The organism is Amycolatopsis sp. NPDC051045, from assembly GCF_040682955.1.
Classification (GTDB): Bacteria; Actinomycetota; Actinomycetes; order Mycobacteriales; family Pseudonocardiaceae; genus Amycolatopsis.
This window is the reverse complement of sequence record NZ_JBFBCC010000015.1, coordinates 112792-165546: the sequence shown is the minus strand read 5'-3', so window position 1 is coordinate 165546 and position 52755 is coordinate 112792. Positions and strand designations below refer to the sequence as shown.

The window sequence follows — 52755 nt, the reverse complement described above, 5'->3', positions numbered from 1 at the left end:
CGGCCTGGTCGACGACCTGTCACCGCTGCCGGCCATGGTCCTGAACCACCGCTACGACATTCTCGCCTGGAACGCCGAACTCACCAGGCTGCTGGGCGATTTCGACGCCTTGCCGCCGTCTCAGCGCAACTCGATGTGGTTGTGCCTGATGCACCCGCGGATGCGCGATTTCTACCTCGACCGCGAACGCATGGTGCGGGAGGGGATCGCCCACTTGCGAGCCGCCTGGGCCGCACACCCCGACGACCGGGCGCTGGCCGGCCTGATCGCCGAGTTCACCGCGGGCAACGAGGACTTCGCGCGGATGTGGGGCGAGCAGGACGTCAAGGTCAACGGCCGCGGGACCAAGATGATGCGGCATCCCGAGGCCGGAGTACTCGCCATGCGGTTCGAAACCCTCAGGCCCCTCGAGGATCCGGACCACCTGCTGGTGATCTACCGCGCCGCGACCGCGGAGAGCAAGGCGGCCCTGGACCGCTTGACAGCACCGTGACGCCGGACCGGATCCACGCCGTTCCCGCCGACGCGACGGCACCTGCCTGTGGGGATGCGACGACCCGAGTCAGTCCTGCGTGGCTTCGGCGGGCAACGGCGGTGGTGCCTGCAAATCGTGGGCGCAGAACAGCACGGCGTGCTCGACGCCCATGACCTTGCCGCTCAGCGCGGCGAACTGCGGGATGAGGTCGGCGGGAGCCGGGTGGTCCGGGAGCGCGGCCAAGTAGGCGGCGTGCGCCTCGAGCGAGGCGATGCCGCGGCGCAGCGGCTCACCGGTGACGTCGACGCCGTGGGTCGCGTCCTTCCCGGGGGCGAGGTACCAGCGCACGGAGTGCGGTTCGAGGCCCTCGTCGTCGACCTGCTCGGGGAAGACCCACCGGTTGCCCGCGTCCCGGATCGCGTCGAGCGTCGCGAGCCCGGCCGCACGGTGGTCGGCCTGGTCGAAACCATACGGCGTCTCGACTTCGAAGCTGGTGCCGTAGACGACGTCGGGCTTGAACCGGCGGATCTCCCGGCAGATGTCCCGGCGCAGGTCGAGACCGTAGACGAGCACCCCGTCCGGATGCTCGAGGACGGTCAGTTGCTTGACCCCGACGACGTCGCAGGCGGCCCGCTGCTCGGCGACGCGCAGGCGAGCCGTCTCCTCGGGAGGGTTCGGCATGCCGGCCTCACCGCGGGTGAGCAGGAGATAGCCGACTTCGATGCCGCGCGCGGTCCAGCGGGCGACGGCCGCGGACGTGCCGTACTCCATGTCGTCGGGGTGCGCGACAACGCAGAGCACGCGCCGGAAGGACTCTTCGGGGAGAGCTGGCAATGTCATGCCGGCCATCCTTCCGCATCAGGGGCCGCGCGCGCGTTCCTCGTCTCGCGACCGTGGACAAAGTTCAGGGCCGGACGCACGTGTGCGTCCGGCCCTGAACTGGGATGAGCTGTGCTGCTACTTGCCCAGGAGTGTGGTCGCCGATTCGGCGAGGCCGCCCGGACCCTGCTGGGTCAGCGGTGTGCTCCCGGCCGGCTTGGTCAGCCCGGTGAGCGAGGCCAGCCGGGTCAGGTCGGACAGTCCGGTCAGCACCGGAGCCTGCGTCGGGAGAACTCCGTTGGTGCTCGGCAGCAGCCCGCCCAGCAGCGGAAGCGTCGTCGCGGGCGTGTCCGCGCGCTGGTCGTCCGTCGAGACGTCGGACGTGTGCAGGCCGGTGACCCGGGTGCCCGCAGCCGGGTCGAGGGGCTGGGTGGAGACGGCTCCGTGCAGCGGCAGCACCGGCAGCGGGCCGTCGACCGGGGTGATCGTGGCCCGGTCGAGCGCCGTGTCCGGCGTCGCCGTCAGCGGCACGGTGGCCGGCAGAGCGGGCAGGTCGGTGGCCGCGAGCTCACGGCCCAGCGGCGCGTTGAGGTTCGGTTCCGGCAGGTCGCCGCCGACCTCGGCGCTCGGCGCCAGATCGTGCTGGAACAGGTGCACCGGCACCGTGTGCAACACCGCCGCGGTGGCCGGGGCGGCGGTGGCCGGAGCGGGACGCTGAGCGGCGGGCAGCACCGAGTCGAGGGCCTGGCCCGGGTGCTGCAGATCCACGCCGGTCGCGGCCTGCTGCAGCGGCTGCGTCGCCTGGAGGTCGTCGGTGGCACCGTCGACTGTGTCCGTGACGTCGTGCAGGCCGGCGGTCGTGAGGAGCTGGTCCAGGGGCGAGGCCGGGGCGGCCGGGTCGACGGGCTCGGCCGCGGAGGCGCTGCCGGTGCCCACCATCAGCAGGCCGCCGCTGACCAGTGCGACCTGCAGGGTCCGCTTCGTGTGGATGCGCATGACAAATACTCCTTCGATCAACACAATGGGAAAGTGACAAATTGTTGGCTGAATAAAAACAAGAATGCCGACGGGCGACGAAAAGCGACCACGCTTCGCGAGCGGGTATTCGCATGGATCGACCGCCGCGACCACACCCGAGGCGAGCAAACGCGGGTTTATCGGCTGGAAGGCCGGGGAACGTCAGTCCGGTGTGACGCCGGGCTGGATTTCTGCCGCTGTCACGGCTCGGCCGAGCACGCCATTTCGGCGGTGCGACGGCTGCGGGTGTTCCACGGGACGTGACTGCGCCACGTCACCGCCACTGTGGTCGTGGCCGGCCGTCAGACCGGCGCTGGCCGGAACCACGCAGGACGGCAGCCACGAACGGCCGGCAGGCCCAGCGGCGCCGTGCTCGGGCCGGTCGTCGGCGTGCAGCTGACCCGCAACCGCGGTCGCGGCAGCGCGAACCGGGATCGTCGCCGGGAAACGGCCGGCCGAGCGCTTCCGCGGATCACTGTCCGCCGGTGCCGGCAAGGCGTCGTCCGACCCCGCGGTACCGAGCGCGACAGGCGGCTTCTCACCGTGGTCGTGGAGGCCCTCGGCCGGCGTGCTGAGCCCCGCCAGATCGGTCGCCGCCACGGCGATGCGCCCGACCGCGACGACGGTAGCGGGAACCGCGGAAGTCACGTTCGTTTCGAGCACCTCGGCCAGCCGGGCCGGGTGTGCGGCGGCTCCCGACAGGTCGCGCACGGGGGCAAGGGCGGGCGTCGCTGCGTCGTGAGCGCGGCGTACCACGGGAACGGAGTCGGTCACCGGTGAAAGCACCGGCGGTTCCGGGTGGCCGATGGCCGTCACGACAGCCGGGGATCCCGGCTCGATCGGCCCGTCCGCGACCTGGGTGACGGTGTCGGCCGATGCCGTGGCCGTCAGCCACGCGAGCGCGCAGGCCGCGGCCGCGCCGCCGATCACGACCAGCGCGCGCCCGAGGATCCGACCGGCATTCACCGTGTCGCCTCCCCGCCTCGTCGCACTCGTCACGATCCCGCCTGTTCACCGTTCTTCCGCCGCCGGCGATCAATCACGCCGATTCGGCCGCTCCACCATAACCACCGGCCATTCACCGGTCCTTCCTTACCCCGCTTCCGGGGCCGCACAAATGGCAATTCGTTCGATCCGAGCGCCGCAACCACACCGCCGACCAGCGGAAACTCGTCCGCGACGCCGAACCGGCGCACCTCGAGCACGACGTCGTAGATTCACCCGATATAGCTACAAAACTGCCAAATTTCCCGGATTCTTGCGACACGATCGGGTGGCCTAGGCGTGAATCGCGACCGCGGTGTGCACCCTCCCCACCGACGACGCTTTGCCCACACGACCATCCGGCGTCGCCGATTCCCGTTTCGTTCTCACTCGAGGAGATCCCCATGATCAAGAAGATCGGCCTGATCACCGCCGCCCTCTCCGCCGGCGCGTTCCTCACCGGCGGGATCGCCTCCGCGGGCACCCCTGATGACTACGGTCAGGCCGGCCTGGTCAACCTCAACAACACCGACGTGCTGCACAACGTCAACGTGACGCCGGGCGTCTGCGGCAACGACGTCAACGTCCTCGGCGTCCAGGTCCCGATCCACGACTCGCTCAACGGCCTCGGCGTGCCGATCCTGTCGCCGGGCGAGCACGAGGCCGACGGCGAGAGCCCGTACAACTGCGCCGCCGGCGCCGTCACCGACGGTGGCACCAGCCAGGGCAACTGACCCGGCCGCGACGGCGCTCAGAACAGGGTCGCGGGCTCGACCGGCCCCGGCTCGGGCAGTGCGTCGAGGCCGGGTGCCAGTGCTCGCACGTCGTCGTGGAACCGGCGGGCGAGCGCCGGCGCGGCGTCGTTGTCGGGGGTGTGCACGAAAACCGTCGGCGACCGGCCCTCGCGCAACCAGCCGGCGACCACCTCGGTCCACGGCCGCCAGCCCTCGACCGTCTCCTCGACCGAATCCCGGCCCAGGTAGCGGACGATCGGCCGGTCGGTCAGGGCCCGCGTCCGCCGCGGCAGCCGCGGCTTCTTGGCCCAGGTATCCTGCTCGACCTCGCTCACCGGCGGGCGCCGGAAGAACACCGTGGTGTCGAACGGCACCCACTCGGCGTCCGCCTCGGCGAGCGTCCCCTCCAGCAGCGACGTCGAGCGGGCGTCGGTGAAGAACCCGGGGTGGCGCACCTCCACGGCGCGCCGCCGGCCGGCGGGGAGCCGGCGCAGGAAGCGGCCGAGGGCATCGACGTCCGAAGGACCGAACGAACCCGGCAACTGGGTCCACAGGACAGCCCGTTCGCCGAGGGGTTCGATCGCGTCCAGGAACGCCCGCATCTCGGCCTCGACACCGACCAACCGGCGCTCGTGCGTGACGACCTTGGGCAGCTTGACCACGAACCGGAAATCGGGGCCGGTCTGCTGCGCCCAGGCCGCGACGGTGTTCCGGGCGGGAGTCGCGTAGAAGGTGGTGTTGCCCTCGACCGCGTTGCACCAGCCGGCGTAGGCCCGCAGGCGCTCCCCGGCCGGCAGCGACGGCGGCAGGAACCGCCCGGGCCACGCCTTGTGGGTCCACATCGCGCAACCGACATGAAGACGTGCCACCGGCGTCAGCTCCCCTCGATCGTGAGGGAAACAGTTTATTGCCGGTAGCCGAGCCGCAGGCTGCGGCCGGTCGAGGTGAACCGGGTCAGTGCGGCAGGCCGGCGTGGTGTTCCAGGAACCGCGCGACGTCCGACGGATCCTCGAGCGGCAGCGGGTAGATCACCAGGCGGTCCACGCCGAGGTCGGCGTAGCGCTGCGCGGAGCGCGGTTCCACCACCACCGGATCGAGGGGCAGGTAACTGATCTCCAGCTTGCCCAGCCGTTCCGGGCGCTCGACCTCGCTCGCGGCCCGCCGCAGCCCGGCAAGGTGCCGGGGCAAGTCGTCGAGCGTGCCGTTGCCGAACCAGCCGTGGCCGCGGGTGACCGCGCGGCGGAAGGCAGCCGGGCTGTGCCCGCCGATCACGATTTTCGGCCCGCCTGGCCGCGCCGGGCGGGGATGCGCGTCGACGTCACGGAACGCGACGAACCGGCCCTGGTACGCGGGAGCCGGGGCGGTCCACAACGCGGTCATCGCATCGAGGTATTCATCGGTGCGCCTGCCTCGGCCGGACATCGCGACGCCGACCGCGCGCATCTCGGGTTCGAGGTACCCGGCGCCGACGCCGAGCAGCAGCCGACCACCGCTGAGCACGTCCAGGCTCGCGGCCTGCTTGGCGAGGACGAGCGGGTTGCGTTGCGGCAGGATCACGATCCCCGTCCCGAGCTCCAGCCGCCGGGTGACGGCCGCGACGTAGGACAAGTGCACCAGCGGGTCGAGAATCGGGTCGGTCGGCTCCATCGGCGAATCCGCCACCCGGGGGCTCGGCAGCACCACGTGATCGCCCGCCCACCACGACGAATAGCCGAGGTCCTCGGCCAGCCGCGCCAGCTTGACCGTCTCCGCCGGGCCCAAAGTGGCCTTGGCGTTCAGTCCCGACACTCCCAGTTCCATGCCCCGCACCCTCCGGCCGTCGATGATCACTTCCCATCGTCGGGCCGCTCGGCGGCCGCCGTCCAAGACTTGCGGCGATAGCCTTCGGCTATGGATGTTCATGTCCGGGACCTGCGTTACTTCGTCGCGGTGGCGGAAGAGCTGAGCTTCACCAGGGCGGCCCACCGGCTGTTCATCGCCCAGCCGTCGTTGAGCAAGCAGATCCGCCGGCTCGAAACCTCGCTGCGCGTCACCCTTTTCGATCGCGGCCACCACGCCGTCGCGTTGACCGCCGCGGGTGCGGCCCTGCTCCCGCAGGCGCAGCGGATCATCGAGCAGTGGGCGGTGGCGCGGGGCGCGGTCTCCGACGCCGTCACCGCGCAGCGAACGACCCTGACGGTCGGTTTCCACACCCGGATCGGCCGTGGCCTCGTCCCCAACGTCACGGCCGGGATGGCGAAGTTGCTGCCGGGCTGGAAGCTGCTGTTCCGGCAGATCCCGTGGAGCGACCCCACGGTGGGACTGGCGAGTGGCGAGGTCGACGTGGCCGTCGCCTGGCTACCGATCCCGGACGACGGCGAGTACGCGTGGAAGGTCGTCGCCACCGAGGAGCGCTGGGTGGCGCTGCCCGCCGGTCACCGGCTCGCGTCCCGAACGGTCGTCCCGCTGGACGAGCTGGCCGACGAGCCGTTCATCGCGCTCCCCCGCACAGCAGGACCGCTTCGCGAGTTCTGGTTGGGAAACGACCGGCGCCCGGCACCGGCCCGGATCGTCGCCGAGGCCGAAACCGCCGAGGAGTCCCTCGAAGCCGTCGGCTCCGGCCTCGGCGTGGTGCTGCTGTCCGCGGGCAACGCCGAGATCTACCAACGCGCCGACGTCGTGTGCCGCCCCGTGCAGGGGCTCGGCCCCTGCGAACTCGCCGTGGCCTGGCGCGCGAAGGACGACCGTCGCGCCGTGCACGTCGTCGTCGACGCCTGCACCCGATGCCTCTGCGGCGGACCGCCGCGATGAGGCTTTTCCGCACGACCGGGGTTCAGCCGCGCAGGGCGCTGCCGGCCTGCCAGGCGGTCCAGCTGATGGCCCAGTCGCCGTGGCCGTTGTTGATCGACAGCTGCGGGCCGCCCGAGTTGGTGATCTCGACGACGTCGCCGGCGTTGAAGTTGTCGAAGAACCACTTGGCGTTCTCGGTGTTCATGTTGAGGCAGCCGTTGGAGACGTTGTCGCTGCCCTGCACGCCGACCGTCTTCAGGTTCTCGTGCAGGTATTCGCCGTCGTTGGAGATCCGGACGTTCCAGTTCTCCGGTGCCTTGTAGTAGCCGGGGTCGCCCTCGCACACGCCGTAGCTGCAGGAGTCCATGATCTTGGAGGCCTCCTTCGACAGCACGGTGTGCGTGCCGTTGAAGGTCGGCGTCGGGCCCCGCGGCGGGGTGTCGACGGTCTTGCCCATGCTGATCGGCGCGGTCTTCACCAGCTGCCCGTTGTGGAACGCCTTGATCTGGTGCGTCTTGCCGTCCGCCTTGGCCACCCAGGAGTCGTGCACCTTGTAGGTGGCCGAGACGTCCTGGCCGCCGTACACGCCGCCCCCGATCGGCACGCCGAAGGTCGTGGTCTCGAGCCTCACGGTCGAACCGGCCTTCCAGTAGTCCTTGGGCCGGAAGTGCACTTCGCGCTTGCCCACCCAGTACCAGCCGCCGTCCTGCGCGGGCGAGGACGTCACCTTGAAGGACTTCTCCACCGTGGCTTTGTCGGTGATGTCGTGGTCGAACTTCAGGCCGATGACCAGGCCGACGCCGAAATCGCCCGACGCCGGCTGAAAGAGCGCAGGAGTGGCGACCCCGGCCGGCTTGAGCGTGTGCACTTCCCCGCGCTGCTCGGTCGCCGCACCCGCCTGGTTCACCGCGGTGGCGACCACTTGATAGGTGGCCCCGTACCGGAGGCGATCGTTGCTGGTCCAGGTCGTCTTGTCCGGCGAGAGATCGCCCTTGACGGCGTTGCCGGTCTGCGGGTTCGTGACCGCGACCGCCTGCAACGTGCCGCCTGAGGCCTTGACGACGATCGGGTCCTTGGGGCTCAGCTGGTCCCCGCCCTCGGCGGCGAACGCCACCGTCGCGGCCGGCACCCCGGGTACTGCCGCCGTCCCGGCCACTCCGGCCGGTTGCGCAGCCCCGACGGTCTCGCTCTGCCCACTACATGCAGCCAGCAGCAGGGCCACCAGGCCGAGCCCGGCGATGCGGATCATTCTCACGCTCCACAAGACGTCCCACCCCCTCCGAAGTTGGGTAACGATCCGATCTCTCGAGAACATGTTGACAAGGCTCGCTAATGGCACTAGCTTTTCGGCTATCAACCTTAGCCAGTTCCGCGGAAGGCACCATGACCCAGCACCTGAGCATCGACGGCAACACCATCGCCTACGACGTGACCGGACAAGGCCCCCTCGTCGTCCTGGCCCACGGCCTCGGCGACAGCCGCCACTCCTACCGCTTCCTCGCCCCGGCCCTGGCCGCGCAGGGATACCGGGTGGCCAACGTCGACATCCGCGGTTGTGGCGACTCCAGCGTCGGCTGGGACGGCTACAGCCGGACCGCCATCGCCGGCGACCTGGTCGCCGTCGTACGTCATCTCGGCGGTCCGGCCGTGATCGTCGGTCAGTCGATCAGCGGCGGTGCCGCGACCATCGCGGCCGCCACCGCACCCGATGTGATCACCGGTGTCGTCGAACTGGCGCCGTTCACCCGTAAGCAGTCGATCGACCTCGGCGGGCTGATGCGGGTGAAGCGCTTCCGGGCCGGCTACGTCCAGATGGCGAAGGTGATCATGGGAGGAAGTGTCGAGGGCTGGAAGAAGTACCTCGACGTCGCGATGCCGGTCAAACCCGCCGACTGGCACAGCGAACTGGCCCGGATCGTGGCCAAGCTGAGCGAGCCCGGCAGGATGAAGGCGATGCAGTCCATGTGCAAGAGCAGCCCGGCCGACGCCGGTGAACAGCTGCCCAACGTCCAGTGCCCGGTCCTGGTCATCGAGGGCAGCGTCGACCCGGACTGGGCCGACCCCCGCGCCGAGGGCGAGCGGATCATCGCCGACCTGCCTGCGGGTCTTGGTGAACTCGTGGTCATCGAGGGCGCCGGGCACTACCCGCACGTCCAGATGCCGGATGAGGTGCTCGCGCTGACCCTGCCCTTTTTGGCCAGGACGCTGACTCGTGCCTAGGGCCGGGCTCACCCCGGCACTGGTCACCGAGGTCAGCGCCGAACTGGCGGACGAGATCGGGTTCCCCCAGCTCACCATGGGCTTGCTCGCCGAGCGACTCGGGGTCAAGACGCCCTCGCTCTACAAGCACGTCACCAGCCAGGCCGACCTGAACCACCGGATCGCCACCCTGGCCATGACCGAACTCGCCGACGCCATCCGCGACGCAACCCAGGGCCGGGCCGGCAGCGACGCCCTCATCGCCGGCGCCCACGCGATGCGGTTGTACGTGAAGAAACACCCCGGTCGGTACGCGGCGGGCAACGCGGTCAAACCGACCGGGCCCGACGACCCGCTCATCGCAGCGGCCGGCCGGGTGCTCGCCTCCTGGTCGGCCATGCTGCACGGTTACCGGATCGACCCGAGCCAGGAGATTCACGCCTTGCGGATGGTCCGTACCATCCTGCACGGATTCGCCACCCTCGAAGTAGCCGGCAACTTCCGGATCGACGCGGATGTCGACGTCAGCTTCACCTGGATGATCAACTTCATCGATCACGGTCTACGCACCTTGAACGACCACCACTGATCGCCCGCCGATGTCCGCTACCGCAGACGGGTGCGGTCGCGCGATCCGGCCGGCTGGTCGGCGGCGAGGAAGGGAGTCAGGATGCGGAGCAGCGACGTCCGTTCCCCGCCACGTGCTCGTGCCCGCCGAGGTCGACGCCGGACCCACGCCTGTTCGCCGATGACCGGGCGCCCTGTCAACGGCGCTGAGTGGCGGCGAGCAGGGTGAGTGCGGCCTGGCGTGCGTGTTCGCCCGCGTGGGCGCGGTCGTGGTGGTCGGCCACGATGGTGGCCCCCTCGACCAGGATGAGCAGCTGCTGCCCGAGCACACGGGGGTCGGTGGCTCCGGCCCGGTCGGCGATCTTCGTGAGGAGTTCGAGGTAGCGGTCGAGATGGCGGGCGGTGATGGCCCGGACGGCCCCGGTGTGGTGCTGGGTGGCCGCGTTGAGCAGTCCGCAGCCACGGAAAGCCGGCTCGTCGTACCACCCCTGAAGAGCATCGAACACGCCGGTGAGCTGGTCGGCGGGATCGTCGCCCGCGGCCGTGACGGCGTCAGTCAGCCAGCGGATGACCCGGTCGCTTCGCGCTTCGAGCATCGCTTGGACGAGACCGTCCTTGGTGCCGAAGTGCCGGTAAAGCGTCTCCTTGGAGATGCCGAGGCGGGTGCAGAGCCCGGCTACACCAATGCCGTCGAGCCCGCACTCGTAAAGCATCTGGGTGGCCGCGTGCAAGATCGTGGCGCGGGTGCGCTCCGGATCGATGGTCGAACCCTTGGAGACCGGCATAGCCCGATAGTACCGATCGGTTCGATCACTGTGCTAGCGTCCGGATGGTACTGATCGGTTCGATCAACGGAGGGCGATGACAGCGACTTGGCGGGCCGCGCGGCTGGCACTCGGGACCGCATCCGCGCTGGGCCTCGCCCGCTTCGCCTACGGGCTGCTCGTGCCGGCTATGCGGCAGGACCTGCGGTGGACATTGGCCGAGGCCGGGGCGATCAGCACGGCGAACGGTCTGGGCTACCTGATCGGCGCCGTGGCGACGGCCGCCCTGGTTCGCCGCTGCGGCACAGCCGCGGCCTTCCGCTGGGGCATGGTCGTCACCGCGCTGGCGCTGGCCGGCACGGCGGCCAGCGACGTCTTCGCGGTGCTGCTGGCGATCCGTGCGGTGGCCGGCGCGAGCGGGGCGGTGGTGTTCATCGCCGGAGGGGTGATCGCGGCCCGAGCCGCCGCCCGAGCCGGATCCAGCGTCCCCATCACGGTCTACTTCGCCGGAACGGGCCTGGGAATAGTCCTCAGTGGACTGACCGTCCCGGGACTGGCTGATCGCTGGCAGGTGGCGTGGCTCGGCCTGGGGGCCGCCGCAGGGCTGGCGACCCTGCTCTGCTGGACGGCGGCGGAAACCGGCGAGGAACGGCCGGGCGGTGCGGTCGGCCGGGCCCGGATGCGTCCGCTGTGGAGGGTCGCCGTGGCGTACTTCCTGTTCGCGGCCGGCTACATCACCTACATCACCTTCCTGTCGGTGTACCTGGCCGACCGGCACGCACCGGTCGCGCAGGTGCTGCTCACGTGGACGATGCTGGGTGCCGCCGTCGTGGCGGCCCCGGTCCTGTGGAGCCGCCCGATCACCCGGTGGCCCGGCACGCGCGCCCTCGCTCTCGTGCTCGGCGTGCTGGCCGGCGGCGCGGCACTGGCGTTGCTGTCCGGCTCGTCTGCCGTGGTGATCACCTCGGCCATCACCTACGGGGCGACGTTCATGGCGGTGCCCGCCGCCGTCACCGCCCACATCCACACCGCCGTTCCCCGCGCCGACTGGACCGCCACCCTCGCCGCGTTCACCATGCTGTTCGCCACGGGACAGACCATCGGCCCGTGGCTCGGCGGCATCCTCGCCGAGCACACCTCGACCGCCGCACCCCTGGCCTGGACCGCGGCGCTGTGCGCCGCGGCAGCGGTGCTGGCGGCGGCGCCGGTCCGACCAGGTCCCGCGCCACGACCCCCGACGTCCCCGGAACTCGACGCCGAGATCCGGTGAACCACCCACAACCACGCGGAGCACTGACATGGCTACTTTTGTCCTCGTTCCCGGCATGTGCCACGGCGGCTGGTGTTTCGCCGACCTGACCGGGCAACTCCGCCGGCAGGGCCACGCCGTCCACCCGCTGACGCTGACCGGCCTCGGCGAACGCAGCCACCTCCTGCACGGCGGGGTCAACCTCGACACCCACATCGAGGACGTGACCGCCCTGCTGGCGGCCGAGAACGTCCACGATGCCGTGCTGGTCGGCCACAGCTACGGCGGGATGGTGATCACCGGGGCCGCCGACCGCATGCCGGAGCGAGTGGACTGCCTGGTCTACCTCGACGCCGTCGTACCCGCGCACGGCGATTCCTGCTGGGCCCTGGTCTCCGACCAGGAACGCCGGTGGTACCTCGACGTCGAAGACAGCGGGTACGCCACCCGTCCCCTGCCGTTCTTCGACTCGCGGGCCACCCCGCACCCGCTCGCCTCGCTGCTCCAACCGCTACGCCTGGCCGGCGAGGCGAACCGGTTCCGGCGCCGCGACTACGTCTACGCCGCCGGATGGGACGGTGAATCGCCCTTCACCCCCGTCTACGAGCGTCTGAGTCAGGATCCTTCCTGGACCACGCACGCACTCGACGGCGGACACAACCTCATGCGGGACGCGCCTGACGACCTGCTGAAGATCCTGCTCGACATCGCCCGACCGTCGGATGACACCCTCGAAGAGGGCCGCTTCACGCCGTGAACCGGCGGCCGTCGTCCGGTACTGCGCCCGATCCGTTCGGGACGGGCGGCGCCTGGCGCTTGGCCGCGGTAAGCCGGACGAGACCGACGATCCCGTTGACGACGAGCGCGAGGAGCAGGAACGGAATCGCGACCAGCTGAACCACCCGGAACCCCACCGCTTCGGAAATCATCCGGCCGATGACCGGCGCGAGCACCAGAGCGAGCACGGCGAGCGCGGCGGTCACCCCGGCGACGATGCCGCGCCGCTCGCGGAGCTTCAGGATCAGCGCGACCGTCGCGCCGGCGGCCGCGCCCGTGCCCAACCCCGAGAAGGCACGGCCGGCCATCAGGAGGCCCCCGGCGCCGGCGAAGGCGGCCAGCACGACGCCGAAGAGCAGGAAGCAGGTCGCGGAGACGGCCACCCCCGTGGGGAAGCGGGCGCCGAGCAGGAACCCGACGGGCACCGTCAGCGCCGCCCCGACCAGATAGGTGACCAATCCGATCAGAAGCAGGCTCTGGCTGGACAAGCCGAGAGCGCGCTGGAGCTCGGACATGCCGTCGAACCGGTAGATCACGGTCAGCATGAACAGCCCGATCAGCGCCGTGAACCCCGGACCCAACGCCTGCCACCAGGCAGGCGCGGCAACCGGGCGAGTGACAGGCGGCGTCGGCGGCGTCACGTACATGCGCTCACCGTATAGCGCCGGGGGTGGGCCCGGACGGCGTTGCCGGAAGTCGGCCACGCTCACCCCGGCCGCCGACAAGGGGGCTACGTCCGGTCGGCGGCGCAGCCGATCCGACAGCGGCCGGACACAGCTCCGCCGTGACGAGCTGATCCGGGCAATCGCGAACCTATGCCGCCCAGCGCGAACTCCGGTCAGTCCCAGTAGTTGAAGAGCACCTCGCCCAAATCAGCCGGAGCCCAGTACTTCAGGTCCGCCGGGTGGTACCCCGGCCACGTCCGCTCGTCGAACGGCCCGGCCAGGTCGGCCGGGGTCAGCGCCTGGAACGCCGGGAACTCCGCCAGCACGGCGACCAGGTCGGGAGCTTCGACGAACGTCAGCCATGCCGCCCGACCGCCGTTCCGTCGATTGCCCGGGGCTCGGCGACCGCCACGACCGGCTCGGTCCGGTCGCGGGTGCACACGATCGACAGGCGATAGCCGCCGTAATCGAGGACGCCCTGATGGAAGTTCGGCGTGACACCGTCGGCGATCCGGAACTCCACGATCCGGCCGCCGGTGCGCCGGGCCACCTCGTGGCACGCCCGGCGGAACTCGCGGAGGCTGGTCATCGCGCGACCGTACCGGCTCAACGCGGGTCCACGTGACGGGTTTTCCGGGCCGTCGGCCATCGCCTGTCAGGCGAATCCGGTCCGTGACCGGGCCTTGTAGCCGGGACGAGCCGTGTTCACGTTGGACGTTTCGTCGGCGATGTGAGTCCCAGTGTTGTGGTCAGGTCGAGCAGCTCTGCGCGATAGAGCTTCGCCGGATCTCGCACCTGGGGCCGGAGGTGGCCGTAGACCTCCAGGGCCACCAGGCCGTGCATCCGGCCCCATACCCGCATCGCCAGCGCGACAGCCGCCGGTGGCAGGTCGGGGAACGATTCCTTGATCACTGCGGTGAAGCCGGGCTCGAAGTCGGACCACGCGTAGTCGCTGTCGGACAGCAGATTCCGGGCCTGCGGCCAGGCGGCCGCGACGAGTCCGGTGAGCACTGCACAGGCACGGTGTTCGGCTTCCGCCGCGGCACCGCCCTCGGGCGCCTGGTAGCCGGGAACCGGGTCGCCGTAGATGAGCTGGAACTCTTCGGGGCGCCCGATCGCCCAGTGCCGGAATGCTTCACCGACGGCCAGCACCCGGCCGACGGGATCTTCTGCCGGCACGGCGTCGCGGGCGGCCTCCTCCGCGTCGGCGAGCGAGGAGTACACCTCGGCGATCAGCGCGTTGATCAGGTCGTCGCGCGTGGCGTAGTAGCCGTACAGAGCCCCGGCGGTCATCCCCATCTCGCGTGCGATCGCCCGCAGGGAGATGGCCGGATCGTCGACCGATTCGGCGCCCGGCGCACGTTCGTTCTCGGGCTCACCCTCTTCGGGCTCTCGTGCCTGGCCGGGGGCTTCGCGGCCGGTCCCGAAGCCTTGGTGGGCGCGCGCGCCATTCAGGGCTTGGGCGCCGCATTGCTCACCCCGGCGACCCTCGCGCTGATCAACACGAGCTTCGCGGAAGGTACTGACCGTAACCGCGCGCTGTCGGTGTGGGGAGCCGCCGGCAGCGGCGGGCTCGCCCCGGTGCACTGCTGGGCGGCGTGGTCACCAACGCCTGGGGCTGGCAATGGGTGCTGTTCCTCCTGGTGCTGCCGGCGCTGGGAGCCGCGGCGGCCGCCCTGGGCGGGGCTTACTACCTGTTCACCACCTACCTGCAGGACGTGCTCGGGTACAACTCCTTGCAGGCCGGTTTGGCTTTCGTGCCACTGACTCTCGTCTCGATGGCGGCGTCGTTGAAGTTGACCGGAGCTCTGCTCGGCCGGTGGGGCGTCCGCACCCCTTTGTTCGTCGGCATGCTCGTCAACGGCATCGGGATGGTCCTGCTCGCCACTGGCATGGCCGCCGGCGCCTCGTTCTGGACGGTGCTGGCCGGTCTCCTCGTCTGGGGTCTCGGCGGTGGTCTGACCTTTCCCGCGATGTTCGTCGCTGCAGCATCCGGAGTCGCGCCCGGCGAGCAAGGTGTCGCCTCCGCGTTGGCGACCACCTCACAGCAGATCGGCGGCGCCATCGGCCTCGCCGTGCTCGTCGCCATCGCCAACGCCGGCCTCGACCTTCACCCCGGAGCCGCGCCGGCGCCGACCGCCATCGTGGAAGGACTTCGCGTGGCGCTCTGGACCGGCGGGATCGCCTCAATGGCCGGCGGGCTCCTTGCATTCCTGCTCAAACGACAGCCGGAAGCTTCCCAGGACGTCACGACGTCAACGATGACCAGCGCCGGGCCACGATCGAAGCGATCTTCACCGAAGACGCCGACATCATCGACCTGGACTGGACCGCCGAGGGCAGGGACGCGGTCGCCAGCGCGATCGGCCAGTCACGCGAAAAGCTGGGCGATCTCGTTCTCGGCCTCACCCACCTGATCAGCACGCACAACAACGTGGCCCTGTACTCGTGGCACCTCGGTGAGCAAGCCGCACCGGTGGCCACCGGCTACGGAGTCCTCACGCTCGAAAAGGACCGCATCCGCCAGGCCTACAACTTCTTCGGCTGAACCCACCCCACGATCTTCGTGGCACACAGGAAGTGACGCCGTGTTGGACAGCGCTACCCGCCATGTCCAACACGGCTTTCCTTTGCACCACGGGCACGGCCTGACCGCGCCCTGCATCAATGACCATTCCCCACCGGATGCTGACACCCCGCATCGAACGCCTTCGGCCGCACGCATTGCCCTCAACCCGAGTTGCACCGGGCGTTCGTTTGACAGAGCCAACGTCCGCACATGCCGCTGATCGAGCGTCCGTCCGGACGCACGCTCATCCCGATGAGAGGATGACTCGGTTGGCGTCGGCGGATGTACGCATGCACTACCGGCTCTTCGCACGCTCGCGGTCCGCAGCCATTCGGATGTCCCGGAGTCCAGAACAGCCGATCGAGAGATCCGGATCAGTTTGCGAGGTTCCCCCCGCCAGCAGCAGGACATCGTCGAGAACCTGTGCAGGCATCTCAAGTTCGCGTGGGCCGAAGCAGTCGTGCCACGCCATGTCCACCAAGTGGAGCAGATCGAGCGCGGCCTCGACGTCCGCGGACGAGAACTGCCCCTCGATGCGGGGTTTGCGTTCCTGGCGGCGTTGCGCACTTCCGACAGCCATCGGATCCTCCAGTCGATGCGTCTCCAATGATCCCCCCTGTGGCCTCTTATCGGCTGCAGTGGAGTGGAGCTGACTAACGAGCCGATGCCCGCTCATGCTCCGACGCCGGATGGTTGACCAGCGCGTCCTGGACGCAGTCTCGGCGTCGCCCCTCAGCGTGAGCACCAACCGACGGTAGCCGTCAGCGCGGTGGATTCGAACTGGCTCGAATACCTTCCCGTTGCAGGTTCTCGCAAGGTTGAGTGGTCATGTGGGCGCGGGCGCCGATGGGAACCCGCACAAACGCCCACGCCGAAATCTGCTTTCGGGCAACGGACGACACAGCGGGAGAGCAACTTGGCGCGCACAAGACCTTCGTGCCGACCGCAATGGTCTTTGCTTCTTTCGTTCCCATCACGGCCGCACATACCACGGCCGACCTGATCGCGGACCTGTCCCGTGAATCCCGAGCTCTACTACGGTCCGAAGTACTTGAAATGGGAGGCGTCATGAAGGCTGGTAAAGGGAAAATCCTGGTCGCGGCGATGGTCGTACTCGCCGGCACGCTGTTCGCGGGCCAGGGCTCGGCCGGGGCCACGACAGCGTGGGCACCTGATCATTTCAAGGTCTGCTGGACCACCACTCCATGCGATGTGTACGCCGAAGGCGACATCACCTGGGGCAACCGCACGGCCAATGTTTCCGTTCGCGTCGTCGGCCCCGGCGGCTACGCCACCGCGCATTTCGACGCCTTCGCGGGCAGCACGAAGGTGGACTCCCACATCTCCAACGAACCCGGTGAGCAATTCAACATCGGCAACCCGAACCTCCCGGGCGGCATCAACCGGATCAGGACCCAGGTGTGCTTCACAGCCATCGGAGGCGAGACCGGGTGTGGCGGCCAGTGGAACGACATCCGGGACTAGCCCCAATGCCGTGTAGTTAGGTGGTGTGGGGTGTTGTCAAGGGGCTGCTAGGCATGACGCAGCGGAGCCCCGGTAGACAGGCTTGTCCTCGCGAGACAACCATCTACCAAGGGGCTCCGCTGCCTGCTCAGGCTGTCATCACCCGCACGATCACCGTGGCCCCAGGCCCGTTCGCACCAGGTCATCTGGGCGAGCTGACCCAGATCGTGCCCTTCGACCTAATCGACGAGATCCTCATCGAAACCCGCGCTGTCCAGACCAGAGCCCGGGACCTGCCCTCGCGTGTCGTGGTCTACCTTCTGCTGGCCGGATGCCTGTTCACCATTCCCCAAGCGTACCAAACGACAGACCGCCGTCACTTATTTTACGTTGGCGTCGATTCACTGGCAGTGTACCGCCGGTTGTTGCGCCGGCGTGCTGCGCGCGTTGGGCGAGCCGTACGAGTGATTCGTAAAACGGTCGGTAGACCTCGGCGGTGAGGGCGCCGGAGTTGCGGGCGGCAGCCAGGGTGTTGAGCTCGCGCGCCGCCAGGCTCGTGGCGGCGTCGATCAGGCTGGCGAGACCACGCAGTGGGTCGTTGTCGGCGAGTGCCCGTTCGGCGGCCGGCTCCGGCCCTCACTGCGCGGGTGGCCTCCCAGTGGGGAGTCGTGCTCGGTGAGCTGTTCGCGAGCGGGCCTCGTCTGTCGTCATGCGCTGTCGATGGCGCGACGGAACGCTCGCGGTGCTCAAGCTCAGTCCGGATCGGGCAGTGTTGACCAAGCAGGTGGAGATGCTGCGCGTGTTCGCGCCATCGGGCCGGGTACCGGCCGTGTTGTCCGCGGACACGGAAGCCGGGGCGATGGTGTTGGAGGAGATCCTGCCCGGCACCGAAGCCGAGGACCTGCCACCGGCGTCCTTGCCGCAGCTGTGGGGAGAGTTGCTCGCCGCACTGCATGCCGTGCGTCCGCCCACGCACGGGCCGCGGGACCTGCGCGGCCGTGCGACGAGGCCTTCGCCCGGATCGGCCGGAGGCTGTCCGAACCGGCCATCGGCGCGCGGATCGACCAGCCCACGTGGCAGCGGGCGATACAGCGCTGCGCGGCGGTTGCTGGACACTCAGGCCAGCATTGTGTTGCTGCACGGCGATCTGCACCTCGGCAACGTCCTCGACGGCGGTCCGTCGCGGGGTCTGGTCGTGATCGATCCGAAGGCGTGCTTGGGTGATCCGTGCTTCGATGCCGTCGACTACGTGGTGGCCGGTGCCGGATTCGAGGGTGTCGAGGCCCGTTGTCAACGAATGGCGGCAACGTGTGGACTCGATGGAGACAGGCTGTATGCCTGGAGCCGGGTCATCGCGTCGATGGTGGCCGTCGCGCACCTCACCTATGACGGTCCGGAGCCGGCGATCGACGAACTACTCGCCCTGGCTCGGTGATCCACACGGATATCCCCTTATGCCGCTGACCGCGCGCTCACGTCCGGTAATGCCGATGTGTGGACGTTTGATCGCGATTGCCGGGCCGCAATCTGTGATTGCTCGGTCAGGCCGCATGAGCTCGGCGGTCCTTCGCGCGCGGCGCGCTTTCAGACCGGCGCCGGAGGCTCCGATGGCGTCCTGAGTGCGGTTTGCGAGCACAATCGGCAACCGGACCGCGGACACCGTTCGTCTCGCTCATCCGCCCTTGCTCAGGTCGGCGGGCTGCGCTGAGCCGCGGCCCCGCTGCTCCCTCTCGAGGGGGAGGAAACCCGTCCTGGCGGGGGAGGTACCGCAGCGCCCGGGACGTCAGGGTTGCCGGTATGGATACCACTGATCTCGGCCCTTCCACGAGGACGCGGCTTCCGGTGACGGCAGCTGCCGCGGCGAGCTTCGCGTTGAGCGTGCTGGGTGTGTACTGGCTGGTGTGGGACGTACCGAATCCGCTGGACCGTCCCGACCGGAAGATCAGCTCGGCCCTGTCGGCCTACCCGGACGGCTGGACCAACGGAATCTTCGCCGGCTGCGCCGTCATCGCACTGGCCGGAGCGCTGTGGCTCCTCGCCAGCCGCCGAGCGACGACCGCGGTGGCCTGGGTGGCCGGTGCGTCGATCGTCGCGTTGCTGATGCTGATGGACGGCTCCGGCCTGATCCTCGCCGGCTACCTCCCCGCCATCGTGATCGGTTCGGTCCTGGGTGCCGACCAGGTGAATCTGTCGGCCCTGCTGTCCCCGGGCCTGGCGCTGCAGGTGACCCTTCTGCTCACCGTGGCCGCGTTCGGAACGGTCGTCGCCGGGCGGGTGCGCCTCGGGCTCGGCGACACGGGACCGGCGCCGACGCCGGCCGATCGGGCGCAGCGGCTCGCCCGGGCGAAGGCGCGGACCCGGTTCTGGACGAAGATCGCGATAGAGGCACCGGCGCTCTACGCGCTCACCCGCGTGCTGATGTTCTTCTGCGTGCCGGGGTTCGACATGTTCGGCTTCGGCGAACCGATCCTGTGGGCGGGTCTCGGTCTGGCCGTGTCGGCCGCCGCGGGTGCCTGGCTCACCAGCGGGCTGATCCGGCCCTGGGGCGAAATATTCCCCCGTTGGATCCCCCTCTTGCGCGGCAGGCGCGTTCCCATCCGGCTGGCGGTGGTGCCCGGGCTGGTGGTCGCGGTGATGGTGGCGACCACCGCCAAGGACCTCCTGCTGACGTTCGCCACGGGCGACTCGGGCCTCGCCGCGGTGACCGATTGGCCGCTGGTCGCGCTGCCGATGCTGCTGTGGCCCTTGTGGGCCTTCGCCTTGGCGATGGCCGCGGCCGGCTACGGCATCCGCCGACGGCTGAGCGAGGCGGAACCGGCATCGGTCAGCCACAGCACTGGCCCGGAACCTCTGACATGACGCCGGCGGACCGGCGTAACGCCACGATTGCCGCGTCACGCGTGAAACGCGATCGACAACTGGATCACGGTCGTTGCCGGCGACCGAGCATCGAACGTGAGGACACCGTGGTGTTCACGGCGGGACGTTGGTTCAGCTCACGTTGGCCGCGGCCATGATGATGCGCTGCGCGGTCTGCGGTATGTCCCCACCCATGTGCAGGGTGTTCACCGAGTAGACCAAGCGGCGGGACCGGTCCAAGGTGGTGCCCATGCCGCTGGCGTACCCGGGCCGGTCGCCGGTTTTGCCCCAGAACACAACCTGGCCGATGGTCATCCGGGCGAGCCCGCCGCCGATGTGCGCCGGTACGTCGTTGCCGGGGTCGTCGTCACCGTCGTAGTCGGCGACGTCCGGGATCGCGAAGAGCTCGGCGGTCTGCGCCGGCGGCAGCAGCCGGCCGGACACCAGTGCGGTGAGGAACCGGTCGAGGTCGGGGGCGTTGGAGATCATTTCCGCCGCGGCCCACTGGAAGGTGGGGTTGGCCTGGGTGATGTCGACGTAGTCGGTGTGTCCACCGGTGGTGACCGCTTCGTACCCATGGGCGTGCGGGCCACGGATCTCGATGTCGGTGCCCGGTACCGAGGTGGCGGACAGTTGCAGCGGCTGGATGATCCCCTCGCGGATCGACGCGCCGTACGGGCGGCCGGTCACCTTCTCGATGACCATGCCGAGGACGAGGTAGGTGATGTTGCCGTAGTCCTGCTTGGTGCCGGGGGCGAACGTCATCGGCCGGCCGGCGGTAGCCAGGTCGATCAGCTGGCGTGGGGTCCAGGTGTCGAACCGATGGGCCAGGAACCAGGTCGGGTCCTTGTGGTCGATCCTGATCCCGGGGATTCCGGCGGTGTAGTTGAGCAGTTGGCGGATGGTGATCGGCGCGTAGCCGGCGGGCAGTACGTCGGGCAGGTAGCTCTGCACGGTGCGGTTCAGGTCGAGCCGGCCCCGGGCCGCCAGTTGCAGCACGGCGGTCGCGGTGAACGTCTTGGTCATGCTGCCGATCCGGAAGCGGCCGGCCGCCGGCACCGGCCGGCCGGAGTGGATGTCGGCGACGCCTGAGGTGCCCACCCACGTGCCGGCCGAGCCGCGCACCTGGACCAGGGCGCCGCTGGCCTCATCGTTGGGCAGCCCGGCAATGGCCGTGCGCATCGCAGCGGGGTTCAGTGGCGGCAGGGTGGAGGCCGAGGCTGCGGGGGCGAGGGTGGTGGCGAGCAGCAGGGTCCCGCAGGCGAGACCCATGGCGCGGCGTAATCCGGTGGAATCGCGAGGCTTCATGGTGAAAGCCTGCCGCGTGGGATAACCCCTGCCATCCGGGACAACCCCGGGGCCGGCCCGGAGATCATCCCCGACGGTTGACCCCAGGGTAGCGCCCGCCCGGTTGCGGCCGCGCCCTCTTGTTCTGCGCGCCGACAAGGTGAAACGCGCTCTTCTGCCGCGACAGGTCCATAATCGCCGCGTGAGTTCGATCATCGAGTTCTTCGTTGCTCCGGACGACACCGCCGCGGCCGGTGTCATGGAGCGCGGACCTGGTGGCAGCTTCGAGTCGGCGACCTACGGCCACTTCGACATCTGGTCCACCCTCGTGGAATGGGAAAGCATTCTGAGGAGCCGACGCCTCGCGGAACCCATGACCAGCGGCGGCCCGGAGGACGAAATCGACCCGGACTTCGTCAGCCTCGTGGACAACGTCAGGTCGTCGACGGACCGGGTGAAGAGGCGGCCGAAGCCAGTGGACGTCAGCGGCTGGTGCGCCGATGGTCAGTAGGCACGAACAGAGTGCTGTTCATCGAGACAGATACCTGACGGAGGTTCGATCATGAACGGCACCAGCGTCACCGGAACCCGCGGTGAACTCGACATCGACGGCCGTCGCCTGTCCTACCTGGACTTCGGTGGGCCCGGCCGCCCGCTGCTGGCCCTGCACGGCCACCTCTACGAGGGCCAGACGTGGGCGCAGCTGGCCCTGGCGCTGGCGCCGCAGTGGCGGGTCATCGCGCCCGACCAGCGCGGGCACGGCGATTCCGACCGGGCCGTCTCCTACACCCGCGAGGACTACGTGGCCGACGCGATCGCCCTCCTGGACCACCTGGGGATCGAGCAGGCCGTGACGCTGGGACACTCCGGCGGCGGCATCACCGCCTTCCAGATCGCCGCCCGGAACCCGCACCGCGTGTCGGCGATCGTCAACGTTGAGGGCCCGGTCTGCGATCTCGACGACGGTCCCAGCGCACTGTCGTTCGTGCTGTCACTGCCCTACACAGCTTCCGACCAGCAGAAACTCCTGGACGCCGTCGGCCCGCTGGCCCCGATGCTCGGCGACCAGCTGCGCCCCACCGCCGACGGAGGCTGGCGCCTGCCGTTCCACCCGCAAGACACCATCGCCTCAGAGCAGGGAACGCACGGCGACCACTGGGCCGACTGGACCGCCACCGACTGCCCCGCCCTGTTCGTGCTGGCTCGCAACAGCCAGGTCATCACACCCGAGGAAGGCCGGGAGACCGTCGCCCGCCGCGCCAACACCCACCTCGCCGAACTCGACGGCGACCACTTCGTCCACACCACCGACCCCCAGGGCTTCGGCGCCGCCGTCAAAGACTTCCTGGACACCCTCACCTGACCGCTCGAGGATCGGGAGGACCCTGCCGATCCCTACAGCCGATCCTGGTGGTGGAGTCGCCCGGCGGATAAGCCGGCCTGAGCGGATCGCCGCGATGGGATACCCGCAAAGCAGGCACCTCGCACATCCGACGAACCATTCGTCGTCGGCGACGCGCGGCACGAGTTTGTCGGCGACCGGCGATTCGAGCCGGTCCGCGTACCAGCGGTCGAATTCCGCAGCACTTCTCGTCACCCTCCGACCATCCCACACCTCCTTGCTGCCGGGGTTTGAGCCGGCCGTCGCCGTGGGTACTGACGGAGATCATCGCTGTCCCGTTTTGGAGGGTGCTCGTGCAGATCCAGGTCAACACCGACCACAACATCCACGGTGGCGAAGGTCTGGCCGCCTATGTGACCACCGACCTGGAAAACAGCCTGTCCCGGTTCGGCGGATGGCTGACCCGGGTGGAGGTGCACCTCAGCGAGGACGGGGGCGGGAAACCGGACGACAAGAAGTGCGTGATCGAGGCGCGGCCCGGCGGCAAACAACCGGTCGCGGTCACCCACCACGCGACCACTGTGGACGACGCGTATGCCGGGGCGGCGCAGAAATTGGGGCGGGTGCTGGATTCCCGGTACACCCGCGCCCACGACCACAAGGGCAGCGAGAGCATCCGGCACATGCCCCCTCCGGAGGACCCGGAGCAGGTCGGCGTGCTCGAGGACGAGCCTCGGGCTGCTCAGGACGACTGATCGATGCCAGTGCCCACTACTGCCTCGCGAGCGCCCACGGCATGAGTTTCCCGGCGAGCGCTTGGCTGAACGGACGCACCAGCGCTTGCAACTCGGCGCAGGCGGGCTCGCCGATGTGCGCGTAGGGGGTGACGCTGTTCTCGTCGGTCGCCTTCTCGACTTCCGCTCGGCGGGCCGCGCCGGTGGGCGTGAACGTCAGGGTGGCGTCGCCGGTGAGCCAGTCTCGCTCGCGGAGGTCGGCGATGGCCCCGTTCCAGTCGTCCTCGGACCACGCCCGGGACGTGCGCAGGGTTTCGGCGGGGACCGCACCGGAGGCGGCGTGGGTGACGAGGGCCTCGATGCCGCCCAGGCCGGCCGTCAGCAGGGCGGCCACGTGGGCGTCGCCGCGGTACTCCCGGAGCAGGGTCTGGGCGTGCCACAGCACCAGGTGGGGCTCGGCCGGCCACGGGAGGGCCGCATGGGCGGCGAAGAGAGGGCGGCCGGTGACATCGCCGGTGACCGACTCGGCGGCTGCGCGGAGGAGCGCGGCGGCTCGGCGCATCTCGGGTGAGCTGATCGCGTCGCCCAGGATGCCGCGCAGGGCCAGGTCGGCCGCTTCGTAGCGGGCGGTGAGGACAGCGGCCGGGTCCGTCGTGGACCAGGCCGTGGTGATCGACTCCCCGACGAGAACCGGGTTGAAGTTGTAGAAGGTCGCGACCACGACCGGCGCCGGGACCGCGCCGAGGGCCGCCGACCTCGACGCGAAGTAGCCGGCGCGGCCGGTGAGGCCGAGTTCCTCGTACTTGGCCGCGGCTTCCGGGGCGAAGTAGATCATTCCGTGGTATGGCTCGAGGAATCGCCAGGTCCGGCGCGCCGCTTCGATCACCGGGTCAACATACCATCCGGTCGGTATGACAGGGGGCTTTCGGCCGCCGCCACTCACCGTCGTGCCGGCCGGAAGGTCTTCCGGTACGCAGCCGGGTTGACCCCCACGGTCTGGGTGAACTGGGTGCGGAAGTTGCTCGGCGACGGAAACCCGACCTGCGCGGCGATGCGGTCGACGGTGTGGTCGGTGACCTCGAGGAGCTCCTGGGCGTGCCGGACGCGGACGCCGGTGAGCCACTGGATCGGGCTCTGCCCGGTCTCGGCGTGGAAGTGCCGGGCGAGGGTGCGGGTGCTCATGCCGGCCGCGGTCGCGATGTCCGCGAGGGTCAGCGGGCGGTGGGCGTTCTCCTCGATCCAGATCAGGGCCTTCTCCAGCGTCGCGGTCCGGTAGGTCGGGCGGTTGCGGAGGATGAACTGGCCCTGCCCGCCGGTGCGCTGGAGGGGCGCGACGGCCAGGCGGGCCGCGTCGGCGGCGACCGCGACGCCGTAGTCGCGCTCGACGATGTGCAGGCACATGTCGAGGCCCGCCGACGCGCCCGCCGACGTCAGGATCTGCCCGTTGTCGATGAACAGCGCGTCCGCGTCGACGTGGACGGCCGGGTGACGGCGGGCGAGCTCGTCGGTGGCGAGCCAGTGCGTGGTCGCCCGCTGCCCGTCGAGCAGGCCGGCCTCGGCGAGGGTGAAGGCGCCGACGCAGATCGACGCCACCCGCGTGCCCCTGGCCACCGCCGCACGCAGGGCTTCCCCGACCGCGGGCGGCGTCGGCCGGGCGGGGTCGTTGCGGCCCGGGACGACGACCAGGTCCGCCCGGCCCACCTCGTCCAGCCCCGCGCCGACGCCGATGCGCAGCGGGCCGGCGTCGACCATCGGCTCCGGGCCGGCCACGACGATCCGGTAGCCCGGGCGCCCGTCCGGCAGCCGGACGCGCCCGAGGGTCTCGACCGGCGTGGCCAGATCGAACGCGATCACGTCGTCCAAGGCGAGCACGACAACCGTGTACATGGGCCAAAAGTACCGCAGAGAGGCCCTGGCGAGATCCAGGTGCCTTTTGACCGGATAGCCAATTGCCGGTGACGCCGGGAGTGCGCAGCATGGCTGGTGATCACCACCCGCGAAAGGACCACCCATGCCCCACCCGCGAGCCCGGTTCGTGCTCTTCGACCCCCTCGACGCCGTCGCGCCGCACGAGGTCCTGTCCGCCGGGCGCGACTTCCTGGGCGGCGCGCTCGACGTCGAGTTCGTGTCCGCCGAAGGGCCCCGGGACGTCGTCTCCGGCATCACGCTCACCGCCACCGCGGCCCTGGATCCGGCCGCGCCCGGGTACGTCGTGGTGCCCGGCGCGGCCGGCCCCGTCGACGGCGACCCGGACGAGGTCGACACCATCCCCGTGCTGCTCTCCCGGTTCGCGGCGAGCGCCGCGGCCCCGCTGCTGCGCGAGGCCGGCCACTCCCGCGCGGGACGCCTCCCCCGCACCGCCGTCACCGGAGAACGGGCGGGCGCGTGAAGGCTTTCCTGCTGTCCGTGCACGTCCTGGCCGCGATCCTCGCCATCGGGCCGGTCGCGGTCGCCGCGAGCATGTTCCCGGCCACGGCGCGCGTCGCCCACCTGGCGCCGGACGACCCGCGCAAGAACGCCGTTCCCGGCGTGCTGAACCGGATCACGCGCGTCTACGCGGTCATCGGCATCTTCGTGCCGGTCTTCGGCGTCGCCACCGGGGCCGCCCTCGGCGTGCTCGGCGACGCCTGGCTGATCGTCTCGATGGTGCTGACCGCGGTCGCGGCCGTCCTGCTGGCCGGTCTGGTCCTGCCGGGGCAGCAACGGGTGCTCGGCACCGGCATCCCGGACCGGCGCCTGGCGATGTCCACCGGGCTCTTCAACCTGCTGTGGGCGGTGGTGGTCGTCCTCATGATCGTCCGGCCCGGCTCGACGACCGGAGCCGGGCGATGAGCCCGCGCCGCGCCCTGCACGTCCTCGGCACGGCCGAACTCACCACCCTGGCGCTCCTGCTGCTCAACCTGGTCACCGTCCACCACCGGACGATCTCCGGCGTCCTCGGCCCCGTGCACGGGTTGGCCTACACGGCCACGATCATCACGGCGATACTCCTGGCGAACGGCCGGAGCCAGGTCTGGCTGCGCGCGCTCGTCCCCGGGATCGGCGGGCTGCTGGCCGCGCGCGCCGTCGGCCCCCGCCCCGCACCGGGCAGCCCGAAAACGGGCTCTGGGTAAGGCCACTACCGGGCCCGGCCGTCCGTGAAATCCGAGGCCGGTGCAGCACCAGCTTCACCGGTCGGGGTCCGGCCGGACGGAGTGCGGCTTTTTGCCGTGCACGAACGAGGCGATGCCGTCGAGGATGCGCTGGAGGCCGAACTCGAACGCGTGCTCTGCGTCGTGCACGCCGTCGTAGTGGGTGGTTGCGGTGGTGCCGACGCGCACGGCCACGGCGTAGCGCTCCCGGTCGAGTACCCGGTCCAGGTGGGGAGCGAGCGTGCTCCACCACTCGTTGTCGCTCTGCCCGTCGGCCTCGGACCGTTTCTTCCACTCGAGGAGGCTCGCGGTCGCGTCGCGGACATACCCCAGGACGAGGGTCAGTGCGGAGTCCATCTCGACGTCGGTCAGTCCGATTCCCTCGACGGCGCGGAGTTCGGCGTCGTACTTGGCGATGACACCAGGCCCCAGGGGAGGCCGCCCGGGAAGGTGCGTCAACAGCCAGGGGTGCCGCTCGAACAGGGCACGGTTGACCCGGGCGACCTGTTCCAGGCGGAACCGCCAGCCGGCACCGCCGCTGTCGACGTCGTAACGGACTTCGGCGCTGACCCGGTCGACCATGATGTCGAACAGCACCGCCTTGCCGGGCACGTACCGGTACAGCGTCATCGTGCCCACGCCGAGCTGGTCGGCCACCCGCCGCATCGACAGGCTGTCCGGCCCGTCCGCGTCGGCGACTTCGATCGCGGCCGACACGACCTGGTCGAGGCGGAGGCCGGGTTTGCGGCCGAGACCGGAACGTTCCCGCGTGTCCCACAGCAGCTCGAGCGTGCGTGCCGGGTCACCGGGGCCGGTGGACGCGTCGGTCATGGACACCCTCCCTCATTTGCGTGTACCGTACCCGAATAGAGTTCGCGTACGACGTACTCGAATATGATCGCAGAGACTGGCGGGAGACGACGTGGTAGCAGCAGCGTTTCGGGTGGGACTGCGGGTCGGTGACGTGGTCGCCGCCGCACAGTTCTACCGGGGGTTCGGATTCGACGAGGTCGGCAGCGTGCCCGGCCCCGACGGCCGGCCCGTGATGACGATCCTCAGCCGCGGGGACGTGCAACTGATCGTCGACGCCCTGGTGGGCATGCCCTTCCCCGACAGCGAACGGGAACGCCGGACCCAGACCGGGCCGCGCGGCCTCGGGGTGGCCATCGGCCTCGGCGTGGACGATCTCGCCACGAGCTACGAGTACTGCCGGACATCCGGGTGCACGATCACCTCGGAGCCGATGGACGAGGCATGGGGCGACCGCGTCTTCGAGTGCCTCGATCCGTTCGGCTACCAGTGGGAGTTCTCCGAGCCCATCAAGGACTGGGACCCCGCTGCCGGCCTGGAGGCGGTTCAGGCGAGCTGGTTCGGCGACCGGTGAGCCGGCCGGACGCGGTCGATGAGGTGGTGACGATCAGCCCGGTCGGGTGGGTCGCCCGGCAGGCACGGCGGTACGAGGAGTCCGGGGGCACGAAATGGACCACGGTGCACGGTGCGCCGTGTCTGCTGCTGGACTACCGGGGCCGACGCAGCGGCCACTGGCACCGCACGGTGCTGATCTACCGCCGCGACGGCGAGTCGTACCTGATCGTCGCGTCCAACGGCGGCGCCGAGAGCCATCCGCTGTGGTACCACAGCATCACGGAGAACCCGGACGTGCGGGTGCGGGTAGGACCGGATCGGTTCACCGCCCGCGCCCGCACGCTGTCCGGCGAAGACAAAACCCGGGTGTGGCCAGGCCTGGTGGAGACGTTCGCACCCTACGACGGGTACCGGCGCTCGACGTCCCGGGACATCCCAGTGGTCCGGCTGCACCCCACCGGCCGGCAATAGCCCTTGGCGGCGAACGAGGAACGTGCCGGCCGAACTCGTTGGTGCCGGTCGGAATCCGGTCGTTCAGTCGGACAGGTCCCGCCCCCGGGCGCCCATTCGTCCGGCCGCCCGGCGGTCCGGTGGGCCGCCGGGCGTCGGCATCCGGCGATCCGCAGCGCAGTGCTGCGGGTCGTTGCGCAGGATTTTCCAGCACAGGTAAACGCAAACGCCGGCCGCTGGTGCACCTCCCAGCAACGTGGCGGCGATGCCGAGCGGGACCACCGCCCCGGCCGAGTACAGCGGCAGCAGTACCGCCGTGCCGATGGCGAACTTCGCCAGGAATATCGCCGTGCACACGTCATACCGCCGCCGCTGCCGGCGGTCGCGTCGCCAGGTCAGGCGTTCGCCGCGCACGGCGCCCATCACCAGCCCGATGATCGGCCGGCGCACCAGCAGGGAAACCAGGAACAGCACCCCGCCGATCGCTTGCAACAGGACGGCGGTCAGGTAGAAATCGACCGCGCGCCCGGTCGTTCCGGCCAGCAACGCGGACGCCCCGACCACGAGCAACCCGAGCGCCGGCTGCCAGACCTTGCCGCCGGTGCACAGCCGCACCACGGCCAACAGCACCACGCCACCGACCGCCACCAGCGCGGACGCCGGCACCTGCCCGGTCACCAGGTACGCGGCCAGGAACAGCGCCCGCGACGCGACGCCTTCGGCGACCGTGCGCCAACCGCCCACCGCGCCGAACAACGACAGCGACCTCCGCGTCAGCATGGCGAGACTCATGTGCTCGCCTTCGCGCCGGCAGAAGGGGAATTGCTGCGGCGCATCGTGTCCTCGTAGGCGCCGATCGCGTCGAGCAGGCCGAGCCGGCCACGGTGCGCCGCCGCCAGTGCCTCGCAGAGGTGGCGCGCGTCCTGCATCGCCAGGTTGCCGCCGAAGCCCGGGGCGAGGTGGATGGCGTCGCCGATGAGCGTCACCGGGCTGGCGGGCCAGGCCGGCATCGGCGGGATCACCCCGATGCGCAGCGCGACCGTGACCTCCGGCCACGCCTCGGCGACAACCGACCGCAGGGCCGAGGGCAGATCGACGGTCAGCTCCCCGGCCCGGCACCACACCGCGGCCGAACCGAGCCGCTCCTGCGTGACGGGCAAAGCCCACATCACGTAGTCGTCGATCCCGGCGACCGCGCCGTGGCGCAGGGCCGGCAGCCACCGCCGCCGCGCGACTTCGGGAGGTTCGGTGAACCGCAGCACGCCCAGCGCCATCGTCGTGCCCCGCACGTGTGCGCCGGCGGCGCTGTTGCCGATCAGGCCGGGCAGCCCGGTACCGAGCACGGCACGCAACGGAGTGGCACCCATGATCATCCGGCGGCCCGTGTCCACCACCCGCACGTCCGGCAGGTACCGGCGGCGGACCACCGAACCGACTCCGTCGGCACCGACCAGTACGTCCGCGGTGTCCGTGCGGCCGTCGGCGAACCGGACCCGGACCGTGCCGTCGGTGCCCCGTTCGAACCGGGTGAACTCCGCGCCGAAGCGGACCACGTCGTCCAGTTCCGTCAGCAACACCGCCTTCAGCAGCGGCCGGTGGACCTGCCGGCCCGGTCGCGCCCGGCCCGCCACGCCGCCGGACGGCAGCGTGCCCGTGACGGCCAGCTCACCGTCCACTTCGGACAGAGCCAGGGTCTGCTCGCGCGGCCCTCCCGTGGTGGCCTCCACCATCGCGACGTGCGCCGGGGGCAGGCACGCGCGCAACGCCGACGCCCCGCGGTCGTCGACGTGCAGGCTGACCCCCTGCGGACGCCCCAGCGCGGCGTCCCGTTCGTACACCACGACGTCGATCCCCGCCCGGCGCAACCCGTGCGCGAGGGTCAACCCGCCCAAGCCGGCGCCGATCACGACCACCCTCATCCCGCCACCCCATTCTTCATCGCCCGATGAAGAACACCGTACGGCGCGTTCGGGCAAAACTCCACCAGCCGGTGAAGAAAGCGGTGTTAGGGTTCGGTGGTCATGGCAGAACACGACGACAGCCGCCGCCCCGGCCGCTGGCGCTCCGGCGCGGAGAGCAAGCAGCGGATCCTGCAGGTCGCCCGCGAGCTGTTCCACCAGCAGGGCTACGGCAGCACGACCGTGCGCGCGATCGCCACCGCGGCCGGGGTCGACCCGGCGATGGTGTTCTACTTCTTCGGCACCAAACAAGGCCTGTTCAGCGCCGTGACCGACATGTCCGGCAACGTCCCGCAGGCCATCGAGGCGATCTTCGCCGGTGACCTCGACACCATCGGGGCGCGCATCGTCCGCACGCTGGTGGAAAACCTCGACAAGTCCGACCACATGCCACTGGTGATGCTGACCAGATCGGCGCCCACCGACCCGCGGTCCGAGGCGCTCCTGCGCGAATTCATCGACCGGGAGATCACCGGCCGGCTCGCGGCCCTGCTCGGCACGCCGGACGCCGCGCTCCGGGCGGCCATGGTCAACGTCCAGATCCTGGGTCTCGCGGTCGCCCGGTACATCGCGCGCATCGAGCCGATCGCGTCGTCCTCGGTCGACGAGCTGGTCGCCACGTTCGGCCCGCTCGTGCAGCACTGCCTGACCGGCGGGACCCGGCACGTCGACGTCCGGGAGCTAAGAGAGGCCGAGTGACCGGGCCAGGTGAGTGGTCCACCAGCGGAGCTGCGGGCCGGAGGACGTGGACGCTCGGCCGGTGAGGCCGGCGCTGCGCCGGAACGCGGAACCGTAGCGGGACTCGGTGGCGAGGGCCTGGTGGAGAGCGGCGACGGCGAGCCGGGTGTCCTCGATCGGGACGTCGGCCGCGTCGGCTCGCAGTGCGTGCAGCGCGTCGACGACCGGGGCGAGCATGCCCGATCCCCGATCCCGCCACCCGGCGGCGTGCAGCGCCACGGCCAGTTCGCCGTAGCCACGGCGGTAGAACGCAGCCAGGGCCTCGACCAGCTCACCGAGATCGGCGCCGCGGTCGAGCCAGGCGTCCAGCACTTCCGCCACTCCTGCGCGGATCTTCCGGCCACCGTGCCGCAACAGCGCTTCCAGGAGGCGGTCGCGGGTGCCGAAGTGGTGGTTGATCCCGGCGTCGGTCATGCCGACGAGGGTGGCGATGACCCGGACCTGGACGGCGGCGACGCCCCCCTCGGCCAGGAGCCGCTCGGCGGCGTCCAGGATCAGGCGCCGAGCTTCGTCGGGAGGACGGCGTACCCGCGGAGACGTCATGTCCCCCACCCTACCTTGACACCTCAAGGTAGGGTTTACCTTGACTACCCAAGGTAGAGAGGCGCGGCCGCCATGATCGAGCTCACCGGCACTCGAGCACGGCGCATCGCGCGCCCGGACGCGGTCCTTCGCGGACAGGAGGCCGGCGTCGGACCGACCGTCCTGCTGCTCCACGCCGGTGGCGAGCGGCGCCGGGTCTGGACGCCGGTCATCGAGGTCCTCGTCGAGGCCGGGTTCCGGTGCGTGGCCTTCGATCAACGCGGTCACGGTGACAGCGACGGCTCGCCGCGGGCGCTCGTGCCCTGCGCGGACGACGTCGCCGCCATGCTCCAGGCCGAACCGCCGGGATGCGTGGTCGTCGGTGCCTCGCTGGGCGGGCTCGCCGCCATCGCCGCCCTCGGTGATCCGGCGGTTCGGGCCCGGGTGGCGGGCCTCGTGCTGGTGGACGTCGTGCCCGGCCTGGATCCGGACCGGGTCCGCCGCTTCCTCGCCGCCGGCGGCGTGCTCGAGGCCCACGCCGAGCTCGTCGACGACATCCTCGCCCGGGTTCCCCACCTGCGGCAGATCACCGCCCGGCTCGACCTCCCCGTCCTGCTGGTCCGCGGCGGCCACGGGTCGCCCGTCACCGACGGCGATGCCGACCGGTTGCTGCGCCTGGTTCCGCACGCAACGGTGACCGGCATCCCCGGTGCCGGGCACCTCGTCGCCCGGGACCAACCGGTGGCGCTGGCCGAAACCGTCGCCGCCGTCACCAGCGAGTGGCCGGCGCTCGCGCTCCTGCGCGATCTCGGCGCGCGGCAGGTCGATCACCCCGGCGGCACCCTCCTCGACCACCTCCGGCGCGTGCACGAGCAGGTGGCCGGCTGGGGTGGGAGCCGGCGCGCACGCCTCGCCGCGCTCTGCCACGCCGCCTACGGCACCGACGGCTTCCCGCACCCGCTGCTGCCGCCGGACCGGCGCGCCCGCCTGCGAGCGGCCATCGGCGATGACGCCGAGGCCCTGGTCCACCTCTACGGCGCCTGCGACCGGAGCAAGACCTACGCCCACCTCGGCACGACACCGCTCCCCCTCACGAACCGCTTCACCGGCGAGATCGTCTCCCTGGCTGCCGACGACCTCACCGACTTCGCCCTGATCACCATCGCCAACGAACTCGACGTGGCCCGCACCGCTCCGCTCGCCTCGGAAACCCGCAGGGCCATCCGGGCCCTCATCGCCGCGCTGGGCGCCTACGTCCCCGACGTCACCACCCGAGCCCTCGCCGACCCGTCCCTTCTCTGACCCGGCACATCCACGATCCCGCCGAGGCCCGGACCATGCTCCGCGTGACCGAATCCTGCTACGCCGGGTAGCGGCCCAGCCGGCCTCCCGGCCACTGATCCCGCCCGAAACGGCCGGGCGTGCGGCGCGCCCCGCTCCCGCGGCCGTGTAACTTTCACGACCCCGGTGTCCTTTGTGGATCGAATCCGTGCCTTTGAGGTGGCCAAGCCGCCCGGCCCGGCGTCCGGGGCCCGGGTGGCCGGGCGCGTGGATTGACACTCTTCGCTCATCAGTTCAGGCTGACGCCACGCATGTTAGCGGTAACAGTCGTCTCGCTCACGGGACTGCCGATCCGGCCGAGCCACGGCGGGAACACGACGAAGTGGACCTGAAGCTGACTGGGAGAAGGTCGTGATGAACAGAGGAAGCAACAGCCACCGGAGCCGATCCCTGATCGCTCTGCTCGCCGCCGCGGTGACGTTCGCGGCGGCGGTGATCCTGGGGGTGACACTGGGGGCCAACCCGGCCCTCGCCGACGTCACCGGCGCACTGCACGGTGCCGGTTCGGGCCGGTGCCTGGACGTCCAGAACGCCAGCCAGGCCGACGGCGCCTACCTGCAGATCTACGACTGCTCGGGCGGTACCAGCCAGCAGTGGACGTCGACGACCGCCGGCCTGCTGACGGTGTACGGCAACAAGTGCCTGGACGTGCCCGGCAGCGCGACCACCGCCGGTACCCGGGTGCAGATCTGGACCTGTCACGGCGGGGCGAACCAGCAGTGGCGGGTGAACTCCGACGGCACGATCACCGGCGTCCAGTCCGGGCTCTGCCTGGACGTCAGCGGGGCCGGTACCGCCAACGGCACCGCGGTGACGATCTGGACGTGCCACGGCGGCACCAACCAGAAGTGGACGGGCCTGTCCACCACGCCGACCACGCCGACGACCACCACCCCCGGGAGCAACTGCTCCCTGCCCTCGACGTACCGCTGGTCGTCGACGGGTGCGCTGGCGCAGCCCAAGAACGGGTGGGTTTCGCTGAAGGACTTCACCAACGTCGTCTACAACGGCAAGCACCTCGTCTACGCGTCGAACGTCTCCGGATCGTCGTACGGCTCGATGGCCTTCACCCCCTTCACCAACTGGTCCGACATGGCTTCGGCCGGCCAGACCGGGATGAACCAGGGCACGGTGGCCCCCACGCTGCTCTACTTCGCGCCGAAGAACATCTGGGTGCTCGCGTACCAGTGGGGCGCCTGGCCGTTCATCTACCGCACGTCCAGCGACCCCACCAACCCCAACGGCTGGTCCTCGCCGCAGCCGCTGTTCACGGGCAGCATCTCCGGCTCCGGCACCGGCCCGATCGACCAGACCCTGATCGCCGACGGCTCGAACATGTACCTGTTCTTCGCCGGTGACAACGGGAAGATCTACCGGGCCAGCATGCCGATCGGGAACTTCCCGGGCAGCTTCGGCTCGAACTACACCACGATCATGAGCGACACGCAGGCCAACTTGTTCGAGGCGGTCGAGGTCTACAAGGTCCAAGGCCAGAACCAGTACCTGATGATCGTCGAGGCGATGGGCGCGAACGGGCGCTACTTCCGTTCGTTCACCTCGAACAGCCTGAGCGGCTCGTGGACCCCGCAGGCGGCCAGCGAAAGCAACCCCTTCGCCGGCAAGGCCAACAGCGGGGCCGGCTGGACCAACGACATCAGCCACGGTGACCTGGTCCGCAACAACCCCGACCAGACCAAGACCATCGATCCCTGCAACCTGCAGTTCCTCTACCAGGGCAAGGCCCCCAACGCCAGCGGTCCGTACGACCAGCTGCCGTGGCGGCCGGGTGTCCTGACGCTGCAGCGCTAACCGACCGGTATCCCCTTCGGGGAAGGAACCCCAGCCGCCCGCCGGCTGGGGTTCCTCCTGTACCGGGAGACGTCACGGCCGTCCGGCCGAGGTGATCGCCCGGGTGACCGCGGTGATCGCCGGCGTGGCGGTCCCGGGGAGCCGGGCCACGAGGACCCGGCGGATCTCCGGTGGTGCGCCCTGGACCCGCAGGGAAATCACGCCGGGCGGGACGACCGGCGAAAAGCGTTCCGGGATCGTGGTGACACCGAAGCCACCGGCGACCAGGTGCAGTTTCGTGAGCCAGTCGCGCGCGTGGTGGATGATGCGCGCCCGCCCCGGCAAGCCCGGCCAGACCCCCAGCAGCGGCTCCGCACTCGACGAGGGGCCGGCGATCCAGGGTGCGTCGACCAGTTCGTCGACGTGCACGGAGGTGCGGCCCGCGAACGTGCCCGTGGCCGGCACCGCCACGAGGAGTTCGGTGTCCTCGACGGTGGTGACGTGCAGGCGTGGCGACTCGCCGTCCGGCGGCCGGTGCGGTGGCCGAGAGGTGAGGACGGCGACGTCGATCGAACCGGTGCGCAACGCCCGCGCCAAGCCGGGTGTGGTGCCTTCGCGGGTGGTGACCCGGACCCCGGGCGCCGTCCTGGCGAGCCGGGCGAGCGCGGCGGGCAGGAGCACCGGCCCGGCGCTGGGGACCGACCCGAGCCGCACCAGCTGCGTACGGGGAGCCTCACCGATCAGCTCGCGTTCGGCCGCTTCGACCGACGCCAGGATCGTCCGGGCGTGGCGCAGCAGCGTCAGTCCGGGCTGGGTGAGCCGGACCCCGTCGGCCCGCCGCTCGAACAGGGTGGCACCGGCGCTGCGTTCGAGGGCGACCGCCTGGCGCGAGACCGCGGACTGCGTGTAGCCCAGCTGGGCGGCGGCCGCGGTGAAGCTGCCCGACTCGGCGATCTGGCAAAGCACCCGGAGGCTCGTGCTCGACACGTCCATGCCGACCACGCATAGCACAGATGCGAGATCAGCGCTTCTCGCATGCCCCGGCTCGCCCTAGCGTGCCGAAGGAGGAGACAGAAGGGCTTTCCCATGCGTGCAGCGATACTCACCGCGTTCGGCTCCCCGCTGACGGTCCAGGACGTACCCGCCCCGGAAGCCGGCACCGGCGAGGTACTGGTCGAGGTCCTCGCGACCGGTGTGCCCCCGTACGCGGCCGAGGTGTTCAGCGGTGCACGGCGCTATCCGCTGGAACCCCCGGTCGTGCCGGGGGTCGGTGGCATCGGCCGGGTGGCACGCGTGGGACCGGACGCGACCAAGCTGCAGGTGGGCGACCTGGTGTGGTGCGACCCGACGGTCCGCGCCCGCGACGACGCCCTGACCCCCGACATCACGCTGCAGGGCTGGAGCTCCCGCGGCGAGGGCGGCGCCCGGCTGGCCCGGTACCTGCACGACGGACCGTTCGCCGAACTCATGCGGGTCCCGACCGAGAACGTGTACCGCCTGCCCGCCGGAGCGGCAGCCGATCCCGCGCGCTGGTCCGCGCTGGGCGTGCACACCATCCCGTACGGCGGGCTGCTGGCCGGCCGGCTCGCGGCCGGGGAGACGGTGCTGATCAGCGGGGCGACCGGCAACCTCGGCAGCAGCGCGGTGGCCGTCGCGCTCGCCATGGGTGCCGGGCACGTGGTGGCTCCGGGCCGCAACCGGGCCGTTCTCGACCTGCTCGCCGACCGGTTCGGCCCACGGGTGAGCCCGGTCGGGCTCAGCGGGGACGAAGACACCGACCGCGCGACGATGGCCGCAGCCGCCGGCGGCCCGATCGACCTGGTGCTCGATCTCCTGCCGCCCCAGGCCCCCAGCTCGGCGGCCCGTGCGGCCGCCATGACCGTGCGCGAGTACGGGCGGGTCGTGCTGATGGGCGGCGTCGGCATGCTCGGCGGCGCGGATCTGGCCCTGCCCTACCCCTGGATCATGCGCAACTCGGTGACCGTACGCGGCCAGTGGATGTACCCGCGCGCGGCGAACGTCGGCATGATCCGGCTCATCGCGACGGGTGCCCTGGACCTCGACCCCGAACGCGTCACCCGGTTCGGCCTCGACCGGGTCAACGACGCGATCGCCCACGCAGCCGCCCACGGTGGGCCCTTCGACCGCACCGTCCTGACGCCCGAGGCCTAGACCGTCAACGCAGTCACAGCCGTGAGGCCGTCTCGATCAGCCCGGCCAGAACGCGGGAGCGGCTGTGCGCGGGCCAGACGATGTGGGTGGTGACCGGCGGGGCGTCGCTCAGGGGGACGGCGGCGTGCTCGTCCCACAGCCACGTGCGGGCGGACTCGGGGAAGACCGCCGTGGTGCGGCCGAGGGCGATCAGCTGGGCCAGCTGCGTCTGGTCGTGGACCTCGGGCCCCGGGCCGGGTGGGTAGGTGTCGTGGCGGGGCCAGCGGGCGAGCGGAAGCTCGGGGACGTCCGAGATTTCGGCCAGGGACAACGACTTGCGCGTCGCCAGGGGGTGACTCGCGGGCAGGATCGCCACCTGCCCCTCCGTCACCAGTGCGACGCTGTCGAACCCGGCGAGGGAGTTGAACGGCGTGTGCATGAGCGCCACGTCGGCGCGACCGTCACGCAGCATCGCTTCCTGTTCGCACATGCCGCTCGGCAGGACTTCGATCTCGGCGGCGCCGGGCTCGGCCGCGTGGGCGTCGAGGAGCTTGTTCAGCAGTTCGTGGAACGCGCCGGCTTTCACCGCCAGGACCACCCGGTCGCGGGGACCGCCCGGACGGCCGGCGCCCCCGGCGCGGCGGGTGCGCCGGACGGCGGCGGTCGTCGCGTCGAGCGCCGCGCGGCCCTCCTGCAGCAGGATCTCCCCGGCGCCGGTCAGCGAAACGCCGCGGCGATTGCGCTCCAGCAGGGCGACGCCGAGGCGCCGCTCGAGCTGCTGGATCGCCCGGGACAACGGCGGCTGGGCGATGCCGAGGCGTTCGGCGGCCCGGCCGAAGTGCAGTTCCTCGGCGACGGCGACGAAGTACCGCAGCTCGCGGGTCTCCAAGGTGTCCACGCCACAGCATAGCTCCCGGTGATACCTCCCGAGTATCACAGCGCACCGGATCGGTGTTGGCCGCCTCACCCGGCCGCGAACGAAGATCGACGGCATGAGCACGAACACTGTTTCCCTGCCCGGCGGCACCTGGTCACTGGGCGAGCTGACCGTCACCCGGTTCGGCTACGGCGCCATGCAGCTGGCCGGCCCCGGCGTCATGGGGCCGCCCGCCGACCGCGACGGCGCGCTCGCCGTCCTGCGCACGGCCGTCGACCTCGGCATCACCCACATCGACACCTCCGGCGCCTACGGCCCGCGCGTCACCAACGAGCTGATCCGCGAGGCGCTGCACCCCTACCCCGCCTCGCTGCACATCGTGACCAAGGTCGGCTCGCACCGCGACGAGCAGGGTGGCTGGCCCCCGGCCCGGCGGCCCGAGCAGCTGCGCCGCGCCGTCCACGAGAACCTGGAAACCCTTGGCCTCGACCGGCTCGACCTGGTCAACCTCCGCCTCGGCGACGCCCGGGGGCCGCAGCCCGGCTCGCTCGCCGAGGCGTTCGGCACCCTCGTCGAACTCCAGCGCCAGGGCTTGATCCGGCACCTCGGCGTTTCCAACGCCACCCCGGAGCAGGTCGCCGAAGCACAGGCGATCGCGCCGATCGTGTGCGTGCAGAACATGTACAACCTCGCCCACCGCCACGACGACCCGCTGATCGACGAGCTCGCCGGCCAAGGCATCGCGTACGTGCCGTTCTTCCCGCTCGGCGGGTTCAGCCCGCTGCAGTCCTCGGCACTGTCGGCGGTCGCCTCGCGGCTGGACACGACACCGATGTCGGTCGCACTGGCCTGGCTGCTGCGGCGATCGCCGAACATCCTGCTCATCCCCGGCACCTCGTCGGTGGCGCACCTGACCGAGAACGTTGCGGGCGCGGGAATTCCGCTCTCCGGCGACGACCTGGCCGAACTGGACGGGATCGGGGTGGAGCGAGGCGCCGCCGGCTGAGATTCTTCCGGGGCCGCCAAGCGGGTCCCGGCCGCCCCCGGGGCCAAGGTCGAGGTCCGGCGGGTGCCCGGCAGCGACGAGGTTCCGCAGGCCGGGCAGTGATCGTCGGGCGACGGACCGGGAACGAGGGCCGGCTCTGATGGGGACCGCCGATGTCGAGGCCGTCTGGCGGATCGAGTCGGCGCGGATCGTGGCCGCGCTGACCCGGTTCACCGGCGATTTCGGGCTGGCCGAGGACGCCGCCCAGGAGGCGGTGGCCGAGGCGCTGGTGTCGTGGCCGGCGGCCGCTCCGGCCAATCCGGCCGGCTGGCTGATGGTCACGGCCCCGCGGCGCGCGATCGACGCGATCCGCCGCCGGGCCGCCCTCCAGGACCGCTACGCCGTGCTGGCGGCCGACGGGGAACCCGACCCGGGAGAGGTCGATCCCGACCGGATCGACGACGACGTGCTGGCGCTGATGTTCATCAGCTGTCACCCGGTGCTTTCCCGCGAAGCCCGGGTGGCGCTGACCCTGCGCGTGGTCGGCGGCCTGTCCAGCGAGGAGATCGCCCGCGCGTTCCTCGTCCCCGTGCCGACCGTGCAAGCCCGCATCACCCGGGGCAAGAAGACGATCGCGGCGGCCGGGGTGCCGTTCGAACTGCCCTCGGCGGGCGAGCGCCGGGAGCGCGATCGCCGCCGCCCACGCGTCGGCACCCTCGGTCGAGGCGACCGACTGGGACCGGATCGTGGTGCTCTACGAGGCACTGGGCCGGGTCGCGCCGTCGCCGGTGGTCGAGCTCAACCGGGCGGTCGCCGTGGCCATGGCCTCGGGTCCGGCGCAGGCCCTGGCCATCGTGGACGAGCTGATCGCCTTGGACCGCCTCCCCGGTTCCCACCTGGCCCCGACCGTGCGCGGCGAGCTGCTGGCCCGGCTCGGCCGGCGTCCGGAGGCCCGCGCCGAGCTGGAGCTGGCGGCCCGGCTGTGCACCAACCAGCGCGAACGCTCGGTGCTGCTGCACAAGGCGGCCGAGCTGGGCTGACCACCTTCGGATGCCACACGCCCGGCCTGCGTTCGGCTTGCGCTGGACGACCTCGGCGAGTCACCACCACGCCGATCAGCCTCTCCCCATACTCAGCTCTGCTGCACGCCGGCGCCGGCTCGTCCGGAAACTGTCTACTGTGGACGGCTGGGTGCGGCTCGCGCAGCGCCGGTAGCGCGGGCCTCGGCGTCGGCCGCGACGGCCGGGTCATCCGCATGCGCGCCGGCGACACCGCTTTCCTTCAGTAGCGTGCACACCGAAACTTTCGCCGTGGGGAATAACCCCACCACTTTCCCGGCGTTTGGTTGAAGTTTGGCCGGGTGAAGTATAAGCTGCTGCCTACCCTGGGAGCGCTCCCACATGGACCACCACCGCTCGATCATCCGAGAATGGAGGCTCATTCATGCGTTCGCGCAGCATCTCCGGGTCCGACACCAGACGACGGGGCTTCGTCGCCCTGGTCATCGCCGGGCTGGCTTGCCTGTTCGTCGGAGTCCCGGCCGCTTCGGCGCACGGGACCATCGTCAGCCCCCCGACCCGCGCCTACCAGTGCTGGAGCGACTGGGGCAGCCAGCACACCAACCCCGCCATGCAACAGCAGGATCCCATGTGCTGGCAGGCTTTCCAGGCCAACGCCGACACCATGTGGAACTGGATGAGCGCGCTGCGGGACGGGCTGCACGGCAACTTCCAGGGCTCGACGCCCGACGGGCAGCTCTGCAGCAACGGCCTCTCGCGCAACAACTCCCTGAACACCCCCGGCGCGTGGCGGACGACCAGCATCGGCAGCAGTTTCTCGATGCACCTGTACGACCAGGCGAGCCACGGCGCCGACTACATCCGCGTGTACGTCAGCAAGAACGGGTACGACCCCACCACGCAGCGCCTGGGCTGGGGCAACCTCGACCAGATCACGCAGACCGGCCGCTACGCCCCGGCGAAGGACATCACCTTCAACGTCCAGACCAACGGCAGCTACCGGGGACACCACGTCGTGTTCACGATCTGGCAGGCTTCGCACCAGGACCAGACCTACATGTGGTGCAGTGACGTGAACTTCGGTTGACGTCGATTCCGGCGGTGCCGCATTGAACAGAACGCTTCTGTTCAATGCGGCACCGCCGTGTTCTTCTCTGACCGATCTTGAGCGTTTCGCTTCGGAACTCTGGCCGCTTCCCCCCGGATTCTGTTAACCAGTGTCTCGAACATTCGGCTGCGCAAGGGTGCTGATCCGGAAGGAACGAGCCGATGAGATCGCCGAACCACTCCGTACTCCGCAGGGCGCTGTCCAAGGCGCTCAGGCTCTTGGCGCTGTTCGCGCTCGCCGGCGGGCTGCTGACCGCCGGCCCGCCGCAGGCCCAGGCGTCCACCGCCGGGATCAAGGGCGTCAACTGGGCCGACACGAGGGACAACTTCGTCAACGGCGTGCTGTACGTGTCCGGGCTCAGTTCCACGGACACCTACAGCACGGCCGCCGCCACGGCGAACCAGGTGGTCGGTCAGCTGTACTCGATCACCGGGGCCGACACGGTCCGGCTGCCCATCAACGAGCCGACGGTCTCCGACTACTGGGGCACCTACACCGGGGCGATCGACACCGCGCTCACCAAGGGCAAAGTGATCCTGGCCTACTGGGCGTACACCGGCGGCAAGCCGACGGACACGGCCCGGTTCGAGCAAATGTGGGACAAGGTGATCGCGAAGTACGGCAGCAACCCGAACGCCTACTTCGAGGTCATCAACGAGCCGCACGGCTACGGCACCGGCGACCTGAACAACTTCTACAACACCTGGCTCGGGCGCTACCCCGGCGTGCCGCGCGGCCGGGTCATCCTCGACGGGGCCGGCCTCGCCCAGAACGTGCCCGCGGTCGGCGGCGACCGCCGGCTCGACGGGACGCTGCTGGCGGCCCACGACTACTCGTTCTTCGCGGGCTACGAGAGCGAAACCGAGTGGGCCGACCACATCGGCGGCTACATCGGCGCCTACGCGGACCGGACCGTCGTCACCGAGTGGGGCGGCCCGATGTCGCCCGGCAGCAAGAACGGCGTCCACTACAACACCATCGACTACAGCATCCCGAGCGGATCGTTCTTCGCCGACTACATCCGGGGCGTCAGCGCGAAGCTGCGAAGCCTCGGCGTGGGCAGCGTGTACTGGCCGGGCCTGCGCGACGGCGACTGGTACAGCCTGACCACCAGGACCGGAACCGGCTCCGGTACCAAGCTGACGCTGTCGAACCCCACCGGGCTGGCCCGGCTGCAGTACGCATGGGGCTCCGGCAACGGGGGCGGCACCTACGTCCGGATCGTCAACGCCGCCACCGGCCTGTCCGTCGACGGCATGGGCCGGACCTCGGGCGGCGCCAGCGCCGGCCAGGCCGGCAGCGACCCCGGCCGCTACGACCAGCAGTGGGTCATCGAGAACTCCGGCAACCGCGTGCGCATCAAGAACCGCGCCACCGGCCTCTACCTGGACGGCGCGGGCCGCACCACCAACGGCGCCGCCGTGAGCCAGTACGCCGGCAGCAGCAGCGGCAACCAGCAGTGGTCGGTCGTGACCGACGCCGACAACGTCCGCATCAGGAACGGCACCACCGGGGAGTACCTCGACGGCATGGGCCGCACCGGCAGCGGTGCCGATCTCGGCCAGTACGGCGACAGCGGCAGCGCCAACCAGCGGTGGCGCATCGTCGCCGCCGGCTGAGTCCGCCCCGGCCGGGCGGGGCTGCGGTCGCCGCCCGGCGGGGCTGCGGTCCCCGCCCGGCGGGGCTGCGGTCGCCCAGCCGGGGGGCTGCGGTCGCCGCCCGGCGGGCCGGCTGCGGTCGCCCAGCCAGCGGGGCTGCGGTCGCCCAGCAGGCGGGGCTGCGGTCGCCCAGCGGACGGGCTGCGGTCCTCGCCCGGCCGGGGAAGCCCCTTCCTGCGCCCCTCGCCGGATGTCCGCCCATCGCCGTCCCGCTCGGGTGTGGTGCGGGGCGCAGGCGCGTCAACCCGGCCGAGACCGGCACGAACGCCCCGGGAGCGAGCCGGCGGCTAGCCGGTCTCGGCTCCTCGACCGAAGGCACGCAGGAACGTGTCGACGATGACGTCGGCGGCCTGTGCGTCGCTCAGCTCGGGGAGTTCCCGCGTGGAGAGGTGCACCAGCTGCCCCAGCACGTTGCCCGGCCAGCGGGCGGGCAGGCCCGGCCGGAGGAACCCTTCGTCGGTGGCCCGCTGGAGGAACAGCTCGACTTCGTCGACCGCGCGCAGGCGGCGCGCCCAGATCTCCGGGTCGGTGCGCATCCTGCTCACCTCGGTCGGCCAGGTGCGGTTCACCCCGACGATCCCCTCGACGTACCGGTGTAGGGCCACCGGCACCGGCGCCTCCCGGAGCCGGGCGGTCTCGATCGCCGCCTCGATCGCGTCCAGCCGGGCCTGGTACACCGCCGCCAGCAGCTCGTCGCGGCCCGCGAAGCGGCGGTAAACCGTCCGGCGGTCCACGCCGGCCTCCGCCGCGATCGCCGCGATGCTCGTCGCGGGGTCGTCGGCGAGCATGCGGGCACCCGTCGTCAGCAGCAGTTCGAGGTTGCGGGCGGCGTCGGCTCTCACGCCCTCAACGTACCCCGCACTGTCGCCTTCGCAGCGCTAACCGCCACAGCAGTGAGGCGCTGGAGCGCCGGCTCAGCCGCGTTCGGCGAAGGCGGCGAACATCCCGGGCTCGTAGGAACCGCCCTTCTGGTGCACGATCACGGCGAGCCGGTTGGCCGCGTTGATCAGGGCCACCAAGGCGACCAAGGCGGCGAGTTGCTCGTCGTCGTAGTGCTCGCGCACGCGGCCCCAGGTCTCGTCGGACACGCCGTCGGCGGCGTCGGCGAGGCGGGTGCCCTCCTCGGCCAGTGCGAGCGCGGCCCGCTCGGCCTCGGTGAACACCGTCGCCTCGCGCCACGCGGCGACGAGGGCGAGCCGGACCGCCGTCTCCCCGGCCGCCGCGGCCTCCTTGGCGTGCATGTCGAGGCACCAGCCGCACCCGTTGATCTGGCTGACCCGCAGGTTGACCAGCTCCCGGGTGGTCTTCGGCAGCGGCGACCGGTCGATGACCTGCCCCAGGTTGGCGAACCGCTTGCCGAGCCGGGAGCCGGTCTCGGTGGTGAACAGGTCGATGCGGGGTTCCATGTCTGCGTCCTCACTGGGGTCGTCGGGCGGGAACGACCTAGAGACACCGGTGGGCCGAAGCTTGTGACAGTTACCCGTTCGGGTCGGCCACCTGGAGTTCCACCCGGTGCCGCAGGTAGCCGTCGGAGTGGGTCCGCGCGATGCGCACGGCCTCGGCGACCAGCGGCTGCAGTTCGGCGGGGTAGCCGGCCGGGTCGAGCGAGAGGCCGGGCAGCACGCACCGGCGCACGTCGAGATCGTCGTGGGCCACGAATTCGCGCAGTGCGGCGCGGTTCCAGCGGTCTTGGAGGTCTTCGAACGTCTCCAGCGTGGCCCAGTACCAGGCGCGGGCCGCTCCGGCGCGTTCCGGATCCGAGCCGGCGGTGAGGATTTCGAGGAGTGCTTCCTGCGTCCGGCGCGCACCGAACGCCGCACGCAGCGGCTCGACGAACTGCCGGTTGAGGCTCGGATCCGGGTCGCGGACGGCGGCACGCACGAGGGCACCGAAGAACGGCTCCGGCAGCTCGGCCGGGTAGTCGGAGTACCGATAGCCCAGAGCCACCCGCAGGGCGCCCCGTTGCTCCTCCTCGTCCGAGCCGGCGTCGACCGTCCTCGCGGGCAGGTGGGTGCCGACCAGCTCGAGCAGTTCGGTCATGCAGCGCCGGAGTTCAGCGGTCCCCCGGGCGGCGGGGCCCGGCAGGGCCATCAGGTGGGGCGGATCGTCGGAGCTCATCTCGTCCTCCGCGGCAGGCGGAACCCATCCTCGGATCATCTCCTCGGTCACCCCGGTCGTTACCGACGCAACCGCGGTGTATCACCGCCCGTCCCGCCGTGCTCAGTGGGGCGAAGGTGCTACGGATCGAGGAAGGGACCGACATGTTCGCAACGTTTTCCGGAAGCAGAAGCCGGCTCGTGCGCAGGTTGGGTGGCGTCACCGTCGCCGCCGTGGTGTCCGCCGCGCTGATGGCCGGCACGGCCGGGGTGGCCCATGCCTCCTTGTCGCAGGTGCAGGACGGGTTCGAGGTCAACCCGCAGAGCTCGTGGCTGGTGGCGACCGGCGGTTCGGCCTCGGCCGGGTTCGACGTCGGGGCCGGGACCGCCCGCTCCGGGCGGAACAACGGCTGGCTGTTCGCCACCAACGGCTGGGCGTTCGAGGGCTTCTGGGTGCCCACGAACTCGGTGCCGCGCAACGCCCAGTGCGCTTCGCAGTTCTCCATGCAGACCGCCGGCGGGGCCCAGGTCGGCATCGAGATCTGGGACGCCAACGCGCACCTGCTGTACAGCACCTACCCGTGGCTCAACGGCAGCGGCGCGTACCAGGCGGTCAACACCGCCCGGTGGAACCTCAACGGCGTCAACCCGGTGTTCGTCAAGGCGATCGTCGGGGCGAACGGCTCGTCCCGGTTCATCCGGCTCGACGACATGACCACCCAGTGCTACTGGTGAGCGGGCTGTACCATCACTGCCGATGAGCTGGGCGGGGTGGAAAGTGCGGTTGCGGGAGGTCCGCCCGGCGGACCAGCGCACCCTGATCGGGTTCGACCGCGACTCCGCCCGCGCCCACGATCCCCGGGTCGGCGGCTACCGCCACTGGGCGACGCACCGGGTCGTCGCCGATTCCGGTGACGACTTCCACTTCGCCATCGAGACACTGCACAACCGGACGCTGGTCGGGTCGATCTGGATCCAGGCCGACCCGGCTTCCGGCCGGTTCAGCTACGGCATCGGGATCGGGCCCCAGTACCGGCGCTGCGGTTACGCCGCCGATGCCGTCACCGTCCTGCTGGCGTTCATGTTCGAGCTGCGCCGCTACCACAAGTGCGAGGTCAGCATCAACGGCAGCAACTTCGCCTCGCTGGCGCTGCACGGCGAACTCGGCTTCCGCGAAGAGGGCCGGCCGCGCGACACCGAACTGCGCCGCGGGGAGATCCGGTACCCGGTGCTGATGGGGATCACGGCGGACCGGTTCGCGGAACACCAGCCGGCGTTCATCGCCGCCCGGGGTCCGGTGCGCCCCTGGCGGGGCCGGCATTGGCGGACACCGCGGCGAGGACGGCACTGGCGCACCGACCACCTGCGCCCGGCTCGCTGAGGCGGAAACCCCTACCGAAATCGCCGTCAACCCCTATTCCGAGCCCATTCGAATAGGAGCCGGACATCTTGACACGGTGATCTGCGGTCAGGCATCGTCGAGAGACGAAGACCACATTTCCGGTTCTTCCTCCCGCGTTCACGAACCCACGGAGAATGCATCATGTCGAAGATCAAGGTGACGCTTTCCGGTGGTCCGGCCGAGCTGATCGAGCGGCACCGCGAATGGACGGTCGGCAGCATCGGCGAAGTCGCGAAGGTCAGCTTCGGCGCCGGCTACGAACACTTCTCCCACGAGGGCGAGTTCACCACGACCACCAGCGGCGACCAGGTGCCGGTGTTCGCCTGGTGCGGCCGCACGCGCGTCGCGGAGTGATCCACCCCGATCTCCACCGCGGGGTGGTCCCGCTCCACCCGGGTGCCGCACTAGCTTCCTTTCCGTCGGAATCATCCGGAAAGGAAAGCCATGAGCGAAGTACTCGGATTCATGTTTCTTCGGTTCGCCGTGATCGGCGGCGGAATCCTGCTGCTGGTCCTGCTGCTCGGCGTGGTCGTGCTCGTCCTGAAGAAAGCGGGCCGGCTCGACCAGGCGAGGCGGATGGTCGAGCCCGTCGTGCGCGCCAGGCTGAGCCAGGAGCGGCGCGAGGACGACCCTAAGCCGTGAAGCCGCGGCCCAGGCCGTGCTGCACGGCGTAGCGCAGCGCCTCGATCCGGTTGCGCACGCCGATCTTGGCGAACGCGTTGTTGATGTGCGTCTTCACCGTCGCCTCGGCGATGACCAGCTCGGCCGCGATCTCCCCGTTGCTCAGCCCGGCGGCGATCAGGCCGAGCACCTCAGCCTCGCGCGCGGTCAGCCCGTCCGGCAAGCGGTCCTTTTCGCCGCCCCGGCCGGACAGCGCGGAAGCCACCCGGCCCGAAACGCCGGCGCCGAAGGTCAGCTGCCCGGCGGCCACGGCCCGCAGTGCGGCGCCGATCTCGGCGCGGCCCGCGTCCTTCGTCAGGTACCCGCGCGCGCCCGCGGCCAGTGCCCCGGCGATCGATCCGTCGTCCGCGTACGTCGTCAGCACCAGGACAGCCACTCCGGGGTGGTCGCGGACGATCCGCTCGGTCGCTTCGACGCCGCCCATCACCGGCATGGTGAGGTCCATCAGCACCGCGTCGATCCGGTCGAGCTGCCCGAGCAGGGCGAGCGCTTCGGCGCCGTCGGCGGCCGAGCCGGCCACCTCGACGTCGTCGAGCAGGCCCATGAGCGCGACCAGGCCTTCGCGCACGGCCTGCTGGTCGTCCACCACGACGACCCTGATCACCCGTGGCTCCCCCATGATCCCCCTCCCGCACCGGGACGCAGGCTATCACCGCGAGCCCACCGGAGGATCCACTGTGGAGGATGTGGTGGTGGCGCGGCGGGGTGCCACCGCCGCGCCACCGGCCCGTCAACCCGGGGCGACCGCCCGCCCCGTCTGCGGTGAAATCATTCCCGCGCAGAGCCCGCGCGAAGCGAGCGTCTGGGCGATCCTCGGAATGGCGGAAAGGGTGTTGTTCGGCCATTCGTGCATCAGGATGACCTGGCCGTTCCCGAGCCGGGCGTTGGCCTGGACGATCGCGTCGACGCTCGCGTTGTTCCAGTCCCCCGAGTCGACGTCCCAGATGATCTGGCGGAGGCCGTACTTGGCCTCGACCGCCTGGACCGTCGCGTTCGTCTCCCCGTACGGCGGGCGGAACAGCCGGGGCGTGCCGCCGCCCGCGGCCGCGATCGCCTGCTGGGTCCGGGAAATCTCGGAATCCACCTGGCTCTGGCTCTGCTGCGTGAGGTGCGGGTGGGTGTAGCTGTGGTTGCCGACCCACATCCCCGCACTCACCTGGGCGCGGACCTGGGCCGGGTACGCGGCCGCGTACTGACCCTCGTTGAACATCGTGGCCCGCAACCCGTTCTGCCGCAGCGCGTTCAGCAGGGCCGGGGTGTGGGCGTTCGACGGCCCGTCGTCGAAGGTGAGGCCGACGTACCCGTTGCAGGCGGCGGCGTGCGCCGGCGTGACGGCGACGGTGCTCGCCACGGCGATGGCCGCGGTGGCCAGGAGGGTCGGCAGGAGACGCATGGTCAGCCCACCGTCAGGTTGGAGTTGCCGCTGCTCTGGTAGCCCTCGGTCGCGAGGATCATGTAGTAGTTGAAGCTGCCGAGCCGCATGCCGGCGCGGCCCCAGGCGTCGAAGTGGTTGCCGGTGGTGATGGTGCCGCCGGTCTTCTTCTGCTGCCGGACGCTCCAGTACTGGTTGAACGTCTTGGTCCCCTCGACGGACGGCGCGTTGTAGCGGGTCGTCTGGTAGATGTCGTAGGTCCCGCCGTCGCTGGTCACGGTGCCCTTGTACGTCCCGGTCGGCCGCCAGCTGCCCCAGTTGTCGACGATGTAGTACTCGACGAGCGGGTTGGACGTCCAGCCGTAGAGCGCCAGGTAGCTGTTGCCGGAGGGGTTGAAGCTGCCGGAGTAGTTCACGGTCCGCCGGCTGCCGTTGCTCCAGCCCTTGCCCGCGACGAAGTTGTTGACGTTGCTCCAGTTCGTCCGGTAGTTCCCGCCGGAACCGAGCGTCATGGAGACCGAGCCACCACCGGCGGTCCAGAACGAGTAGTAGTACCCGTTGTTGTTCCCGGTCTGGTTGGTGGTGATGACGGTGTCGGCCTTCGCGACCCCGGGGACGAGCGTGGCGGCGAGCGCAAGCGCCGCCCCGGTGACGAAGACCCTGAAACGACCACGGTTCTTGGTGTGCATGCTTCCTCCTCGTCGAGGCTGGCAGGCGAGCCAGGATGGCGAAAGCATGCGATCAACGGCCACGGTGGGGCAATAACTTTCGGAAAGTTTCGATGCTCCCGCGGCGTGAACTCCCCGTCAACCCCTAGGAATTCAGGGGGATTCCTTTTTCCGGGAAAGCGTTAGCGTAGGCGCCACACTGTTTGCGGACAACGGGGGGTTCACACCATGAAACGCATTGCGGCGACGGTCGCGCTCGGGATCGCCGTGACGGCCTTGCCCCTGGCGGCGGGCACGGCATCGGCGTCGGAGTCGGTCACCTGCGGCAACTACGCGACGCAGGGGGCGTCCGGGCCGAACGCGCGCGACTACTACTGGGGCAACTGCGGCTCCGCCGCCACGAAGATCAAGGTCTATTCCCTGACCTACGGCGGTGCCTTCAAGACCCTGGTCGGCGAAAGCTGCGTGCCCGCGGGCACCGCGGCCCTGCTCGGCCGGACAACGCAGTACCTGGTGTCGTCCTACACGGGCGAGGACACCCACACGGCCTGCTGACCGGCGGGCGGGGCGGGGTGAGCCGGGCCGGCTCACCCCGCACTCCCCTACTCGCGCAAGCCGATCGCGTCGATCGGCCGGGCCCGCAACGCCACCGACGTCGCCACCCCGATCGCGACCATGCCGAGCAGGACGGCGCCGGCGATGATTCCCCAGTAGACGGACAGCGGTCCCGCCGGGACCGGGTTGCCCCGCAGCCCGATGTTGAGCAGCCCCAACGGCAGCAGCGCCACCAGCGTTCCCATGACCACCGCGATCCCGACCGTGGTCAGTGCTTCGAGCCGCATCATGCGGGTCACCTGACGGCGGGTCGTGCCCACCAGCCGCAGCAGCGCGAACTCGCGGCTCCGCTGCGCGGTCGTCAGGACCAGCGTGTTGGCCACCGAAATCGCGAGGTACCCGACGATGACGCCGGCCGCGACGAGGTTCAGGTAGAACTGCGCCTGCCGTTCGCCCCCTTCCGGAGCGGCGGTGACCGACGCTGGGGCCACCGCCAGACCCGGGTACGGCAAGGCACGCAACGCCGAAGCCACCGCGTCCGCGTCCGCTCCGGGCTGGCGCCGGACCAGCACCGAGTCGTCCAAGCGTCCCCCGATGTGCTCGCGGGCCAGCGCGACCGGCAGCACGAAGTCACCGAAGGCCAGATCGTGCGTGTACGTGGCGACCAGCCGCAGCTTCGCCGGCACGCCGTCGCCGAAGTAGAACGAGACCTCGTCGCCGATCTTCTTGTCCAGCCAATCCGCTTCCGCGCGGCTCAGCGCCACCGTGCCGCCGGTCAGGTCGGTGATCCGCCCGGCGTCGACGCCCAGCTCGAGGGCGGCTGCAGCCTGGTCGCCCGCCAAACCCTGCGCGGGCGTCCGCTGGACCTCCATGCCGTCGCCCAAGGACGTCGCGGTGATCACGGACGTGCGGACCACCGGCGTCGCCCCGGCGACGCCCGGGATCCGCCGGACCTCCTCCGCGACGCCGGGTGGAACACCACCCGCACCGGTGAGCACGTAGTCGGCGGTCGTCGACCGCGCCGTCTCCTGCTGGGCCGCCGCCGTGGTGGCCATCGGCCCGTAGAACGTGACGAGCGCGAACCCCACGGCCAGCATCAGCGGGGTCACCGCCGCGGCGACGCGCCGGGCGTTGGCCTGGGCGTTCGCTCCCGCCAGGTACCCGCTGATCCGCCACAGCCGGGCCAGCACGGGGGCCAGGAACCGCATGACCAGCGCGGTCACCTGCGGCCCCACCACGGCCAGCCCGACGACGAGCACCAGCGTCGCCATCGACGATGTCGCAGCGGCGATGTCGCCGTGCAGGAAGAGCGGGACGAGTGCGCCGCCGAAGCCGGCCAGCACCAGGCCCCAGCCGGTGAGCAGGCGGCCGCGGCCGAGCTCGCGCCGTTCCACCGCGGCCTCGCCCAGCGCCTCGACGGGCCGGATCGACGACGGCCGCCGCGACGCCGCCCAGGCGGCCAGGCGGGCCGCACCCAGGCCCAGCAGGATCGCGGCCAGCAGCGGGAGCGGGCTGATCGCCAGCCCGAAGTCCGCCGGGATCACGCCGATGGCGGCGAACGCGTCCCGCAGCCCACCCGCGACCGCCAGGCCCAGCACGCTGCCCAGCAGCCCGGCGACGAGCGCGATCAGCGTCGTCTCGGTGCCGATCAGCTTGCGGATCTGCCGCGGGGTCGCCGCGATCGCGCGCAGCAGCGCGAACTCGCGGCGGCGCTGGTTGATGGTCAGGGCCAGGGTGCTCGCCACCACGAACACCGCGACGAGCAACGCGAAGCCGCCGAACGAGCCGGCGATCGCCAGCAGCAGCATCCGCGTCTGGCTGACGTCGAGGAACTCGATGCTGCTGCGCTCGACGCCCGTGGTGACCTCGGCGCCGTCCGCGACGGCCCGCACCCGGTCGGCCAGTGTTTCCGGCGCGGCCCCGGGGTCGGCGAGGACGCCGATCGCGTGGGCCTGGCCGGGCCGGCCGGCCAGCTCCGCGGCCCGTTCCGGCGTGAAGAACAGCGCCGACTGGCGGGACGTGCCGTCGACGACGCCGCTCACCTTCAACGTCTCCGGCCCCGACCGGGTGATGATCCGCACCTGCCCGCCGATGCCGACGTCGGCCCGGCGCGCCAGGTCGGCGTCCAGCACGACCTCGCCGGCGGCCGCGGGCGCGTCACCGCCGCGCAGGGTGAACGGCGCCAGCACGGCCGCGTCCCAGTTGTGGCCGAGGGACTCCGGCCCGCCGACGACCTGCCCGTCGCGGGCGACGACCTGCGCCGGGAAGCTCTGTTCCGCCACCGCCGCGCGCACCCCGGGCACCGCGGCGATCCGGCCGGCCAGTGCCACCGGGACGGTGGGCTGCTCACCGACCTGCTCGGCGGACAGGGCGTCGGCGCCGGGCGGCCGCACGGTCTGGGCCCCGCCGACGACGACGGCCGCGGCGGCGTACCGCTGGGTGGGGACGCCGGCACGCAGGCCGGACTCCATGAGGATTCCGCAGGCGGCCACGAGAGCGGTACCGCACAGGATCGCGATGAAGGCACCGGCGAACCCGCCGAGCCTGCTCCGCATGGTCTGCCAGGCGAGAGTCAGCACGCTCACCACTCCCCGAGGTGGGTCATCCGCTCCGCCACCCGCTCGGGGGTGGGGTGCGGGAGGTGGCCGGCCAGCTTGCCGTCGGCCAGGAAGAGGACGCCGTGCGCGGCGGAGGCCGCGACCGGGTCGTGGGTGACCATCAGCACGGTCTGCCCCATCCCCTCGACGACCGCGCGGAGCAGGTCCAGCACCTGCCGCCCGGTGCGGGTGTCGAGGGCGCCGGTCGGCTCGTCGGCCAGCACCACCTCGGGCCGGGTGACGAGTGCCCGCGCGATCGCGACGCGCTGCTGCTGCCCGCCGGACAGCTCCGCCGGGCGGTGCTCCAGCCGGTTCGCGATCCCCACGCCGTCGACGACCTCCCGCAGCCACTGCGGGTCCGGCTTGGTGCCGGCGAGCCGCATCGGCAGCGTGATGTTCTGCAGCACGTTCAGCGACGGCAGCAGGTTGTAGGCCTGGAAGACGAACCCGATCCGGGTGCGCCGCAGCTCCGTCAGCTCGCGTTCCTTCAGCCGGCCGATCTCGGTGCCGCCGAGCAGCACCCGCCCCGACGTCGGCCGGTCGAGGCCGGCCGCGCAGTGCAGGAAGGTGCTCTTGCCCGAGCCGGACGGGCCCATCACGGCGGTGAACGTCCCCCGCGCCACCTCCGCCGACACCCCGTCCAGCGCGGCGACCGCGCCGTCGCCGGAGCCGTACACCTTCCGCACCCCGCTCAGCTCCAGCGCGTACGCGCTCGCTGTGGTCATCTCTGTCCCCTTAAGACTGATCTTTGCGTCGCAACGAAAACTAGGTCGCGCGCACCGGGACTTCGATCCCGTGGAGGGGTGGATCGGGGGTAGCGCCAGCACCACCCCGGGGGCGGGGATCGACACGGTGGGGTGGGACACTGCCGTGGTGACGATCCGCCTGCGCGAGTGCTGGTCGGCGGGGCGCTACCTCGTGGTCGGCGCCGGCACTTCGCTGCTGTCGCTGTTCGCCCTCGCCGGGCTGTTCGCCGTGCTGCTGCTCTGCCCGTTCGGCGTCGGGATCCCGTCACTGGC

62 protein-coding genes and 3 pseudogenes (2 of these 65 cut by a window edge) are annotated in these 52755 nt (G+C 70.8%); 35 read left to right on the top strand and 30 right to left on the bottom strand.

The features are described from left to right. Positions 1–493, top strand: the 3' portion of a protein-coding gene (locus tag AB0M80_RS31025) for a helix-turn-helix transcriptional regulator (RefSeq protein WP_364572015.1). 341 nt of this gene lie to the left of the window's left edge; the window shows 493 of its 834 coding nt (coding positions 342–834); its start codon lies beyond the left edge, outside the window; its stop codon occupies positions 491–493. A gap of 69 nt (positions 494–562) precedes the next feature. On the opposite strand, the gene AB0M80_RS31020 is transcribed toward AB0M80_RS31025, so the two are convergent. The 4 genes from AB0M80_RS31020 to AB0M80_RS31005 form a co-directional block, all read right to left on the bottom strand. Further along, complete coding sequence (locus AB0M80_RS31020; protein ID WP_364572013.1) at positions 563–1324, bottom strand: PIG-L deacetylase family protein; 762 nt, start codon at positions 1322–1324, stop codon at positions 563–565. 108 nt (positions 1325–1432) lie between these two features. After that, a complete protein-coding gene (locus AB0M80_RS31015; protein ID WP_364572011.1) occupies positions 1433–2290 on the bottom strand; it encodes a hypothetical protein in 858 nt (285 codons plus the stop codon). 183 nt (positions 2291–2473) lie between these two features. Further along, positions 2474–3277: a hypothetical protein gene (locus tag AB0M80_RS31010; protein WP_364572009.1), complete on the bottom strand. Its 804-nt coding sequence runs from the start codon at positions 3275–3277 to the stop codon at positions 2474–2476. A 29-nt stretch (positions 3278–3306) separates the two neighbouring features. Continuing rightward, complete coding sequence (locus AB0M80_RS31005; RefSeq protein ID WP_364572007.1) at positions 3307–3516, bottom strand: hypothetical protein; 210 nt, start codon at positions 3514–3516, stop codon at positions 3307–3309. Positions 3517–3699: 183 nt separating this feature from the next. Between AB0M80_RS31005 and AB0M80_RS31000 the strand changes: the two genes are divergently transcribed. Continuing rightward, on the top strand, positions 3700–4029 hold the full coding sequence (locus AB0M80_RS31000) for a hypothetical protein (protein WP_364572005.1): 330 nt from the start codon (positions 3700–3702) through the stop codon (positions 4027–4029). A 17-nt stretch (positions 4030–4046) separates the two neighbouring features. On the opposite strand, the gene AB0M80_RS30995 is transcribed toward AB0M80_RS31000, so the two are convergent. Next, on the bottom strand, positions 4047–4871 hold the full coding sequence (locus AB0M80_RS30995) for a DUF72 domain-containing protein (RefSeq protein WP_364572003.1): 825 nt from the start codon (positions 4869–4871) through the stop codon (positions 4047–4049). Between the two features lie 112 nt (positions 4872–4983). After that, a complete protein-coding gene (locus AB0M80_RS30990) occupies positions 4984–5829 on the bottom strand; it encodes an LLM class F420-dependent oxidoreductase (RefSeq protein ID WP_364572001.1) in 846 nt (281 codons plus the stop codon). A 90-nt stretch (positions 5830–5919) separates the two neighbouring features. On the opposite strand from AB0M80_RS30990, the gene AB0M80_RS30985 reads away from it, so the two are divergent. Next, entirely contained in the window at positions 5920–6819 is a 900-nt protein-coding gene (locus AB0M80_RS30985; RefSeq protein ID WP_364571999.1) for a LysR family transcriptional regulator, read from the top strand. A gap of 22 nt (positions 6820–6841) precedes the next feature. On the opposite strand, the gene AB0M80_RS30980 is transcribed toward AB0M80_RS30985, so the two are convergent. Further along, positions 6842–8047 (bottom strand): Ig-like domain-containing protein, encoded by a 1206-nt coding sequence (locus tag AB0M80_RS30980; protein ID WP_364571997.1) that lies wholly within the window; start codon positions 8045–8047, stop codon positions 6842–6844. Between the two features lie 134 nt (positions 8048–8181). Here AB0M80_RS30980 and AB0M80_RS30975 point away from each other — a divergent pair, with 134 nt between their 5' ends. Both AB0M80_RS30975 and AB0M80_RS30970 read left to right on the top strand, forming a co-directional pair. After that, on the top strand, positions 8182–9018 hold the full coding sequence (locus AB0M80_RS30975; RefSeq protein ID WP_364571995.1) for an alpha/beta hydrolase: 837 nt from the start codon (positions 8182–8184) through the stop codon (positions 9016–9018). Then, entirely contained in the window at positions 9011–9586 is a 576-nt protein-coding gene (locus AB0M80_RS30970) for a WHG domain-containing protein (protein ID WP_364571993.1), read from the top strand. Before AB0M80_RS30975 ends, AB0M80_RS30970 begins: the two co-directional genes overlap by 8 nt. A gap of 175 nt (positions 9587–9761) precedes the next feature. Here AB0M80_RS30970 and AB0M80_RS30965 read toward each other — a convergent pair whose 3' ends face one another. Next, a complete protein-coding gene (locus tag AB0M80_RS30965) occupies positions 9762–10349 on the bottom strand; it encodes a TetR/AcrR family transcriptional regulator (RefSeq protein WP_364571991.1) in 588 nt (195 codons plus the stop codon). 76 nt (positions 10350–10425) lie between these two features. Here AB0M80_RS30965 and AB0M80_RS30960 point away from each other — a divergent pair, with 76 nt between their 5' ends. Then, positions 10426–11598: a YbfB/YjiJ family MFS transporter gene (locus tag AB0M80_RS30960; protein ID WP_364571989.1), complete on the top strand. Its 1173-nt coding sequence runs from the start codon at positions 10426–10428 to the stop codon at positions 11596–11598. A gap of 28 nt (positions 11599–11626) precedes the next feature. Then, positions 11627–12334: an alpha/beta fold hydrolase gene (locus AB0M80_RS30955; RefSeq protein WP_364571987.1), complete on the top strand. Its 708-nt coding sequence runs from the start codon at positions 11627–11629 to the stop codon at positions 12332–12334. Here the strand turns inward: AB0M80_RS30955 and AB0M80_RS30950 are convergent. The 4 genes from AB0M80_RS30950 to AB0M80_RS30935 all read right to left on the bottom strand — a co-directional run bounded on the left by AB0M80_RS30950 (position 12324) and on the right by AB0M80_RS30935 (position 14474). Further along, positions 12324–13058 (bottom strand): MFS transporter, encoded by a 735-nt coding sequence (locus AB0M80_RS30950; RefSeq protein WP_364571985.1) that lies wholly within the window; start codon positions 13056–13058, stop codon positions 12324–12326. The genes AB0M80_RS30955 and AB0M80_RS30950 overlap by 11 nt on opposite strands. Positions 13059–13192: 134 nt before the next feature. Next, positions 13193–13345, bottom strand: a complete 153-nt coding sequence (locus AB0M80_RS30945) for a hypothetical protein (protein ID WP_364571983.1) — start codon at positions 13343–13345, stop codon at positions 13193–13195. Positions 13346–13374: 29 nt separating this feature from the next. After that, complete coding sequence (locus AB0M80_RS30940; protein ID WP_364571981.1) at positions 13375–13608, bottom strand: hypothetical protein; 234 nt, start codon at positions 13606–13608, stop codon at positions 13375–13377. Positions 13609–13724: 116 nt separating this feature from the next. Continuing rightward, entirely contained in the window at positions 13725–14474 is a 750-nt protein-coding gene (locus tag AB0M80_RS30935; protein ID WP_364572186.1) for a TetR/AcrR family transcriptional regulator, read from the bottom strand. Here AB0M80_RS30935 and AB0M80_RS30930 point away from each other — a divergent pair. After that, positions 14406–14786: pseudogene (locus AB0M80_RS30930) on the top strand (hypothetical protein); the annotation flags it as partial. The gene AB0M80_RS30935 and the pseudogene AB0M80_RS30930 overlap by 69 nt on opposite strands. Then, positions 14675–15436: an MFS transporter gene (locus tag AB0M80_RS30925; protein ID WP_364572184.1), complete on the top strand. Its 762-nt coding sequence runs from the start codon at positions 14675–14677 to the stop codon at positions 15434–15436. The pseudogene AB0M80_RS30930 and the gene AB0M80_RS30925, both read left to right, overlap by 112 nt. A 447-nt stretch (positions 15437–15883) precedes the next feature. On the opposite strand, the gene AB0M80_RS30920 is transcribed toward AB0M80_RS30925, so the two are convergent. Then, positions 15884–16168 (bottom strand): hypothetical protein, encoded by a 285-nt coding sequence (locus AB0M80_RS30920; protein ID WP_364571979.1) that lies wholly within the window; start codon positions 16166–16168, stop codon positions 15884–15886. A gap of 248 nt (positions 16169–16416) precedes the next feature. On the opposite strand from AB0M80_RS30920, the gene AB0M80_RS30915 reads away from it, so the two are divergent. The 4 genes and pseudogenes from AB0M80_RS30915 (at position 16417) to AB0M80_RS30900 (ending at position 19911) form a co-directional block, all read left to right on the top strand. Further along, positions 16417–17073, top strand: coding sequence for a hypothetical protein (locus AB0M80_RS30915; RefSeq protein ID WP_364571977.1), 657 nt, complete (start codon positions 16417–16419; stop codon positions 17071–17073). Between the two features lie 137 nt (positions 17074–17210). Further along, positions 17211–17393, top strand: a pseudogene (locus AB0M80_RS30910) (transposase domain-containing protein); the annotation flags it as partial. A gap of 401 nt (positions 17394–17794) precedes the next feature. Continuing rightward, entirely contained in the window at positions 17795–18487 is a 693-nt protein-coding gene (locus tag AB0M80_RS30905; protein ID WP_364571975.1) for a phosphotransferase, read from the top strand. 407 nt (positions 18488–18894) lie between these two features. Then, positions 18895–19911, top strand: a complete 1017-nt coding sequence (locus AB0M80_RS30900) for a hypothetical protein (RefSeq protein WP_364571973.1) — start codon at positions 18895–18897, stop codon at positions 19909–19911. A 132-nt stretch (positions 19912–20043) separates the two neighbouring features. On the opposite strand, the gene AB0M80_RS30895 is transcribed toward AB0M80_RS30900, so the two are convergent. Then, a complete protein-coding gene (locus tag AB0M80_RS30895; protein ID WP_364571971.1) occupies positions 20044–21219 on the bottom strand; it encodes a serine hydrolase domain-containing protein in 1176 nt (391 codons plus the stop codon). A 181-nt stretch (positions 21220–21400) separates the two neighbouring features. Between AB0M80_RS30895 and AB0M80_RS30890 the strand changes: the two genes are divergently transcribed. The 3 genes from AB0M80_RS30890 to AB0M80_RS30880 all read left to right on the top strand — a co-directional run bounded on the left by AB0M80_RS30890 (position 21401) and on the right by AB0M80_RS30880 (position 23295). Next, the gene (locus AB0M80_RS30890) at positions 21401–21709 is read left to right on the top strand and encodes a hypothetical protein (RefSeq protein WP_364571969.1); all 309 of its coding nucleotides are present in this window, start codon (positions 21401–21403) and stop codon (positions 21707–21709) included. Between the two features lie 51 nt (positions 21710–21760). Further along, the gene (locus tag AB0M80_RS30885; RefSeq protein WP_364571967.1) at positions 21761–22561 is read left to right on the top strand and encodes an alpha/beta hydrolase; all 801 of its coding nucleotides are present in this window, start codon (positions 21761–21763) and stop codon (positions 22559–22561) included. Between the two features lie 332 nt (positions 22562–22893). Next, positions 22894–23295 (top strand): HPF/RaiA family ribosome-associated protein, encoded by a 402-nt coding sequence (locus AB0M80_RS30880; RefSeq protein WP_364571965.1) that lies wholly within the window; start codon positions 22894–22896, stop codon positions 23293–23295. 16 nt (positions 23296–23311) lie between these two features. Here the strand turns inward: AB0M80_RS30880 and AB0M80_RS30875 are convergent, their stop codons facing one another. Both AB0M80_RS30875 and AB0M80_RS30870 read right to left on the bottom strand, forming a co-directional pair. Next, on the bottom strand, positions 23312–24160 hold the full coding sequence (locus AB0M80_RS30875) for a hypothetical protein (RefSeq protein ID WP_364571963.1): 849 nt from the start codon (positions 24158–24160) through the stop codon (positions 23312–23314). A 53-nt stretch (positions 24161–24213) separates the two neighbouring features. Next, positions 24214–25161, bottom strand: coding sequence for a helix-turn-helix domain-containing protein (locus AB0M80_RS30870; protein ID WP_364571961.1), 948 nt, complete (start codon positions 25159–25161; stop codon positions 24214–24216). Positions 25162–25285: 124 nt separating this feature from the next. Between AB0M80_RS30870 and AB0M80_RS30865 the strand changes: the two genes are divergently transcribed. From AB0M80_RS30865 to AB0M80_RS30855, 3 genes are read left to right on the top strand one after another with little or no spacing between them, the layout of a single operon-like run. Beyond that, positions 25286–25663 (top strand): hypothetical protein, encoded by a 378-nt coding sequence (locus AB0M80_RS30865; protein ID WP_364571959.1) that lies wholly within the window; start codon positions 25286–25288, stop codon positions 25661–25663. Then, a complete protein-coding gene (locus AB0M80_RS30860; protein WP_364571957.1) occupies positions 25660–26106 on the top strand; it encodes a hypothetical protein in 447 nt (148 codons plus the stop codon). Before AB0M80_RS30865 ends, AB0M80_RS30860 begins: the two co-directional genes overlap by 4 nt. After that, positions 26103–26387, top strand: coding sequence for a hypothetical protein (locus AB0M80_RS30855; protein WP_364571955.1), 285 nt, complete (start codon positions 26103–26105; stop codon positions 26385–26387). Before AB0M80_RS30860 ends, AB0M80_RS30855 begins: the two co-directional genes overlap by 4 nt. A gap of 54 nt (positions 26388–26441) precedes the next feature. Here the strand turns inward: AB0M80_RS30855 and AB0M80_RS30850 are convergent, their stop codons facing one another. Next, positions 26442–27236, bottom strand: a complete 795-nt coding sequence (locus AB0M80_RS30850; protein WP_364571953.1) for a TetR/AcrR family transcriptional regulator — start codon at positions 27234–27236, stop codon at positions 26442–26444. A 112-nt stretch (positions 27237–27348) separates the two neighbouring features. Here AB0M80_RS30850 and AB0M80_RS30845 point away from each other — a divergent pair, with 112 nt between their 5' ends. Together AB0M80_RS30845 and AB0M80_RS30840 are read left to right on the top strand one after the other, a co-directional pair. After that, on the top strand, positions 27349–27789 hold the full coding sequence (locus AB0M80_RS30845) for a VOC family protein (RefSeq protein ID WP_364571951.1): 441 nt from the start codon (positions 27349–27351) through the stop codon (positions 27787–27789). After that, positions 27786–28241 (top strand): nitroreductase family deazaflavin-dependent oxidoreductase, encoded by a 456-nt coding sequence (locus AB0M80_RS30840; protein ID WP_364571949.1) that lies wholly within the window; start codon positions 27786–27788, stop codon positions 28239–28241. The genes AB0M80_RS30845 and AB0M80_RS30840 overlap by 4 nt, the downstream gene beginning before the upstream one ends. Before the next feature lie 63 nt (positions 28242–28304). On the opposite strand, the gene AB0M80_RS30835 is transcribed toward AB0M80_RS30840, so the two are convergent. Together AB0M80_RS30835 and AB0M80_RS30830 are read right to left on the bottom strand one after the other, a co-directional pair. Next, positions 28305–29012: a DUF3159 domain-containing protein gene (locus AB0M80_RS30835; protein WP_364571948.1), complete on the bottom strand. Its 708-nt coding sequence runs from the start codon at positions 29010–29012 to the stop codon at positions 28305–28307. After that, positions 29009–30139 (bottom strand): NAD(P)/FAD-dependent oxidoreductase, encoded by a 1131-nt coding sequence (locus tag AB0M80_RS30830; RefSeq protein ID WP_364571946.1) that lies wholly within the window; start codon positions 30137–30139, stop codon positions 29009–29011. Before AB0M80_RS30830 ends, AB0M80_RS30835 begins: the two co-directional genes overlap by 4 nt. 102 nt (positions 30140–30241) lie before the next feature. Between AB0M80_RS30830 and AB0M80_RS30825 the strand changes: the two genes are divergently transcribed. Next, the gene (locus AB0M80_RS30825) at positions 30242–30877 is read left to right on the top strand and encodes a TetR family transcriptional regulator (RefSeq protein WP_364571944.1); all 636 of its coding nucleotides are present in this window, start codon (positions 30242–30244) and stop codon (positions 30875–30877) included. On the opposite strand, the gene AB0M80_RS30820 is transcribed toward AB0M80_RS30825, so the two are convergent. Beyond that, entirely contained in the window at positions 30860–31459 is a 600-nt protein-coding gene (locus AB0M80_RS30820; RefSeq protein ID WP_364571943.1) for a helix-turn-helix domain-containing protein, read from the bottom strand. The genes AB0M80_RS30825 and AB0M80_RS30820 overlap by 18 nt on opposite strands. Before the next feature lie 72 nt (positions 31460–31531). Between AB0M80_RS30820 and AB0M80_RS30815 the strand changes: the two genes are divergently transcribed. Continuing rightward, the gene (locus tag AB0M80_RS30815) at positions 31532–32740 is read left to right on the top strand and encodes an alpha/beta fold hydrolase (protein ID WP_364571941.1); all 1209 of its coding nucleotides are present in this window, start codon (positions 31532–31534) and stop codon (positions 32738–32740) included. A 393-nt stretch (positions 32741–33133) separates the two neighbouring features. Beyond that, the gene (locus tag AB0M80_RS30810) at positions 33134–34588 is read left to right on the top strand and encodes a non-reducing end alpha-L-arabinofuranosidase family hydrolase (RefSeq protein ID WP_364571939.1); all 1455 of its coding nucleotides are present in this window, start codon (positions 33134–33136) and stop codon (positions 34586–34588) included. A 72-nt stretch (positions 34589–34660) separates the two neighbouring features. Here the strand turns inward: AB0M80_RS30810 and AB0M80_RS30805 are convergent, their stop codons facing one another. Next, complete coding sequence (locus AB0M80_RS30805) at positions 34661–35560, bottom strand: LysR family transcriptional regulator (protein WP_364571937.1); 900 nt, start codon at positions 35558–35560, stop codon at positions 34661–34663. A gap of 93 nt (positions 35561–35653) precedes the next feature. On the opposite strand from AB0M80_RS30805, the gene AB0M80_RS30800 reads away from it, so the two are divergent. Beyond that, a complete protein-coding gene (locus AB0M80_RS30800; protein ID WP_364571935.1) occupies positions 35654–36739 on the top strand; it encodes an alcohol dehydrogenase catalytic domain-containing protein in 1086 nt (361 codons plus the stop codon). Between the two features lie 13 nt (positions 36740–36752). On the opposite strand, the gene AB0M80_RS30795 is transcribed toward AB0M80_RS30800, so the two are convergent. Next, a complete protein-coding gene (locus tag AB0M80_RS30795; RefSeq protein WP_364571933.1) occupies positions 36753–37616 on the bottom strand; it encodes a LysR family transcriptional regulator in 864 nt (287 codons plus the stop codon). Between the two features lie 94 nt (positions 37617–37710). Here AB0M80_RS30795 and AB0M80_RS30790 point away from each other — a divergent pair, with 94 nt between their 5' ends. From AB0M80_RS30790 to AB0M80_RS30775, 4 genes and pseudogenes are all read left to right on the top strand, one after another. Further along, positions 37711–38601 carry an aldo/keto reductase family oxidoreductase gene (locus AB0M80_RS30790; RefSeq protein WP_364571931.1) on the top strand — a complete coding sequence of 297 codons (891 nt, stop codon included), beginning with the start codon at positions 37711–37713 and terminating at the stop codon, positions 38599–38601. A 139-nt stretch (positions 38602–38740) separates the two neighbouring features. Then, a pseudogene (locus tag AB0M80_RS30785) lies at positions 38741–39620 on the top strand (sigma factor-like helix-turn-helix DNA-binding protein). A gap of 403 nt (positions 39621–40023) precedes the next feature. After that, the gene (locus AB0M80_RS30780) at positions 40024–40686 is read left to right on the top strand and encodes a lytic polysaccharide monooxygenase (protein WP_364571929.1); all 663 of its coding nucleotides are present in this window, start codon (positions 40024–40026) and stop codon (positions 40684–40686) included. A gap of 182 nt (positions 40687–40868) precedes the next feature. After that, positions 40869–42326 (top strand): ricin-type beta-trefoil lectin domain protein, encoded by a 1458-nt coding sequence (locus AB0M80_RS30775; protein WP_364571927.1) that lies wholly within the window; start codon positions 40869–40871, stop codon positions 42324–42326. Between the two features lie 326 nt (positions 42327–42652). Here AB0M80_RS30775 and AB0M80_RS30770 read toward each other — a convergent pair whose 3' ends face one another. From AB0M80_RS30770 to AB0M80_RS30760, 3 genes are all read right to left on the bottom strand, one after another. Beyond that, the gene (locus AB0M80_RS30770) at positions 42653–43207 is read right to left on the bottom strand and encodes a helix-turn-helix domain-containing protein (RefSeq protein ID WP_364571925.1); all 555 of its coding nucleotides are present in this window, start codon (positions 43205–43207) and stop codon (positions 42653–42655) included. 72 nt (positions 43208–43279) lie between these two features. Further along, positions 43280–43771, bottom strand: a complete 492-nt coding sequence (locus tag AB0M80_RS30765) for a carboxymuconolactone decarboxylase family protein (RefSeq protein ID WP_364571923.1) — start codon at positions 43769–43771, stop codon at positions 43280–43282. A gap of 70 nt (positions 43772–43841) precedes the next feature. Continuing rightward, on the bottom strand, positions 43842–44483 hold the full coding sequence (locus AB0M80_RS30760) for a hypothetical protein (RefSeq protein ID WP_364571921.1): 642 nt from the start codon (positions 44481–44483) through the stop codon (positions 43842–43844). Positions 44484–44662: 179 nt separating this feature from the next. Between AB0M80_RS30760 and AB0M80_RS30755 the strand changes: the two genes are divergently transcribed. From AB0M80_RS30755 to AB0M80_RS30740, 4 genes are all read left to right on the top strand, one after another. Beyond that, positions 44663–45196: a hypothetical protein gene (locus AB0M80_RS30755; protein ID WP_364571919.1), complete on the top strand. Its 534-nt coding sequence runs from the start codon at positions 44663–44665 to the stop codon at positions 45194–45196. A gap of 22 nt (positions 45197–45218) precedes the next feature. Then, on the top strand, positions 45219–45842 hold the full coding sequence (locus AB0M80_RS30750; RefSeq protein ID WP_364571917.1) for a GNAT family N-acetyltransferase: 624 nt from the start codon (positions 45219–45221) through the stop codon (positions 45840–45842). A gap of 162 nt (positions 45843–46004) precedes the next feature. Next, complete coding sequence (locus AB0M80_RS30745; protein WP_364571915.1) at positions 46005–46217, top strand: DUF5988 family protein; 213 nt, start codon at positions 46005–46007, stop codon at positions 46215–46217. A 90-nt stretch (positions 46218–46307) separates the two neighbouring features. Beyond that, on the top strand, positions 46308–46505 hold the full coding sequence (locus tag AB0M80_RS30740; RefSeq protein ID WP_364571913.1) for a hypothetical protein: 198 nt from the start codon (positions 46308–46310) through the stop codon (positions 46503–46505). Here AB0M80_RS30740 and AB0M80_RS30735 read toward each other — a convergent pair. The 3 genes from AB0M80_RS30735 to AB0M80_RS30725 all read right to left on the bottom strand — a co-directional run bounded on the left by AB0M80_RS30735 (position 46495) and on the right by AB0M80_RS30725 (position 48605). Continuing rightward, positions 46495–47148: a response regulator transcription factor gene (locus tag AB0M80_RS30735; RefSeq protein WP_364571911.1), complete on the bottom strand. Its 654-nt coding sequence runs from the start codon at positions 47146–47148 to the stop codon at positions 46495–46497. The two genes, AB0M80_RS30740 and AB0M80_RS30735, sit on opposite strands and share 11 nt — an antisense overlap. Before the next feature lie 126 nt (positions 47149–47274). After that, on the bottom strand, positions 47275–47937 hold the full coding sequence (locus tag AB0M80_RS30730; RefSeq protein ID WP_364571909.1) for a polysaccharide deacetylase family protein: 663 nt from the start codon (positions 47935–47937) through the stop codon (positions 47275–47277). Between the two features lie 2 nt (positions 47938–47939). Beyond that, complete coding sequence (locus tag AB0M80_RS30725; protein ID WP_364571907.1) at positions 47940–48605, bottom strand: glycoside hydrolase family 11 protein; 666 nt, start codon at positions 48603–48605, stop codon at positions 47940–47942. Positions 48606–48812: 207 nt separating this feature from the next. Between AB0M80_RS30725 and AB0M80_RS30720 the strand changes: the two genes are divergently transcribed. Further along, complete coding sequence (locus tag AB0M80_RS30720; RefSeq protein WP_364571905.1) at positions 48813–49139, top strand: hypothetical protein; 327 nt, start codon at positions 48813–48815, stop codon at positions 49137–49139. Between the two features lie 47 nt (positions 49140–49186). On the opposite strand, the gene AB0M80_RS30715 is transcribed toward AB0M80_RS30720, so the two are convergent. Together AB0M80_RS30715 and AB0M80_RS30710 are read right to left on the bottom strand one after the other, a co-directional pair. After that, the gene (locus AB0M80_RS30715; RefSeq protein WP_364571903.1) at positions 49187–51727 is read right to left on the bottom strand and encodes an FtsX-like permease family protein; all 2541 of its coding nucleotides are present in this window, start codon (positions 51725–51727) and stop codon (positions 49187–49189) included. Then, positions 51721–52461: an ABC transporter ATP-binding protein gene (locus AB0M80_RS30710; protein WP_364571901.1), complete on the bottom strand. Its 741-nt coding sequence runs from the start codon at positions 52459–52461 to the stop codon at positions 51721–51723. Before AB0M80_RS30710 ends, AB0M80_RS30715 begins: the two co-directional genes overlap by 7 nt. A gap of 148 nt (positions 52462–52609) precedes the next feature. On the opposite strand from AB0M80_RS30710, the gene AB0M80_RS30705 reads away from it, so the two are divergent. Next, positions 52610–52755, top strand: partial view of a sensor histidine kinase gene (locus tag AB0M80_RS30705; RefSeq protein WP_364571899.1) — the 5' portion only. 1054 nt of this gene lie beyond the right edge of the window; the window shows 146 of its 1200 coding nt (coding positions 1–146); its start codon is at positions 52610–52612; its stop codon lies beyond the right edge, outside the window.

What these genes read in the sequence shown, in the direction of transcription:
- AB0M80_RS30745 (WP_364571915.1), top strand. Translation starts at nt 46,005, where the DNA reads ATGTCGAAGATCAAGGTGACGCTTTCCGGTGGTCCGGCCGAGCTGATC.
- AB0M80_RS30820 (WP_364571943.1), bottom strand. Translation starts at nt 31,459, where the DNA reads ATGACGTCTCCGCGGGTACGCCGTCCTCCCGACGAAGCTCGGCGCCTG.
- AB0M80_RS30740 (WP_364571913.1), top strand. Translation starts at nt 46,308, where the DNA reads ATGAGCGAAGTACTCGGATTCATGTTTCTTCGGTTCGCCGTGATCGGC.
- AB0M80_RS30835 (WP_364571948.1), bottom strand. Translation starts at nt 29,012, where the DNA reads ATGAGTCTCGCCATGCTGACGCGGAGGTCGCTGTCGTTGTTCGGCGCG.
- AB0M80_RS30720 (WP_364571905.1), top strand. Translation starts at nt 48,813, where the DNA reads ATGAAACGCATTGCGGCGACGGTCGCGCTCGGGATCGCCGTGACGGCC.
- AB0M80_RS30965 (WP_364571991.1), bottom strand. Translation starts at nt 10,349, where the DNA reads ATGCCGGTCTCCAAGGGTTCGACCATCGATCCGGAGCGCACCCGCGCC.
- AB0M80_RS30895 (WP_364571971.1), bottom strand. Translation starts at nt 21,219, where the DNA reads ATGAAGCCTCGCGATTCCACCGGATTACGCCGCGCCATGGGTCTCGCC.
- AB0M80_RS30870 (WP_364571961.1), bottom strand. Translation starts at nt 25,161, where the DNA reads ATGTACACGGTTGTCGTGCTCGCCTTGGACGACGTGATCGCGTTCGAT.
- AB0M80_RS30850 (WP_364571953.1), bottom strand. Translation starts at nt 27,236, where the DNA reads ATGACCGACGCGTCCACCGGCCCCGGTGACCCGGCACGCACGCTCGAG.
- AB0M80_RS30955 (WP_364571987.1), top strand. Translation starts at nt 11,627, where the DNA reads ATGGCTACTTTTGTCCTCGTTCCCGGCATGTGCCACGGCGGCTGGTGT.
- AB0M80_RS30865 (WP_364571959.1), top strand. Translation starts at nt 25,286, where the DNA reads ATGCCCCACCCGCGAGCCCGGTTCGTGCTCTTCGACCCCCTCGACGCC.
- AB0M80_RS30750 (WP_364571917.1), top strand. Translation starts at nt 45,219, where the DNA reads ATGAGCTGGGCGGGGTGGAAAGTGCGGTTGCGGGAGGTCCGCCCGGCG.
- AB0M80_RS30980 (WP_364571997.1), bottom strand. Translation starts at nt 8,047, where the DNA reads ATGATCCGCATCGCCGGGCTCGGCCTGGTGGCCCTGCTGCTGGCTGCA.
- AB0M80_RS30775 (WP_364571927.1), top strand. Translation starts at nt 40,869, where the DNA reads ATGAGATCGCCGAACCACTCCGTACTCCGCAGGGCGCTGTCCAAGGCG.
- AB0M80_RS30710 (WP_364571901.1), bottom strand. Translation starts at nt 52,461, where the DNA reads ATGACCACAGCGAGCGCGTACGCGCTGGAGCTGAGCGGGGTGCGGAAG.
- AB0M80_RS30780 (WP_364571929.1), top strand. Translation starts at nt 40,024, where the DNA reads ATGCGTTCGCGCAGCATCTCCGGGTCCGACACCAGACGACGGGGCTTC.
- AB0M80_RS30985 (WP_364571999.1), top strand. Translation starts at nt 5,920, where the DNA reads ATGGATGTTCATGTCCGGGACCTGCGTTACTTCGTCGCGGTGGCGGAA.
- AB0M80_RS31020 (WP_364572013.1), bottom strand. Translation starts at nt 1,324, where the DNA reads ATGGCCGGCATGACATTGCCAGCTCTCCCCGAAGAGTCCTTCCGGCGC.
- AB0M80_RS30825 (WP_364571944.1), top strand. Translation starts at nt 30,242, where the DNA reads ATGGCAGAACACGACGACAGCCGCCGCCCCGGCCGCTGGCGCTCCGGC.
- AB0M80_RS30995 (WP_364572003.1), bottom strand. Translation starts at nt 4,871, where the DNA reads ATGTGGACCCACAAGGCGTGGCCCGGGCGGTTCCTGCCGCCGTCGCTG.
- AB0M80_RS30960 (WP_364571989.1), top strand. Translation starts at nt 10,426, where the DNA reads ATGACAGCGACTTGGCGGGCCGCGCGGCTGGCACTCGGGACCGCATCC.
- AB0M80_RS30975 (WP_364571995.1), top strand. Translation starts at nt 8,182, where the DNA reads ATGACCCAGCACCTGAGCATCGACGGCAACACCATCGCCTACGACGTG.
- AB0M80_RS30990 (WP_364572001.1), bottom strand. Translation starts at nt 5,829, where the DNA reads ATGGAACTGGGAGTGTCGGGACTGAACGCCAAGGCCACTTTGGGCCCG.
- AB0M80_RS30915 (WP_364571977.1), top strand. Translation starts at nt 16,417, where the DNA reads ATGTGGGCGCGGGCGCCGATGGGAACCCGCACAAACGCCCACGCCGAA.
- AB0M80_RS31000 (WP_364572005.1), top strand. Translation starts at nt 3,700, where the DNA reads ATGATCAAGAAGATCGGCCTGATCACCGCCGCCCTCTCCGCCGGCGCG.
- AB0M80_RS30855 (WP_364571955.1), top strand. Translation starts at nt 26,103, where the DNA reads ATGAGCCCGCGCCGCGCCCTGCACGTCCTCGGCACGGCCGAACTCACC.
- AB0M80_RS30725 (WP_364571907.1), bottom strand. Translation starts at nt 48,605, where the DNA reads ATGCACACCAAGAACCGTGGTCGTTTCAGGGTCTTCGTCACCGGGGCG.
- AB0M80_RS30920 (WP_364571979.1), bottom strand. Translation starts at nt 16,168, where the DNA reads ATGGCTGTCGGAAGTGCGCAACGCCGCCAGGAACGCAAACCCCGCATC.
- AB0M80_RS30815 (WP_364571941.1), top strand. Translation starts at nt 31,532, where the DNA reads ATGATCGAGCTCACCGGCACTCGAGCACGGCGCATCGCGCGCCCGGAC.
- AB0M80_RS30800 (WP_364571935.1), top strand. Translation starts at nt 35,654, where the DNA reads ATGCGTGCAGCGATACTCACCGCGTTCGGCTCCCCGCTGACGGTCCAG.
- AB0M80_RS31015 (WP_364572011.1), bottom strand. Translation starts at nt 2,290, where the DNA reads ATGCGCATCCACACGAAGCGGACCCTGCAGGTCGCACTGGTCAGCGGC.
- AB0M80_RS30885 (WP_364571967.1), top strand. Translation starts at nt 21,761, where the DNA reads ATGAACGGCACCAGCGTCACCGGAACCCGCGGTGAACTCGACATCGAC.
- AB0M80_RS30765 (WP_364571923.1), bottom strand. Translation starts at nt 43,771, where the DNA reads ATGGAACCCCGCATCGACCTGTTCACCACCGAGACCGGCTCCCGGCTC.
- AB0M80_RS30760 (WP_364571921.1), bottom strand. Translation starts at nt 44,483, where the DNA reads ATGAGCTCCGACGATCCGCCCCACCTGATGGCCCTGCCGGGCCCCGCC.
- AB0M80_RS30830 (WP_364571946.1), bottom strand. Translation starts at nt 30,139, where the DNA reads ATGAGGGTGGTCGTGATCGGCGCCGGCTTGGGCGGGTTGACCCTCGCG.
- AB0M80_RS30790 (WP_364571931.1), top strand. Translation starts at nt 37,711, where the DNA reads ATGAGCACGAACACTGTTTCCCTGCCCGGCGGCACCTGGTCACTGGGC.
- AB0M80_RS30940 (WP_364571981.1), bottom strand. Translation starts at nt 13,608, where the DNA reads ATGACCAGCCTCCGCGAGTTCCGCCGGGCGTGCCACGAGGTGGCCCGG.
- AB0M80_RS30805 (WP_364571937.1), bottom strand. Translation starts at nt 35,560, where the DNA reads ATGGACGTGTCGAGCACGAGCCTCCGGGTGCTTTGCCAGATCGCCGAG.
- AB0M80_RS30730 (WP_364571909.1), bottom strand. Translation starts at nt 47,937, where the DNA reads ATGCGTCTCCTGCCGACCCTCCTGGCCACCGCGGCCATCGCCGTGGCG.
- AB0M80_RS30810 (WP_364571939.1), top strand. Translation starts at nt 33,134, where the DNA reads ATGAACAGAGGAAGCAACAGCCACCGGAGCCGATCCCTGATCGCTCTG.